General features: G+C 72.8%; 45 protein-coding genes. 8 read left to right on the forward strand and 37 right to left on the reverse strand.

The window, feature by feature from the left end:
- Positions 1-118: 118 nt before the first annotated feature.
- From ABZ479_RS36520 to def, 3 genes are all read right to left on the reverse strand, one after another.
- The gene (locus ABZ479_RS36520) at positions 119-1,615 is read right to left on the reverse strand and encodes an RsmB/NOP family class I SAM-dependent RNA methyltransferase (protein ID WP_500465573.1); all 1,497 of its coding nucleotides are present in this window, start codon (positions 1,613-1,615) and stop codon (positions 119-121) included.
- A 78-nt stretch (positions 1,616-1,693) separates the two neighbouring features.
- Positions 1,694-2,626: a methionyl-tRNA formyltransferase gene (fmt, locus tag ABZ479_RS36525; RefSeq protein ID WP_500465574.1), complete on the reverse strand. Its 933-nt coding sequence runs from the start codon at positions 2,624-2,626 to the stop codon at positions 1,694-1,696.
- A gap of 32 nt (positions 2,627-2,658) precedes the next feature.
- On the reverse strand, positions 2,659-3,204 hold the full coding sequence (gene def / locus ABZ479_RS36530; RefSeq protein WP_500465575.1) for a peptide deformylase: 546 nt from the start codon (positions 3,202-3,204) through the stop codon (positions 2,659-2,661).
- Positions 3,205-3,391: 187 nt separating this feature from the next.
- Between def and ABZ479_RS36535 the strand changes: the two genes are divergently transcribed.
- Entirely contained in the window at positions 3,392-3,898 is a 507-nt protein-coding gene (locus tag ABZ479_RS36535) for a hypothetical protein (RefSeq protein ID WP_499603333.1), read from the forward strand.
- A gap of 141 nt (positions 3,899-4,039) precedes the next feature.
- Here ABZ479_RS36535 and ABZ479_RS36540 read toward each other — a convergent pair whose 3' ends face one another.
- The 15 genes from ABZ479_RS36540 to pyrR all read right to left on the reverse strand — a co-directional run bounded on the left by ABZ479_RS36540 (position 4,040) and on the right by pyrR (position 21,157).
- The gene (locus ABZ479_RS36540; RefSeq protein WP_500465576.1) at positions 4,040-4,507 is read right to left on the reverse strand and encodes a GNAT family N-acetyltransferase; all 468 of its coding nucleotides are present in this window, start codon (positions 4,505-4,507) and stop codon (positions 4,040-4,042) included.
- A gap of 85 nt (positions 4,508-4,592) precedes the next feature.
- Entirely contained in the window at positions 4,593-6,740 is a 2,148-nt protein-coding gene (locus ABZ479_RS36545) for a primosomal protein N' (protein ID WP_500465577.1), read from the reverse strand.
- 230 nt (positions 6,741-6,970) lie between these two features.
- On the reverse strand, positions 6,971-8,179 hold the full coding sequence (gene metK, locus ABZ479_RS36550; protein WP_499603336.1) for a methionine adenosyltransferase: 1,209 nt from the start codon (positions 8,177-8,179) through the stop codon (positions 6,971-6,973).
- A gap of 204 nt (positions 8,180-8,383) precedes the next feature.
- Positions 8,384-9,592, reverse strand: coding sequence for a bifunctional phosphopantothenoylcysteine decarboxylase/phosphopantothenate--cysteine ligase CoaBC (gene coaBC / locus ABZ479_RS36555; RefSeq protein ID WP_500465578.1), 1,209 nt, complete (start codon positions 9,590-9,592; stop codon positions 8,384-8,386).
- Between the two features lie 111 nt (positions 9,593-9,703).
- Entirely contained in the window at positions 9,704-9,976 is a 273-nt protein-coding gene (gene rpoZ, locus ABZ479_RS36560; RefSeq protein WP_018564174.1) for a DNA-directed RNA polymerase subunit omega, read from the reverse strand.
- 29 nt (positions 9,977-10,005) lie between these two features.
- Positions 10,006-10,563 carry a guanylate kinase gene (gene gmk, locus ABZ479_RS36565; protein WP_500465579.1) on the reverse strand — a complete coding sequence of 186 codons (558 nt, stop codon included), beginning with the start codon at positions 10,561-10,563 and terminating at the stop codon, positions 10,006-10,008.
- 38 nt (positions 10,564-10,601) lie between these two features.
- Positions 10,602-10,925: an integration host factor gene (locus tag ABZ479_RS36570; RefSeq protein WP_089227789.1), complete on the reverse strand. Its 324-nt coding sequence runs from the start codon at positions 10,923-10,925 to the stop codon at positions 10,602-10,604.
- A gap of 224 nt (positions 10,926-11,149) precedes the next feature.
- Positions 11,150-11,983, reverse strand: a complete 834-nt coding sequence (gene pyrF / locus ABZ479_RS36575; RefSeq protein WP_500465580.1) for an orotidine-5'-phosphate decarboxylase — start codon at positions 11,981-11,983, stop codon at positions 11,150-11,152.
- Positions 11,980-13,095: a quinone-dependent dihydroorotate dehydrogenase gene (locus ABZ479_RS36580; protein ID WP_500465581.1), complete on the reverse strand. Its 1,116-nt coding sequence runs from the start codon at positions 13,093-13,095 to the stop codon at positions 11,980-11,982. The genes pyrF and ABZ479_RS36580 overlap by 4 nt, the downstream gene beginning before the upstream one ends.
- 77 nt (positions 13,096-13,172) lie before the next feature.
- Positions 13,173-16,484 carry a carbamoyl-phosphate synthase large subunit gene (carB, locus tag ABZ479_RS36585; protein ID WP_500465582.1) on the reverse strand — a complete coding sequence of 1,104 codons (3,312 nt, stop codon included), beginning with the start codon at positions 16,482-16,484 and terminating at the stop codon, positions 13,173-13,175.
- Positions 16,477-17,616, reverse strand: a complete 1,140-nt coding sequence (gene carA / locus ABZ479_RS36590; protein WP_500465583.1) for a glutamine-hydrolyzing carbamoyl-phosphate synthase small subunit — start codon at positions 17,614-17,616, stop codon at positions 16,477-16,479. The genes carB and carA overlap by 8 nt, the downstream gene beginning before the upstream one ends.
- The gene (locus ABZ479_RS36595; RefSeq protein WP_500465584.1) at positions 17,613-18,185 is read right to left on the reverse strand and encodes a PH-like domain-containing protein; all 573 of its coding nucleotides are present in this window, start codon (positions 18,183-18,185) and stop codon (positions 17,613-17,615) included. Before ABZ479_RS36595 ends, carA begins: the two co-directional genes overlap by 4 nt.
- Positions 18,182-19,480: a dihydroorotase gene (locus ABZ479_RS36600; RefSeq protein ID WP_500465585.1), complete on the reverse strand. Its 1,299-nt coding sequence runs from the start codon at positions 19,478-19,480 to the stop codon at positions 18,182-18,184. The genes ABZ479_RS36595 and ABZ479_RS36600 overlap by 4 nt, the downstream gene beginning before the upstream one ends.
- On the reverse strand, positions 19,477-20,460 hold the full coding sequence (locus ABZ479_RS36605; RefSeq protein WP_499603345.1) for an aspartate carbamoyltransferase catalytic subunit: 984 nt from the start codon (positions 20,458-20,460) through the stop codon (positions 19,477-19,479). Before ABZ479_RS36605 ends, ABZ479_RS36600 begins: the two co-directional genes overlap by 4 nt.
- Positions 20,461-20,584: 124 nt before the next feature.
- Positions 20,585-21,157, reverse strand: a complete 573-nt coding sequence (pyrR, locus tag ABZ479_RS36610) for a bifunctional pyr operon transcriptional regulator/uracil phosphoribosyltransferase PyrR (protein WP_499603346.1) — start codon at positions 21,155-21,157, stop codon at positions 20,585-20,587.
- Positions 21,158-21,455: 298 nt separating this feature from the next.
- On the opposite strand from pyrR, the gene bldD reads away from it, so the two are divergent.
- The gene (gene bldD / locus ABZ479_RS36615; RefSeq protein WP_018564185.1) at positions 21,456-21,956 is read left to right on the forward strand and encodes a transcriptional regulator BldD; all 501 of its coding nucleotides are present in this window, start codon (positions 21,456-21,458) and stop codon (positions 21,954-21,956) included.
- 191 nt (positions 21,957-22,147) lie between these two features.
- On the opposite strand, the gene nusB is transcribed toward bldD, so the two are convergent.
- From nusB to ABZ479_RS36680, 13 genes are all read right to left on the reverse strand, one after another.
- A complete protein-coding gene (nusB, locus tag ABZ479_RS36620; protein ID WP_499603347.1) occupies positions 22,148-22,576 on the reverse strand; it encodes a transcription antitermination factor NusB in 429 nt (142 codons plus the stop codon).
- A 2-nt stretch (positions 22,577-22,578) separates the two neighbouring features.
- Positions 22,579-23,145, reverse strand: a complete 567-nt coding sequence (gene efp / locus ABZ479_RS36625) for an elongation factor P (protein WP_499603348.1) — start codon at positions 23,143-23,145, stop codon at positions 22,579-22,581.
- Positions 23,146-23,201: 56 nt separating this feature from the next.
- Complete coding sequence (locus ABZ479_RS36630) at positions 23,202-24,311, reverse strand: M24 family metallopeptidase (RefSeq protein WP_499603349.1); 1,110 nt, start codon at positions 24,309-24,311, stop codon at positions 23,202-23,204.
- 57 nt (positions 24,312-24,368) lie between these two features.
- Positions 24,369-25,118, reverse strand: a complete 750-nt coding sequence (locus ABZ479_RS36635) for an AAA family ATPase (RefSeq protein WP_500465586.1) — start codon at positions 25,116-25,118, stop codon at positions 24,369-24,371.
- Between the two features lie 132 nt (positions 25,119-25,250).
- The gene (aroB, locus tag ABZ479_RS36640) at positions 25,251-26,354 is read right to left on the reverse strand and encodes a 3-dehydroquinate synthase (RefSeq protein ID WP_500465587.1); all 1,104 of its coding nucleotides are present in this window, start codon (positions 26,352-26,354) and stop codon (positions 25,251-25,253) included.
- Positions 26,351-26,866 carry a shikimate kinase gene (locus ABZ479_RS36645; protein WP_499603352.1) on the reverse strand — a complete coding sequence of 172 codons (516 nt, stop codon included), beginning with the start codon at positions 26,864-26,866 and terminating at the stop codon, positions 26,351-26,353. The genes aroB and ABZ479_RS36645 overlap by 4 nt, the downstream gene beginning before the upstream one ends.
- Entirely contained in the window at positions 26,863-28,047 is a 1,185-nt protein-coding gene (aroC, locus tag ABZ479_RS36650; RefSeq protein ID WP_500465588.1) for a chorismate synthase, read from the reverse strand. Before aroC ends, ABZ479_RS36645 begins: the two co-directional genes overlap by 4 nt.
- 141 nt (positions 28,048-28,188) lie before the next feature.
- Positions 28,189-29,022: a shikimate dehydrogenase gene (locus ABZ479_RS36655; RefSeq protein ID WP_500465589.1), complete on the reverse strand. Its 834-nt coding sequence runs from the start codon at positions 29,020-29,022 to the stop codon at positions 28,189-28,191.
- A 178-nt stretch (positions 29,023-29,200) separates the two neighbouring features.
- Positions 29,201-30,970, reverse strand: a complete 1,770-nt coding sequence (gene mltG, locus ABZ479_RS36660) for an endolytic transglycosylase MltG (RefSeq protein ID WP_500465590.1) — start codon at positions 30,968-30,970, stop codon at positions 29,201-29,203.
- A gap of 135 nt (positions 30,971-31,105) precedes the next feature.
- Positions 31,106-31,570: a Holliday junction resolvase RuvX gene (gene ruvX, locus ABZ479_RS36665; protein ID WP_500465591.1), complete on the reverse strand. Its 465-nt coding sequence runs from the start codon at positions 31,568-31,570 to the stop codon at positions 31,106-31,108.
- An 8-nt stretch (positions 31,571-31,578) separates the two neighbouring features.
- Complete coding sequence (gene alaS / locus ABZ479_RS36670) at positions 31,579-34,248, reverse strand: alanine--tRNA ligase (protein WP_500465592.1); 2,670 nt, start codon at positions 34,246-34,248, stop codon at positions 31,579-31,581.
- Entirely contained in the window at positions 34,248-34,538 is a 291-nt protein-coding gene (locus ABZ479_RS36675; RefSeq protein WP_499603358.1) for a DUF6167 family protein, read from the reverse strand. Before ABZ479_RS36675 ends, alaS begins: the two co-directional genes overlap by 1 nt.
- Positions 34,539-34,543: 5 nt before the next feature.
- Positions 34,544-34,966: a DUF948 domain-containing protein gene (locus ABZ479_RS36680; protein ID WP_500465593.1), complete on the reverse strand. Its 423-nt coding sequence runs from the start codon at positions 34,964-34,966 to the stop codon at positions 34,544-34,546.
- Positions 34,967-35,139: 173 nt separating this feature from the next.
- Between ABZ479_RS36680 and ABZ479_RS36685 the strand changes: the two genes are divergently transcribed.
- Complete coding sequence (locus ABZ479_RS36685) at positions 35,140-37,287, forward strand: ATP-binding protein (protein WP_500465594.1); 2,148 nt, start codon at positions 35,140-35,142, stop codon at positions 37,285-37,287.
- Positions 37,288-37,393: 106 nt separating this feature from the next.
- On the opposite strand, the gene rpsD is transcribed toward ABZ479_RS36685, so the two are convergent.
- Positions 37,394-38,005 (reverse strand): 30S ribosomal protein S4, encoded by a 612-nt coding sequence (gene rpsD, locus ABZ479_RS36690; protein ID WP_018564200.1) that lies wholly within the window; start codon positions 38,003-38,005, stop codon positions 37,394-37,396.
- Positions 38,006-38,204: 199 nt separating this feature from the next.
- Here rpsD and ABZ479_RS36695 point away from each other — a divergent pair, with 199 nt between their 5' ends.
- Positions 38,205-38,921, forward strand: a complete 717-nt coding sequence (locus ABZ479_RS36695; protein WP_500465602.1) for a DUF2470 domain-containing protein — start codon at positions 38,205-38,207, stop codon at positions 38,919-38,921.
- A 43-nt stretch (positions 38,922-38,964) separates the two neighbouring features.
- On the opposite strand, the gene ABZ479_RS36700 is transcribed toward ABZ479_RS36695, so the two are convergent.
- Together ABZ479_RS36700 and ABZ479_RS36705 are read right to left on the reverse strand one after the other, a co-directional pair.
- Entirely contained in the window at positions 38,965-40,314 is a 1,350-nt protein-coding gene (locus tag ABZ479_RS36700; RefSeq protein ID WP_431960594.1) for a replication-associated recombination protein A, read from the reverse strand.
- 43 nt (positions 40,315-40,357) lie between these two features.
- Complete coding sequence (locus ABZ479_RS36705; RefSeq protein WP_500465595.1) at positions 40,358-41,002, reverse strand: vitamin K epoxide reductase family protein; 645 nt, start codon at positions 41,000-41,002, stop codon at positions 40,358-40,360.
- Between the two features lie 280 nt (positions 41,003-41,282).
- Between ABZ479_RS36705 and ABZ479_RS36710 the strand changes: the two genes are divergently transcribed.
- Both ABZ479_RS36710 and ABZ479_RS36715 read left to right on the forward strand, forming a co-directional pair.
- Entirely contained in the window at positions 41,283-42,092 is an 810-nt protein-coding gene (locus ABZ479_RS36710; RefSeq protein WP_500465596.1) for an SAM-dependent methyltransferase, read from the forward strand.
- Positions 42,089-44,194: a putative bifunctional diguanylate cyclase/phosphodiesterase gene (locus ABZ479_RS36715; RefSeq protein ID WP_500465597.1), complete on the forward strand. Its 2,106-nt coding sequence runs from the start codon at positions 42,089-42,091 to the stop codon at positions 44,192-44,194. The genes ABZ479_RS36710 and ABZ479_RS36715 overlap by 4 nt, the downstream gene beginning before the upstream one ends.
- A 76-nt stretch (positions 44,195-44,270) precedes the next feature.
- Here ABZ479_RS36715 and hisS read toward each other — a convergent pair whose 3' ends face one another.
- Both hisS and ABZ479_RS36725 read right to left on the reverse strand, forming a co-directional pair.
- Positions 44,271-45,533 (reverse strand): histidine--tRNA ligase, encoded by a 1,263-nt coding sequence (gene hisS, locus ABZ479_RS36720; RefSeq protein ID WP_500465598.1) that lies wholly within the window; start codon positions 45,531-45,533, stop codon positions 44,271-44,273.
- Between the two features lie 13 nt (positions 45,534-45,546).
- Positions 45,547-46,263 (reverse strand): MBL fold metallo-hydrolase, encoded by a 717-nt coding sequence (locus ABZ479_RS36725; RefSeq protein ID WP_499603365.1) that lies wholly within the window; start codon positions 46,261-46,263, stop codon positions 45,547-45,549.
- A gap of 188 nt (positions 46,264-46,451) precedes the next feature.
- Between ABZ479_RS36725 and ABZ479_RS36730 the strand changes: the two genes are divergently transcribed.
- Positions 46,452-47,276 carry a peptidylprolyl isomerase gene (locus ABZ479_RS36730; protein ID WP_500465599.1) on the forward strand — a complete coding sequence of 275 codons (825 nt, stop codon included), beginning with the start codon at positions 46,452-46,454 and terminating at the stop codon, positions 47,274-47,276.
- Between the two features lie 220 nt (positions 47,277-47,496).
- Complete coding sequence (locus ABZ479_RS36735; RefSeq protein ID WP_500465600.1) at positions 47,497-48,726, forward strand: DUF349 domain-containing protein; 1,230 nt, start codon at positions 47,497-47,499, stop codon at positions 48,724-48,726.
- A 75-nt stretch (positions 48,727-48,801) separates the two neighbouring features.
- Here the strand turns inward: ABZ479_RS36735 and ABZ479_RS36740 are convergent, their stop codons facing one another.
- A complete protein-coding gene (locus ABZ479_RS36740) occupies positions 48,802-51,270 on the reverse strand; it encodes a RelA/SpoT family protein (RefSeq protein ID WP_500465601.1) in 2,469 nt (822 codons plus the stop codon).
- Positions 51,271-51,504 lie beyond the last annotated feature (234 nt).

A 51,504-nucleotide genomic window follows, 5' to 3' on the forward strand; every position in this document is an offset into this window, starting at 1 on the left:
CTAGTGTGCCTTGTGTCCTGTGGTCTCGGTCTCGCCACACAAATATTGTCATCAACCCCCCCCGCGCCACCCGGCGGCCGGGGTGCGCCGCGCCCCCCCCCCCCGCACCCGCGCGCGGTCATTCCCCGGTGCGGCGCAGCAGGGCGAGGTACATCGCGTCGGTGCCGTGCAGGTGGGGCCAGAGCTGGACGTCGGGGCCCTCGCCGAGGTCGGGGACCCCGGGCATGAGGGGGCGGGCGTCGACCCATTCGGCCGCGACCGCGCCCGGACGCCCGAGGACGTCCTCCACGACGGCACGGGTCTCGGCCGGGTGCGGGGAGCAGGTCGCGTAACCGACGACCCCGCCGACGCGCACCGCGCGCAGGGCGGACTCCAGCAGGCCGCGCTGCAGGGGCGCGAAGCCCGGGACGTCCTCGGCACGCCTGCGCCAGCGCGCCTCGGGGCGCCGGCGCAGGGCGCCGAGACCGGTGCAGGGCACGTCGACCAGGACGCGGTCGAAGGCACCGGGACGCCAGGCGGGACGAGTGCCGTCGGCGACGATCACCTCGAACGGCCCGGGGTTGCCCGCCAGGGCGCGGGCGACGAGCCGGGCCCGGTGCGGCTGCTTCTCGGAGGCGACCAGGGCCGCCCCGCGCTCCGCGGCGAGCGCGGCAAGCAGGGCCGCCTTGCCGCCGGGACCGGCGCAGCCGTCCAGCCAGATCCGGTCGGGGCCGTCGCCCAGCGGTGCCGCGGCCAGGGCGGCGGCGACCAGCTGGCTGCCCTCGTCCTGGACGCCGGCGCGGCCTTCGCGCACCGCCTCGATGGCCGCGGGGTCGCCGCCCTCGGCCAGCCGGAGCGCCCAGGGGGACCAGCGGCCGGGGAGGGTGCTGTCCGCGGGAAGCGCGTCGGCGAGTTCCTGCGGGGTCGCGCGGCCGGGACGCGCGACGAGGGTGACCTCGGGGCGCTCGTTGTCGGCGGCGAGCAGTTCCTCCATGCCCGCCCGGCCCCCGCCGAGGGCGTCCCACAGCGCCGAGACGACCCAGCGCGGGTGCGAGTGGACGACGGCGAGGTGGTCCTCGGGGTCCTCGTCGTAGGGCGGCGCCACCTCGTCCAGCCAGGCGTCCAGGTCCCGTGCGGCGATCCGGCGCAGCACCGCGTTGACGAACTTCGCCCGCCCGTCGCCGAGGACCACACGGGCCAGCTCGACGGTGGCGGAGACGGCGGCGTGGGTGGGGATGCGGGTGCCCAGCAGCTGGTGGGTGCCGAGGGAGAGCACGTCCAGCACGGGCGGGTCGACCTCGCGCAGCGGCCGGTCGACACAGGCCGCGATCACGGCGTCGTAGGTGCCCCGGCGGCGCAGGGTGCCGTACACCAGCTCCGTGGCGAGGGCGGCGTCGCGCCGGTCGAACGCACGGCCCTTGCGCACGGCCTCGGCCTCCGCCTCGCGCAGCAGCGCCGGCAGGACGAGGTTGGCGTACGCGTCCCGCTCGTCGACCGCCCGCAGCGCCTCGAACGCCAGGATGCGCACGGGGTCGCGCTGGGGCTTGCGGTAGGGGCGGCCGCCCTGCGGGGGCCCTCCCTGGGTGCGGCCCTGACGGGCGGCGGGACGCGGTCGGCGGCGTGACGGTTCGCTCACGTGGAAGGTGCTCCGGGAGTGTCGGTGGTACGGCGGGGCGCGGTGGCGCCCCGCTTCGAGCGTACGCGGAGGGCGCGGTCAGCCGCCGAGCCGCTCCCCGGAGGGGACGCGGACGCCGCGCGCCCAGTCGGCGGCGGGCATCGGCTTCTTGCCCTGCGGACGCACCTCGCCGAGCTCCACGGCGTGGCTGCCGGTGCCCACGTACACCGCGCGCTTGGTGACCTCCAGTTCGCCGGGCGCCAGGTCGGTGCGCTCGGGCAGCGGCGTGACGGGGCCGAGCTTGAGGCGTTCGCCGCCGAACACGGTCCAGGCGCCGGGCGCGGGGGTGCAGCCGCGGACCACCCGGTCGACCCGCAGGGCCGGGGCGTTCCAGTCGACGCGGGCGTCGTCGACGGTGATCTTGGGAGCCAGGCTGACGCCCTCGGCGGGCTGCGGCCGGGCGACCAGCGTGCCGTCCTCGATGCCGTCCATGGTGGCGGCGAGCAGCTGCGCGCCGCTGTGCGAGAGCCGGGTGAGCAGGTCGCCGCTGGTGTCGCGGGGCCGGACGTCCTCGGTGACGACGCCGTACACCGGCCCGGAGTCCAGGCCCTCCTCGATGAGGAAGGTCGCGGCACCGGTCACCTCGTCGCCCGCCATGACGGCGTGCTGCACGGGGGCGGCGCCCCGCCAGGCGGGCAGCAGGGAGAAGTGCAGGTTGACCCAGCCCTGCGCGGGCACGTCGAGGGCGACGCGGGGCAGCAGCGCGCCGTAGGCGACGACCGGGCAGCAGTCGGGGGCGATCTCTCGGAGCCGGGCCAGGAAGTCCTCGTCGCGGGGCTTCGCGGGCCGCAGGACCTCGATGCCGGCCTCCTCCGCGCGCTGGGCCACCGGACTGGCGACGAGCTTGCGGCCGCGCCCGGCGGCGGCGTCGGGCCGGGTGACCACGGCGACGACCTCGTGCCGGCCGGAGGCGATCAGGGCGTCGAGGGCGGGGACGGCGACCTCGGGGGTGCCGGCGAAGACGAGCCTCATGCGTGCGGGATGCCTTTCTGCGGTGCGCGGCCCTACAGTGCGCGGCCGAACGTGCTGTGCGGGGAGACGCGGACCTGGGGCGCGGGCCGGCCGGCCCACTCGGCCTCGCGTATCGCCTTCATCGCGGCCTTGCGCTGCTCGCGGTCGAGGCGGTCGATGAAGATGATGCCGTCGAGGTGGTCGGTCTCGTGCTGGATGCAGCGGGCGAGCAGCTGGGTGCCCTCGACGGTCACCGGGTCGCCGTACATGGTGAAGCCCTTGGCGACGACGCCGTACGCGCGCTTGGTGTCGAAGCGCAGCCCGGGCAGGGACAGGCAGCCCTCGGGGCCGTCCTGCTCCTCCTCGCTCAGGCTGAGGTCCGGGTTGACCAGATGGCCCAGCTCGCCGTCGACGTGGTACGTGAACACCCGCAGCGAGACGCCGATCTGAGGTGCCGCCAGGCCGGCGCCCGGGGCGTCCTTCATGGTCTCCTCGAGGTCCTTGACGAGCGTGCGCAGCTCCTTGTCGAAGACGGTCACGGGCTGCGCCGCCATGCGCAGCACGGGGTCGCCGAAGAGGCGGATCGGCTGGATGGACACGCTACGGCTCCGTGGTCGGACGGTGACAGGGCAACCGCACCAGTCTATGGGCCGAGGGGGTGGGGGCGCGCACCCCTGCGCACGCCCCCCGAAGGGTTCGATGCGCCCCTTATGCGTGACTCCTCGGGAGTCTGGCGCGTTGGTCAATGGAGTTTGACCCACAAGAGCCGGTTCGAGAGGCCAGTTGATGCCCGAACACGCAACTCACGACGCCCAGGCCAGGGCGAGCCTTCACCTGCTGGTGCGGGACATCGAGCGGGTCCGCCGACAGGTCGACGCGCTGCGCACCCTCACCACCCAGCTGGGCAACGTCTACCGTCCCCGGCGGGGCGGGCCGTCCGCGGGATTCGTGGTCTACGGCCGCGCCCCCGCCCCCACCGTCCGGCTCGCCCAGGAACTGCGCGACAGCGTCGAGACCCTGGTGACCGCGGCCGTCGAGTTCGACCGCTCCCTCGGCTTCAGCTGGGACGCCGTCGGCTCCGCGCTGGGCGTCACCAAGCAGGCCGTCCACCGGCGGTACGGCAACCGGCGTTCGGCCCCGGCCGGAGCCGCCGCGCCGGAGGTGCACGGCGAACCCCCCGCCCCGGCGGTCGTGCCCTCGGTGCCGGCGGCCCGGGCCGTGCCCGCGCACACCGCCCCCGCCGCCCGCGACGAGGCCGTCCCCGGCGCGGTCCCCTCCCCGCGCACGGGCTGACCCGGCGGCTCCCCGGGCACGCCCGCCCCGCCGCCCGCCACGCCGACAGGACGGCCGCCGGGGCGGGCGCGCGTACGGGCGGACGGACGCACCGCGGTCAGGGCCGCCGGTGCGCCGCGGGCCCCGCGGACCGGGAGCCGGCTACAACTCCAGCGCCCCCACGGTCTGCCCGCCGCTGGACTCCCCCGTCGGGCGGAAGCCCAGCCCCAGGTAGAAGCGTTCCGGGCCGTCCTCCCCGGGGTGCCAGGTGGTGGTGACCCGGCTGCCGCCGCGGCGGCGGACCTCATCCGCCACGGACCCGACGGCGAACCTCCCGTAGCCGCGGCCCTGTTCGCCCGCGGCGATGGCGAGGCGCCACAGACCGGAGCGGAGGTCGGAGCCGCTCCCGTCGGCCGAGAAGTCGATGTCGAAGAAGGCCATCAGGAAGCCGACGTTCCGTTCGCCGTCGACGATCAGCCGCGGCCAGGCCCGCTCCCCGTACGCGTACGCCTCCGCGAGGGACTTCACGACGGGCGCCACCAGGTGTTCCTGATCGGGGCGGACCTCGAGCGCCATCGCGGCGTCGACGTTGTCCGGGGTGATCTCCGCCAGTCGGAGTCTGCTGGTCATACCCGAAACCCTAGGCCGGGGCGTCAAGCGACTTTCCCCGTTCCCCCTGTTCCCCCGCTCCCCCCTTTCGCCGGCTGCCCGGCGGTCAGCCGATGTCGGGCGGGTCGATGCGGACCCGGACCGGGTCGGGCTCCTTGCGGGCTATGCGGGCGGTCTGCGCGGACTTCAGCGCGGCCGCCAGCGCGGCCCCGTTGCCCGGCGGCACACGCAGCAGCACGCGTTCCCAGCGTTCGCCGGGTGGGGTGTCCCCGGAGCGGCGGGGCCGCGCGGGGTCGGTGATCGGCAGCGGCACCGGGCCGAGGACGTCGGTGCCCTCCGGCAGCCGGACCGTGGCCAGCAGGTCGGCGACGGCGGCGGGGCGGCCACTGACCGAGGCCATCCGGGAGACCGGGGGGAAGCCCAGCTCGGCGCGTTCGGCCAGTTCGCGCACGGCGTGGCCGACCGGGTCCCAGCGGACGAGGGCCTGCACGGGACGAAGCGTGGGCTCCGCGATGACGACCACGGTGCCGCCCTCGCCGGCCGGGCGCACCAGCGCCGCCGCGGCGGCCCAGCGGCGCAGGGTCTCCTCCCCCGCCCGCAGGTCCGGACGGTTGAGCAGGGCCCAGCCGTCCAGCAGCAGCGCCGCGGCGTAGCCGCTCTCGGCGACGGGTTCCGCGCCGGGGGTCGAGATCACCAGCGCGGGCGTTCCCGGCACGGAGGCCAGCACGCCGTCGCGGCCGGAGGTCCGCACCGGCACCTTGGGGAAGGCCCGGCCCAGTTCGTCGGCGGTGCGCCGGGCGCCGACGACCTGGGCGCGCAGCCGGAACCCCCCGCACTCCTTGCAGTGCCAGCTCGCCTCTGGCCGCCCGCACCAGCCGCAGTGCGGCGCGCTCTCCCCGTCGCCGAGCTGCAGCGGCCCCGCGCAGTGCGCGCACCGGGCGGGTTCGCGGCAGCGCTCGCAGGCCAGCCGCGGCACGTAACCCCGCCGGGGCACCTGCACGAGCACCGGGCCGCGCTGCAGTGCGTCCCGCGTCACCTGCCAGGCCACCGAAGGCAGTCGTGCCGCGCGCGCGGCGGCGTCCCGCGCCTCGTCGCCCTCGCCGACCGTACGGACCACGGGCGCGGCGGCGCGCACCCGCTCGCGCGGCGCGGTCAGCGGCAAGGCCCACTGGGTGTCGACCAGTTGGGCGCCCTCCACGGTGCAGGTGAGGCCGCCGAGCAGGAAGCCCGCCCGTTCCTCGGTGGCACGCAGCAGCAGGACGTCGCGGGCGTGCGGCTGCGGCGCGTGCTGCTCGGCGTGGCTGGAGTCCCCGTCGTCCCAGAGCACGGCGAGTCCGAGGTCGGCCACCGGCGCGAACATCGCGGCCCGGGTGCCGACGACGGCGCGTACGCTGCCCCGGCTCACCGCGAGCCAGCGGCGGTACCGCTCCTCCGGCCCGGCGTCGGCGGTCAGCAGCACGTGCCGCCCCTCGCCGACGATCGCGGTCAGCGCTTCGTCGACCCGGGCGGCCGCGCGGCCGTCCGGCACGACGGCGAGCGCCCCGCGTCCCGAGGCGAGCGCCGCCGCCATGGCGCGGGCGATCTCCTCGGGCCAGTACGGCCCGGGCAGTGCCGTCCACACCGCCCGCGGGGTGTCCCCGCGGGCCAGTGCCTGCAGGAACGCCGGCCCGGTCGGGTAGCGCCGCCACGGCCCCGGCTCGGGCGGGCGGGGCGCCGGCAGCGGATCCCGTACCGGCTCCGCCTCGACCTTGGCCCGGCGCGGCGGCACCGCGAGCTGGACGATGTCGGCGAGGGCGCCCGCGTAGCGGTCGGCGACGGCCCGGCACAGACGGAGCAGGCCGGGGGTCAGCACCTCCTCGGGGGACAGGACCTGGGCGAGCGGGGCGAGCGGGCCGCGGTAGTCGCTCTCGGTCAGCCGGTCCACGATGAAGCCGTCGTGCAGTTCGCCGCCCTCGCGGCGGCCGCCCTTGCCCACCCGGCCGCCGAACCGCACGCGGACGCGCACGCCGGGCCGCGCTTCGTCGTCCATGGCGGCGGGAACCGCGTAGTCGAAGTACTGGTCGAGGTGGAGCAGGCCCTTGTCGACCAGCACGCGGGCCACCGGCAGCCCTTCGGCCAGCGCCGCCCCCCGCCAGGTGCGCGGCTTGGCGCGGGGCTCCTTGGCCTTGCGCACCGTCTCCCGGATGAGCGCGAGCTGCTCTCCCCCGTGCGGCTCCGCCGCCGGGGACACCTGCCGGTCGTCCTCGCTGCTCACAGCCTCAGTGTTACCAGAAGCCTCGGACACCCGGCCCCGCCCCGGGTGCCGGGCGGCCCCGCGAGCACGCGTCGCTCTCCTCGTGCGCCGGCGCCGGCGGAGTCTCAGACGGGCCGGCACGGTCACGTCCCCTGCCGCCGCACACACCCGTTCCCGGCGCGTCCCGCGCACGCCGACGGCCCCGGACCGCTGGGGTCCGGGGCCGTCGTCAGGCCAGGGGGACGGCGGGCCTAGAGGCCGGCCGCCCGGCGCAGCGCCTCGACGCGGTCGGTGCGCTCCCAGGTGAAGTCCGGCAGCTCACGGCCGAAGTGGCCGTACGCCGCGGTCTGGGCGTAGATCGGGCGGAGCAGCTCGAGGTCGCGGATGATCGCGGCCGGACGGAGGTCGAAGACCTGGCCGATGGCCTGCTCGATCTTCTCGTGGTCCACGGTGTGGGTGCCGAAGGTCTCCACGAACAGGCCGACGGGCTCCGCCTTGCCGATCGCGTAGGCGACCTGGACCTCGCAGCGCGAGGCGAGGCCCGCGGCGACGACGTTCTTGGCGACCCAGCGCATGGCGTAGGCGGCGGAGCGGTCGACCTTGGACGGGTCCTTGCCGGAGAAGGCACCGCCACCGTGACGGGCCATGCCGCCATAGGTGTCGATGATGATCTTGCGGCCGGTGAGGCCGGCGTCGCCCATAGGGCCGCCGATCTCGAAGCGTCCGGTGGGGTTGACCAGCAGCCGGTACCCGTCGGTGTCGATCTTGATGCCGTCGTCGAGCAGCGCCTTCAGCTCCGGCTCCACGACGAACTCGCGGATGTCGGGGGCGAGCAGCGACTCCAGGTCGATGTCGCTGGCGTGCTGCGAGGAGACGACGACGGTGTCGAGGCGCACGGCCTTGTCGTCGTTGTACTCGATGGTGACCTGGGTCTTGCCGTCGGGCCGCAGGTAAGGGATGGTCCCGTTCTTGCGGACCTCGGTCAGCCGCCGGGAGAGCCGGTGCGCCAGGGTGATCGGGAGCGGCATCAGCTCGGGGGTCTCGTCGCAGGCGTAGCCGAACATCAGACCCTGGTCGCCCGCGCCCTGCCGGTCGAGCTCGTCGTCGTCGCCCTCGACCCGGCTCTCGTACGCCGTGTCGACACCCTGCGCGATGTCCGGGGACTGCGCACCGATGGAGACCGAGACACCGCAGGACGCGCCGTCGAAGCCCTTCTTCGACGAGTCGTAGCCGATGTCGAGGATCTTGTTCCGCACCAGGGTCGCGATGTCCGCGTACCCCTTGGTGGTGACCTCTCCGGCGACGTGCACCAGACCGGTGGTGATCAACGTCTCGACGGCGACGCGCGAGGAGGGGTCCTCCTTGAGCAGGGCGTCGAGGATCGTGTCGCTGATCTGGTCAGCGATCTTGTCGGGGTGACCCTCGGTCACGGACTCCGAGGTGAACAGGCGGCGGGACACATCGCTCCCTGGGGTTGCAGCGGCTGCTGGCTGATCGTTGGCGGCTCGCGCGGGGCTGCGCCCGGCGGGCCATGGGTCAGTTTATCGTCCGACTCATGCGCAGGGACACGGCATCTTGCACCTTGGATATGCCGTGACCTGCGACACTGTGCATCACCTCGGGGCGGAACGCCAGTAGCCCACACGCACCGTCCCGGAGTGTCGTCAGGTCAGACGGGCGACGACCAGGTCCCACACCTGCTCGGCCAGGGCCTCCTTCGGCCCGTACGGCACGGCGGTCTCGCTGCCGTCGGCGCCGAGCACGACGGCCTCGTTCTCCTCCGACCCAAAGGCCTTGTGGTCGCCCACCTCGTTGACGACCAGCAGGTCGCACCCCTTGCGGGCGAGCTTGGCACGGCCGTTGGCCAGGACGTCGTCGGTCTCGGCGGCGAAGCCCACGACGATCTGCGCGGGGTGCGGCCGTTCGGCTGAGAGCTCGGCGAGCACGTCGGGGTTGCGCACCAGTTCCACGGGCGCGGGCTCCTCGCCGTCCTTCTTCTTGATCTTGCCCTCGACGTACCGCGCGGGGCGGAAGTCCGCGACGGCGGCCGCCATCACCACCACGTCGGCGTCGGACGCGGCCTTCAGCACGGCCTCGCGCAGCTGCACCGCCGTGCCGACCCGCACCACGTCCGCCCCGGCCGGGTCGGCGAGTCCGGTGTTGGCGGAGACCAGGGTGACCCGTGCGCCCCGGGCCAGGGCCGTACGGGCGAGGGCGTAGCCCTGCTTGCCGGACGAGCGGTTGCCCAGGTAGCGGACCGGGTCGAGGGGCTCGCGGGTGCCGCCGGCGCTGATGACGACGTGGCGCCCGGCCAGGTCGGTCTCCAGCGCGCGGGGGCCGCGCAGCAGCACCCGGCGGCAGGCCTCGAAGATCTCCGCGGGCTCGGGCAGCCGGCCCTTGCCGGTGTCGACACCGGTGAGCCGCCCGACCGCGGGCTCCAGCACGATGGCGCCGCGGCGGCGCAGGGTCGCCACGTTCTCCTGGGTGGCCGCGTGCTCCCACATCTCGGTGTGCATGGCGGGCGCGAACACCACGGGGCAGCGCGCGGTGAGCAGGGTGTTGGTCAGCAGGTCGTCGGCGAGCCCGTGGGCCGCCTTGGCCAGCACGTCGGCGGTGGCCGGGGCGACCACGACGAGGTCCGCGCCCTGCCCGATGCGCACGTGCGGCACCTCGTGGACGCTCTCCCACACCTCGGTCGAGACGGGGTTGCCCGACAGGGCCGACCAGGTGGCCTCGCCGACGAAGTGCAGCGCCGAGGCCGTGGGCACGACACGTACCTCGTGTCCCGACTCGGTGAACCGGCGCAGCAGCTCGCACGCCTTGTAGGCGGCGATCCCGCCGCTCACGCCCAGGACGACCTGTGGCTTCCCCATCGCCTCTCCCGCGCTGTGTTGGACCGTTGGCCCGTGGTGGGTACTACCCCATGACACACCACGGGCCCGGCGGTCGTACCGCCGGGCCCGTGGTGTGACGCCTGGGCGCGGTTACTGGACCGGGCCCTCGACGGCCTCGGAGGTCAGCAGACCCGCGTTGATCTCACGCAGCGCGATCGACAGCGGCTTCTCGTGCACGTGAGTGTCCACGAGCGGGCCGACGTACTCGAGCAGGCCCTCGCCGAGCTGCGAGTAGTAGGCGTTGATCTGACGGGCACGCTTGGCCGCGTAGATCACGAGGCTGTACTTCGAGTCGGTGGCCTCGAGCAGCTCGTCGATCGGCGGGTTGATGATGCCCTCGGGCGTCGTGATGGAAGAGGACACGCTCTACCTTCCGATTGGGTGCAAAAAGATCAGACTACGCCCATCAAGGCTAGCAGCTCGCGCGCGACGTCCTCGACGGAGGTGTTCACCAGGGTGGTGTCGAACTCCGGCTCGGCCGCCAGTTCGACCCGCGCGGCCTCCAGCCGGCGCTCGATGACGTCGGGGGCCTCGGTGCCCCGGCCGGTGAGCCGGCGGACCAGCTCGTCCCAGCTCGGCGGCGCGAGGAAGACCAGCTGGGCCTCGGGCATCGAGTCCCGGACCTGGCGGGCGCCCTGCAGGTCGATCTCCAGCAGGACCGGCTCGCCGGCCTCGAGACGCTCCAGCACCGCCTGGCGCGGGGTGCCGTACCGGTTCCCCGCGAACTCGGCCCACTCCAGCAGTTCGCCGTTGGCGACGAGCTTGTCGAACTCGTCGTTCTCGACGAAGAAGTAGTGCACCCCGTGCTCCTCGCCGGGGCGGGGCTTGCGGGTGGTGGCCGACACGGAGAGCCAGACCTCGGGGTGGACTGTGCGCATATGAGCGACGACCGTGCTCTTGCCGACCCCCGAGGGGCCGGAGAGCACGGTCAGCCGCGGACGTTCACTCATGGAGCGATTATCCCGGTTCCCGGAGGGTGCTGGGAACGTCAGACAGCGGGGCTGCCGAACTCGCGCTCCAGGGATGCGATCTGGTTGGAGCCGAGCCCGCGGACCCGGCGGCTCTCGGAGATGCCGAGCCGCTCCATGATCTGCTTGGCGCGGACCTTGCCCACGCCGGGCAGGGACTCCAGGAGGGCGGAGACCTTCATCTTGCCGATGACGTCGTTCTCCTGGCCCTGCTTGATGACCTCGTGCAGCGAGGCGCCGGAGTGCTTGAGCCGATTCTTGACCTCGGCGCGCTCCCGGCGAGCCGCGGCGGCCTTCTCGAGCGCGGCAGCGCGCTGTTCAGGGGTAAGGGGCGGAAGAGCCACGCCTACGTCACCTCGGAAGTAGAACTGTCGGATACGGACCGGTGTGGAACCTAGTCGCCCCCCACCTGCAGGGGCAACGTGAAACGCGCACCTTGCGCGCTCTCGTCGGAGACTAGCGGCCCCAGCGGCCGCAGTCAGCGCAAACAAGAAGAAAAGTCCTGGTCAGCGTCAACCGACCAGGACTTTTGGGACAAATCTGCGCAGGTTTCCGGACGTCTTGACCGCTACTTGACGACCGAGGCGAGTTCCGCGACCTCCCTTTCGGCCGCCTCGCGGAGCGCCGCGACCGACGGTCCGAGCTTCAGCACACCCCTGCTGACGCTCGGCAGGACGTTGCGCACCGCCTCCCCGAACACCCTGGGGAGGTCGGCCGCGGTGGCCCCCTGGGCGCCGATCCCGGGGGCGAGGAGGGGCCCGTTCACGGCGAGGTCCACACCCGCCTCGCCGAGGGTGGCGCCGACGACCGCGCCCACCGATCCGAGCGGGACGTCACCCTCGTTCTCGGCCGCGATGTGGTTCAGCATCACCTGGGCGAGGGACGCGCCGCCCGCCGCGGTTGACCGCTGCACCTCGGCGCCCTCCGGATTGGAGGTCAGGGCGAGCACGAACACGCCGCTGCCGCTCGCCCGGGCGGCGTCCAGGGCGGGCCGCAGCGAGCCGAACCCGAGGTACGGGCTGACGGTGACCGCGTCCGAGAACAGCGACGAGGCGGGGTCGAGGTACGCGGTGGCGTACGCGGCCATGGTGGAGCCGATGTCGCCGCGCTTGGCGTCCATCAGCACCAGGGCGCCGGCCGCCCGCGCCTCGGCGACGGCCGTCTCCAGGACGGCGATGCCGCGGGAGCCGAAGCGCTCGAAGAACGCGCTCTGCGGCTTGAGGACGGCGACCCGGTCGGCCAGCGCCTCCACCACGGTGCGGGTGAAGCGCTCCAGGCCGGCGACGTCGTCCTGCAGGCCCCAGGCGCAGAGCAGGGAGGAGTGCGGGTCGATGCCGACGCAGAGCGGTCCGCGGGTGTCCATGGCGCGGCGCAGCCTGGCGCCGAAGGGCTCGGGGTTCATCGCGGGGTGGCTGCCTTCCGGGTCTCGGCGCCGACGGCGTCGGCGAGGGTGGCGTACGGGCTGGCCTGCAGCAACGCCGCGAGGTCACGGTGGATCGTGCGGCACCAGAAGGGGCCCCGGTACACGAAGGCGCTGTAGCCCTGCACGAGGGTGGCGCCGGCCAGGATGCGCTGCCAGACGTCCTCGGCCGTCTCGACCCCGCCCACCCCGACGAGGGTGATGCGGTCGCCGGTGCGGGCGTACAGGCGGCGCAGCACCTCCAGGGAGCGGTCCTTGAGGGGGGCGCCGGACAGGCCGCCGGTCTCCTTGACCAGGGCGGCGTCCGAGCGCAGGCCGAGACCGTCGCGGGCGACGGTGGTGTTGGTGGCGATGATGCCGTCCAGCCCGAGTTCGAGGGCGAGGTCGGCGACGGCGTCCACGTCCTCGTCCGCGAGGTCGGGGGCGATCTTGACCAGCAGGGGGACGCGGCGGCCGGTGACGGTGCGGTCGGCGGCCTCGCGCACGGCGCCGAGCAGGGGGCGGAGGTGCTCGACGGCCTGCAGGTTCCGCAGTCCGGGTGTGTTCGGCGACGAGACGTTGACGACGAGGTAGTCGGCGTACCGGGCGAGCCGCTCGGTGGAGGTCACGTAGTCCGCGACCGCCTCCTCCTCCGGGACGACCTTGGTCTTGCCGATGTTGACGCCGACCGTGGCCGGGAAGACCGCCTCGCGGGCGGCCAGGCGGGCGGCGACCGCGGCCGAGCCCTCGTTGTTGAAGCCCATGCGGTTGATCAGGGCGCGGTCGGCGACCAGGCGGAAGAGCCGCTGCCGGGGGTTGCCGGGCTGCGGCTGGGCGGTGACGGTGCCGATCTCGACGTGGTCGAAGCCGAGCATGGTGAGCCCGTCGATGCCGACGGCGTTCTTGTCGAAACCGGCGGCGAGCCCGAAGGGACCGTGCATCCGGCGGCCCAGCGCCTCGGTGCGCAGGGCCGGGTGCCGGGGCGCGAGCAGCGCGGCGGCGAGGGTGCGCAGGACCGGGATCCGGGCGGCAAGCCGGATCCAGCCGAAGGCGAGGTGGTGCGCCCGCTCGGGGTCGAGGCGCTTGAAGAACAGGGTGAACAGCAGGGAGTACATGCGGGGCCTTCCACGGCGGACGACGGGGCGGGGGCTCGTGAAGAGGGGGACACCGGTCCGGTGTCCCCCTCCTCGGCCTACGCCTCGCGGGCGGCGGTCAGGTGTTCCGCGTGTTCCTGCAGGGAGCGGACCCCGACGTCGCCGCGGTTCAGCGCGTCGACGCCCTGGACGGCGGCGGCGAGCGCCTGCACCGTCGTCAGGCACGGCACGCCGCGCGCGACGGCCGCGGTGCGGATGTCGTAGCCGTCGAGGCGGCCGCCGGTGCCGAAGGGGGTGTTGACGATAAGGTCGATGGCGCCCTCGTGGATGAGCTCGATGATGGTCGGCTCGCCGTTGGGGCCGGTGCCCTCGCTCTTCTTGCGCACCACGGTGGCCTCGATGCCGTTGCGCTTGAGCACCTCGGCGGTGCCGGAGGTGGCCAGCAGCTCGAAGCCGTGCTCGACCAGCGCGCGGGCCGGGAAGATCAGCGCGCGCTTGTCGCGGTTGGCGACGGAGACGAAGGCGCGTCCCTTGGTCGGCAGCGCGCCGTAGGCGGCGGCCTGCGACTTGGCGTACGCCGTGCCGAAGACCGAGTCGATGCCCATGACCTCGCCGGTGGAGCGCATCTCCGGGCCGAGGACGGTGTCGACGCCCCGGCCGTGCACGTCGCGGAAGCGGCTCCAGGGCAGCACGGCCTCCTTGACGGAGATCGGCGCGTCCAGCGGCAGGGTGCCGCCGTCGCCGTGCGCCGGGAGCAGTCCCTCGGCGCGCAGCTCGGCGATGGTGGCGCCGAGCGAGATGCGCGCGGCCGCCTTGGCCAGCGGGACCGCCGTCGCCTTGGAGGTGAAGGGGACGGTGCGGGAGGCCCGCGGGTTGGCCTCCAGCACGTAGAGGATGTCCCCGGCCAGGGCGAACTGGATGTTGATCAGGCCCTGGACGCCGACGCCCTTGGCGATCGCCTCGGTGGAGGCGCGCAGCCGCTTGACGTCGTGGCCGCCGAGGGTGATCGGGGGCAGCGCGCACGCGGAGTCGCCGGAGTGGATGCCGGCCTCCTCGATGTGCTCCATGACGCCGCCCAGGTAGAGCTCGTGGCCGTCGTAGAGCGCGTCGACGTCGATCTCGATGGCGTCGTCGAGGAAGCGGTCGACCAGCACCGGGCGGTCCGGGCCGATCTCGGTGGACTCGGCGATGTAGGAGGCGAGGCGGGTCTCGTCGTAGACGATCTCCATGCCGCGGCCGCCGAGCACGTACGAGGGGCGCACCAGGACCGGGTAGCCGATCTCGTCGGCGATGGCCTTGGCCTCCTCGAAGGTGGTGGCCGTGCCGTGCTTGGGGGCGGGCAGGCCCGCCCGGTCCAGGACGCGGCCGAAGGCGCCGCGGTCCTCGGCGAGGTGGATCGCCTCGGGCGAGGTGCCGACGACCGGCACGCCGTTGTCCTTCAGCGCCTGCGCGAGGCCGAGCGGGGTCTGGCCGCCGAGCTGGACGACGACGCCCGCCACGGGGCCGGCCTGCTGCTCGGCGTGCACGATCTCCAGGACGTCCTCCAGGGTGAGCGGCTCGAAGTAGAGCCGGTCGGAGGTGTCGTAGTCGGTGGAGACGGTCTCGGGGTTGCAGTTGACCATGACGGTCTCGTAGCCGGCGGCGCTCAGCGCGAAGGAGGCGTGCACGCACGAGTAGTCGAACTCGATGCCCTGGCCGATGCGGTTCGGGCCCGAGCCCAGGATGATCACCGCGGGCTTCTCGCGCGGGGCGACCTCGCTCTCCTCGTCGTAGGACGAGTAGAAGTACGGGGTGCGGGCGGCGAACTCGGCGGCGCAGGTGTCGACCGTCTTGTAGACCGGCCGTACACCCAGCGCGTGCCGGACCTCGCGGACGACGTCCTCGCGCAGGCCGCGGATCGCGGCGAGCTGGGCGTCGGAGAAGCCGTAGCGCTTGGCCTCGGCGAGCAGCTCGGGGTCGAGCTTGTCGGCGGCCGCCAGCTCGTCGGCGATCTCCTTGATCAGGAAGAGCTGGTCGACGAACCAGGGGTCGATCTTCGTGGCGTCGAAGACCTCCTGCGGGGTGGCGCCCGCCCGGATCGCCTGCATGACCGTGTTGATCCGGCCGTCGGTGGGGCGTACGGCGGCGAGCAGCAGCTCGCCCTTGTGGCCGGGGTCGCCGGTGAAGGCGAACTGGCTGCCCTTCTTCTCCAGGGAGCGCAGCGCCTTCTGCAGCGCCTCGGGGAAGTTGCGGCCGATCGCCATGGCCTCACCGACCGACTTCATGGTGGTGGTGAGGGTGGCGTCGGCGGCCGGGAACTTCTCGAAGGCGAAGCGCGGCACCTTCACGACGACGTAGTCGAGCGTCGGCTCGAAGGAGGCCGGGGTCTGCTCGGTGATGTCGTTGGGGATCTCGTCGAGGGTGTAGCCGACGGCGAGCTTGGCGGCGATCTTGGCGATCGGGAAGCCCGTCGCCTTGGAGGCGAGCGCCGAGGAGCGGGAGACGCGCGGGTTCATCTCGATGACGATGACCCGGCCGTCCTCGGGATCGACCGCGAACTGGATGTTGCAGCCGCCGGTGTCGACACCGACCTCGCGGATGACGGCGATGCCGATGTCGCGCAGGATCTGGTACTCGCGGTCGGTCAGCGTCATGGCGGGTGCGACGGTGATGGAGTCGCCGGTGTGCACGCCCATGGGGTCGAAGTTCTCGATGGAGCAGACGACCACGACGTTGTCGTGCTTGTCGCGCATCAGCTCCAGCTCGTACTCCTTCCAGCCGAGGATGGACTCCTCCAGGAGCACCTCGGTGGTCGGGGAGAGCGTGAGTCCCTGGCCGGCGATGCGGCGCAGTTCCTCCTCGTCGTGGGCGAAGCCGGAGCCGGCGCCGCCCATGGTGAACGACGGGCGGACGACGACCGGGTAGCCGCCGAGGGTGCCGACTCCGGCGATCACCTCGTCCATGGTGTGGCAGATGACCGAGCGGGCGGACTCGCCGTGGCCGATCTTGGCGTTGACGGCCGCGACGACGTCCTTGAACAGGTCGCGGTCCTCGCCCTTGTTGATGGCCTCGACGTTGGCGCCGATCAGCTCGACGCCGTACTTGTCGAGGACGCCCGCGGTGTGGAGCGAGATCGCGGTGTTGAGCGCGGTCTGGCCGCCGAGGGTGGGCAGGAGCGCGTCGGGGCGCTCCTTGGCGATGATCTTCTCGACGAACTCCGGGGTGATCGGCTCCACATAGGTGGCGTCGGCGATCTCCGGATCGGTCATGATCGTGGCCGGGTTGGAGTTGACCAGGATCACCCGCAGGCCCTCGGCGCGCAGGACGCGGCAGGCCTGGGTGCCGGAGTAGTCGAACTCGGCGGCCTGGCCGATGACGATCGGGCCGGAGCCGATGACCAGGACGGACTGGATATCGGTGCGCTTAGGCACGCTGGCCCTCCATGAGCTTCACGAAGCGGTCGAACAGGTACGCGGCGTCGTGCGGACCTGCGGCGGCCTCGGGGTGGTACTGGACGCTGAAGGCGGGGGTGTCGAGCAGCCGCAGGCCCTCGACCACGTTGTCGTTGAGGCAGACGTGGGAGACCTCGACCCGCCCGTACGGGGTGTCGGTGACCTGGTCGAGCGGCGCGTCCACGGCGAAGCCGTGGTTGTGGGCGGTGACCTCGACCTTGCCGGTGGAACGGTCCTGCACCGGCTGGTTGATGCCGCGGTGGCCGTACTTCAGCTTGTACGTGCCGAAGCCGACGGCGCGGCCGAGCAGCTGGTTGCCGAAGCAGATCCCGAACAGCGGGGTCTTCCGCTCCAGGACGCCCTGGATGACGGTCAGGTCCGCGGTGGCCGGGTCGCCGGGCCCGTTGGAGAGGAAGACGCCGTCGGGGCCGACCGCGTAGACCTCGTCGAGGGTGGCGCCGGCGGGCAGCACGTGCACCTCGATGCCGCGCTCGGCCATGCGCTGCGGGGTCATCCCCTTGATGCCGAGGTCGATCGCGGCGACGGTGAACTTCTTCTCGCCGATCGCCGGGACGACGTACGGCTCGTCGGTGGCGACCTCGGCGGACAGGTCGGCGCCCTTCATCTGGGGGCTGTCCTGCACCGCGGCCAGGAGCGCGGCCTCGTCGGCCAGCGCCTTGTCACCGGAGAAGATGCCGACCCGCATGGCGCCGCGCTCGCGCAGGTGACGGGTGAGCGCCCGGGTGTCGATGCCGCTGATGCCGACGACGCCCTGGCGGGTCAGCTCCTCGTCCAGGGTGCGGCGCGAGCGCCAGTTGGACGGCACGCGCGCGGGGTCGCGGACGACGTAGCCGGCCACCCAGATGCGGGAGGACTCGGGGTCCTCGTCGTTGACGCCGGTGTTGCCGACGTGGGGGGCGGTCATGACGACCACCTGGCGGTGGTACGAGGGGTCGGTCAGGGTCTCCTGGTAGCCGGTCATGCCGGTGGAGAAGACGGCCTCGCCGAAGGTCTCCCCCACGGCCCCGTAGGCGCGGCCGCGGAAGGTGCGGCCGTCCTCCAGGACGAGTACGGCAGGGACCCTCGCGGGCCGCTGGGTGGAGGTCGTCATCGTGCGCCTTCCTGGTCGTGCGTAAGGGTGTTCAGGGCCTCGACCCACGCGCCGTGCTCGGCTGCGTGGTCCGAGCGGAAGCCGGAGTCGATCAGCCGGTCGCCGTGCGCCCAGGTGACCACCAGCAGGCCGCCCTCGGTCAGGACCTTGCCGGCGATCCCCTTGTCGAGGCGGGCGCCGCGCAGGGCGGCGGCCGGGACGAAGAAGCTCGGCGCGCCCGTGCGCCGGACGTCCAGCCCCCGGTCGGTGAGGGTGAGCTCGGCCCGGCTGCGCACGCCCAGCCCGTGGGCGACGATCCGGTCCAGCCATTGACCGGCGGTGGTGCTGCCGTGGTAGCGGCCGCTCATCGTCAGCAGGGCGGGCCGGGGCTCGCCGGGCTCCTCGGGTGCGGTGGGGAGGCCGGGCAGGTCGCTCTGGAGGGTGCCGCGCCACTTCCAGCCCTGGCGCATCAGCCAGTAGACGAGGGCGATGAGGAGCAGCAGCCCGACGACCCAGCCGATGCGGGCCGACCAGTCGGTGACCTCGGCGGAGTGCTTCCCCTCCGCCGCGATGAGTACCAGAGGTGTCACGAGAGCTTCCCGTCCATGACCGTCGCCTTGCCCCGCAGGAACGTGGCGAACACCTGGCCCGGCAGCTCCAGACCCTCGTAGGGGGTGTTGCGGCTGCGGGAGGCGAAGCCCGCGGGATTCACCTCACCACGGTATGCCGGATCGACCAGCGTGAGGTTCGCGGGCTCACCAGCCGAGACGGGCCGTCCGTGGCCGGCGAGGCGGCCGATCGCCGCCGGGCGGAACGACATCCGGTCGGCGACGCCGGCCCAGTCGAGCAGCCCGGTGTCCACCATCGCGTGCTGGACGACCGACAGCGCCGTCTCCAGGCCGATCATGCCCATGGCCGCCGCGCCCCACTCGCAGTCCTTGTCCTCGTGCGGGTGCGGGGCGTGGTCGGTGGCGACGCAGTCGATGGTGCCGTCGGCGAGCGCCTCGCGCAGCGCCATGACGTCGGCCTCGGTGCGCAGCGGCGGGTTCACCTTGTAGACCGGGTTGTAGGTGCGCACCAGCTCGTCGGTGAGGAGCAGGTGGTGCGGGGTGACCTCGGCGGTGACGTCCCAGCCCTTGGACTTGGCCCAGCGGACGATCTCCACGGAGCCGGCCGTGGACAGGTGGCAGATGTGCACGCGGGAGCCGACGTGCGCCGCGAGCAGCACGTCGCGGGCGATGATCGACTCCTCGGCGACGGCCGGCCAGCCGGTCAGGCCCAGCTCGCCGGAGACGACGCCCTCGTTCATCTGCGCGCCCTCGGTGAGCCGGGGCTCCTGGGCGTGCTGGGCGACGACCCCGTCGAAGGCCTTCACGTACTCCAGGGCGCGGCGCATGATCACGGCGTCGTCGACGCACTTGCCGTCGTCGGAGAAGACCCGCACACCGGCGGCGGAGTCGGCCATCGCGCCCAGCTCGGCGAGCTTCTTGCCCTCCAGGCCCACCGTGACGGCGCCGACCGGCTGGACGTCGCAGTAGCCGTGCTCGCGGCCGAGCCGCCAGACCTGCTCGACGACGCCTGCGGTGTCGGCGACGGGGAAGGTGTTGGCCATCGCGTGGACGGCGGTGTAGCCGCCGGCGGCGGCGGAGCGGGTGCCGGTGAGGACGGTCTCGGAGTCCTCACGGCCGGGCTCGCGCAGGTGGGTGTGGAGGTCGACCAGGCCCGGCAGGAGGACCTTGCCCGCGGCCTCGACCACGGTGGCGCCCTCGGGAGCGGTCAGGCCCGTGCCGGTCCCGGCGATGGTCTCGCCGTCGATCAGGACGTCCTGCGGCTCGCCGCCGAGGATCCTCGCGCCGCGGATCAGCGTCTTCGGGGTCGCGCTCATGCTTGGTTGTTCTCCTCGGTGCGGGCGGGGGCGGGGGCGGAGACGGCGGGCTCGGCGCCGCCGAGCAGCAGGTACAGGACGGCCATGCGGATGCTGACGCCGTTCTTCACCTGCTCGACGGCGGTGCAGCGCGGCGAGTCGGCGACCTCGGCGGTGATCTCCATGCCGCGGTTCATCGGGCCGGGGTGCATCACGACGGCGTGCTCGGGCAGCGCGGCCATGCGCAGGCCGTCGAGGCCGTAGCGGCGGGAGTACTCGCGCTCGGTGGGGAAGAAGGCGGCGTTCATGCGCTCGCGCTGGACACGCAGCATCATCACGGCGTCGGACTTGGCGAGCACCGCGTCCAGGTCGTAGGAGACCTCGCAGGGCCAGTCCTCGACGCCGATCGGCAGCAGGGTGGGCGGCGCCACCAGGGTGACGTCGGCGCCGAGCGTGGTGAGCAGCAGCACGTTGGAGCGGGCTACCCGGCTGTGCAGCACGTCGCCGACGATCGTGATGCGGCGGCCGGCCAGGTCGCGGCCGGGGGCGGAGAGGTGGCGGCGCATGGTGAAGGCGTCCAGCAGCGCCTGCGTGGGGTGCTCGTGGGTGCCGTCGCCGGCGTTGACGACGCTGCCGCCGATCCAGTCGGAGTACGCCAGCCGGTGCGGGGCGCCGGACATGTGGTGGCGGATGACGACGGCGTCGGCGCCCATGGCCTCCAGGGTGAGGGCGGTGTCCTTCAGGGACTCGCCCTTGGACACCGAGGAGCCCTTGGCGGAGAAGTTGATGACGTCGGCCGACAGCCGCTTGGCGGCGGCCTCGAAGGAGATGCGGGTGCGGGTCGAGTCCTCGAAGAAGAGGTTGACGACCGTACGGCCGCGCAGGGTGGGCAGCTTCTTGATGGGCCGGTCGGCGACGCGGGCCATCTCCTCGGCGGTGTCGAGCACGAGGAGGGCGTCGTCGCGGGTGAGGTCGGCGGCCGAGATCAGGTGGCGCTTCATCGGTTTCACTCCGGAGGATGCGTGCGGGGGCGGACTGGGCGGCGGCACGCCACGTCTCCCGGGCAGGCCGGGGGCGGGGACGGGCGGGCAGGGCGCTGCCCCGGGAGACGGGGCGGCGCGGGCGCTACTCGTCCGCCGGGGAGCCGTCGCGTACGCCGAGCAGGACGCAGTCGCGCCCGTCCTCCTCGGTCAGGTGGACCTTGACGGTCTCGCGCAGCGAGGTGGGGATGTTCTTGCCGACGTAGTCGGCCCTGATGGGCAGCTCGCGGTGGCCGCGGTCGACGAGGACGGCCAGCTGCACGGCGCGGGGGCGGCCGATGTCGCCGAGCGCGTCGAGGGCGGCGCGGATGGTGCGGCCGGAGAAGAGCACGTCGTCGACGAGGACGACCAGTCGGCCGTCCACCCCGTCGGCCGGGATGTCGGTGCGGGCGAGGGCGCGCGCCGGACGCAGCCGCAGGTCGTCGCGGTACATGGTGATGTCGAGCGAACCGACCGGGAGCTTGCCGCCGGTGATCTCGTCCAGCTTGTCGCCGAGCCTGCGGGCCAGGTGGACCCCGCGGGTCGGGATGCCGAGCAGCACCACGTCGTCGGCGCCCTTGGCGCGTTCGACGATCTCGTGGGCGATGCGGGTGAGGACCCGCGCGATGTCCGGGGCCTCGAGGACGGACCGGGCCGGATCGGAACCGATGGTGGTCATGGAGAAAGGACCTCCTTCCCCGCCTCACGGGACGGGCCTTAAAGGACGCCAAAACGTACGGCTCCACCGTATCAGGCACCCTGGCGCGCTCCGTGGCGGGGCCTGGCGGCCGCCTGGCGCGGCTCTCGGGGCGGGACGGCCGCCCGTACCACGATCGACCGCGGATCCCGGCTGAAAGGCCGGTGACCGGCCATTCCTCGCTCTTCCGGGGGACCGGTGTGGACCATTCGGCTTGACGGATTCCAATTACGCTGCGTAACCTCACAGTGAGTTACTGAGTTTCCGTCCGGGGAGCCATATGTCCAGCGATTACGCCAAGCAGCTCGGAGCAAAGCTCCGCGCCATCCGCACGCAGCAGGGACTCTCCCTCCACGGCGTCGAGGAGAAGTCCCAGGGCCGCTGGAAGGCCGTGGTGGTCGGTTCCTACGAGCGCGGCGACCGCGCCGTGACCGTGCAGCGCCTCGCCGAGCTCGCCGACTTCTACGGCGTTCCGGTCCAGGAACTGCTGCCCGGTTCCGCGCCCGGCGGCGCCGCCGAGCCGCCGCCGAAGCTCGTCCTCGACCTCGAGCGGCTGAGCCAGGTGCCCTCCGACAAGGCCGGTCCGCTGCAGCGCTACGCCGCCACCATCCAGAGCCAGCGTGGCGACTACAACGGCAAGGTGCTGTCGATCCGCCAGGACGACCTGCGCACCCTCGCCGTCATCTACGACCAGTCGCCCTCGGTCCTGACCGAGCAGCTGATCAGCTGGGGCGTCCTCGACGCGGACGCACGGCGCGCGGTGCAGCACGAGGAGGGCTGACGCCCTCGGGAAGCAGAAACGTCCCGCCCCTTGGGCACGGCCGCCAGGCCGCGTCCGAGGGGCGGTTGTGTTTCCGGCCCCGGAACGGGCTGCCCCGGCCCCGGAACGGGCTGCGCCACCCCTGCCGGGGCCGGGGAAACGCCACGGGCCCGGAACGCGGTGCGTTCCGGGCCCGGTGAGCGTGATGCGGCCTACTCCTCCCGGAGGGAGGGCTTCAGCTCCTTGAGGCGGGCCAGCAGACCGTTGACGAACGAGGGCGACTCGTCCGTGGAGAACTCCTTGGCCAGCTGCACGGCCTCGTCCAGGACGACGGCGTCGGGGACGTCGTCCTCCCAGATCAGCTCGTAGGCGCCGAGCCGCAGGATGTTCCGGTCGGTCACCGGCATGCGGTCGAGGGTCCAGCCCACGGCGTGCTTCGACAGCAGTTCGTCGATGCGCCGCGCCCGTTCGGCGTAGCCCTCGACGAGCTGCATCGTGTATTCGCTGACCGGCGGCTGCCGGTCGTCGGTCCGGGCGAGCCTGATCCAGTCCGCCATGGCGGTCTTGGGGCTGACACCCCGCTGCTCCGCCTCGAAGAGGATCTGGAAGGCACGCTTGCGGGCCTTGTTACGAGCGGCCACGGTTAGCTGGTCACCCGGCCGAGGTACTCACCCGAGCGGGTGTCGACCTTGATCTTCTCACCGGTGGTGATGAAGAGCGGGACGCCGATCTCGTAGCCGGTCTCCAGCTTGGCGGGCTTGGTGCCACCGGTGGAGCGGTCGCCCTGGACGCCGGGCTCGGTGTACTCGATGACCAGCTCGACGGCGGCCGGGAGCTCGATGTAGAGCGGCGCGCCCTCGTACATGGCGACGACGGCCTCGAAGCCCTCCAGGAGGAAGTGGGCGGCGTCGCCGACGACCTCGGGGGTGATGTAGATCTGGTCGAACGTGTCCATGTCCATGAACACGAAGCTCTCGCCGTCCTTGTAGGAGAACTGCATCCCGCGCTTGTCGACGTTGGCCGTCTCGACCTTCACGCCGGCGTTGAAGGTCTTGTCGACGACCTTTCCGGAGAGCACGTTCTTGAGCTTCGTACGCACGAAGGCGGGGCCCTTGCCGGGCTTGACGTGCTGGAACTCGACGACGGACCAGAGCTGGCCGCCGTCGAGCTTGAGCACGAGGCCGTTCTTGAGGTCGTTCGTGGTGGCCACGGTTGCGGAATCTCCTGCACTGCTGCTTCGGGGACCCGGAGCCGCGGACCGCCCTCTTACAGGGCGAGCAGCTCCTTGGTCGTGATGGTGAGTAGCTCGGGCCCGCCGTCCGTCGGTGGACGCACGACGAGTGTGTCGTCGATGCGGACACCGCCGCGGCCCGGGATGTGGACTCCCGGTTCGACGGTGACCGGCACGCAAGCGTCCAGTTTACCCATGGCCGAGGGGGACAACCGAGGGTCCTCGCCGATCTCCAGTCCGACCCCGTGTCCGGTGGTCTCCCCCAGCGCCTCGCCGTGGCCGCCGGACTCCAGCACGTGGCGCGCCGCGTGGTCCACGTCGCGGCAGGCCGCGCCGGGTGCGAGGGCCTCCCGGCCGGCCCGCTGGGCGGTGAAGACCAGGTCGTACAGCTCGATCTGCCAGTCCGCCGGCGTGGTGCCGATGACGAAGGTACGCCCCACCTCGCAGCGGTAGCCGCGGTAGCAGGCGCCCAGGCAGACGGTGAGGAAGTCGCCCTCCTCGACGCGCCGGTCGGTGGGCAGGTGCCGCGCGGCACCCGAATGGGGGCCGGTGCCCACGCAGGTGGGGAAGGCCGGGCCGTCGGCCCCGTGGTCGATGAGACGGCGCTCCAGCTCCAGGGCGAGGTGCCGTTCGGTGCGGCCCACCAGGATCGACTCCAGGAGTTCGCTGAGCGCCTGGTCGGCGATCTCGGCGGCGATCCGCAGCGCGGAGATCTCCTGCTCGTCCTTGACCAGCCGGAGCTGTTCCACGGCCGAGCCGAGGTCGGACAGCCGCACCCCGGGGGCCGCGCCGCCCACGGCGCGGTGCCGCGCCACGGTGAGGTGGTGCTCCTCCAGCGCCAGGGCCTCCGCCTTGCGGTCCGCGGCCAGCGCGGCGGCGGTGACCGCCGGATCGCCCTCGGGGCCGGACAGGACGACACCCCGCACGTCGTCCGGGAGCCGGCCCTCGGCCAGGTCTCCGGAGGGATGGCGGTGGTGGACCAGTACGTCCTCGGGACCCGGCCCCACCAGCAGCACCGTCCCCGGCGGGGCGCAGCCCGTCAGGTAGCGGACGTTGGCGGGACGGGAGACGAGCGCCGCCGCCGATCCGGCCGCCGCGCACCGGTCCCGGAGGCGTTCCCTGCGGGCAGCGTGCACCTCGGACATGTGGCGAGCGTACGTCGCGTGCCGCCGCTCGGCCTGTCGAGAGCTGCCGGGTGGCGGCTACCAGGCGGGCGCGCCCTGGAGGCTGCGGGTGACGACGCTGTCGAGCGCGGCGGCCGCGGCGGCCACGTCGAGGTGGGAGTTGTCGATGATGGGCAGCCCGGAGCCGTACCAGCCGGCCATGCGGCCGTGGATGCGGGCGACCTCCTCGTCCGTGAGCCGCCGGTTCCCGCTGCGCTGGGCGTTGCGGGCCAGCACGATGTCGAGGCCGGGGAGGAGGACGACGGGCAGCAGGCCGGGGCCCACGTGGCGCTTCCAGCCGCCGAGGCCGACGACCGGGCGGTCGGGGAAGACCGCGTCGTCGATGATGCAGGAGATGCCGTTCGCCAGGAAGTTGCGGGCCGCGAAACCGCAGGTGCGGCGGGCGAGACGGTACTGCGCCTCGGAGTTGTCGTTCCAGCCGGACTGCGGGTCGGCGAAGCCCGAGCGGACCCATTCGCGGACGTCGTCCAGGCTGACGTGGGCGGTCGGCACACCCCGGTGGTCGGCCCAGTGCCGGGCGATGGTCGTCTTGCCGGCGCCCGCCGCGCCGATCAGCAGGACCGCGACGGGGCCGTGCGTGGTGCGCGGGAGCGGGGCGCCGCCGCTGCCGGCGGACTGCGGGGGCGGCTGGACGGGGTGCTGTACGGGGGCTCCCTGGGCCATCGGGAAGTGCCCGGTGGTGCCCGGGGGCTGCGGCGGCGGCCCTGGCTGCCCGGCCTGCTGCCCACCGTGCGGCGGTGGCAGCGGCGCACCCACGGCATGCTGCATCGAGGCCACTCCGTCCGTACAAGAGCTTTCAGGTTCGACCGAACGGTACCGTCAACGGCCGCAGTTGTGTGAACGGCCGGGCAGCCCCAGGGGTGCCCGGCCGTTCGGAATCGGTGAACGCGTACGGGTCGGCTACTTGGAGATCTCCGCGTACGCGGCGAGCAGCACCCCGGGGTCGGGGGCCTCCAGCACGGTCGGCTTGGCGAGGCCGTCCAGGACGATGAAGCGCAGCCGGTCGGCGCGGGACTTCTTGTCCACCTTCATCGTCTCCAGCAGCCGGGGCCACTGGTCGCCGCGGTAGGTCAGCGGGAGTCCGACGGACTCCAGGACGGAGCGGTGGCGGTCGGCGGTGGCGTCGTCCAGCCGGCCCGCGAGGCGGCCGAGTTCGGCGGCGAAGACCATGCCGATGGAGACGGCCGCGCCGTGCCGCCAGTTGTAGCGCTCGTTCTTCTCGATGGCGTGGCCGAGGGTGTGGCCGTAGTTGAGGATCTCGCGCAGGCCCGACTCCTTGAGGTCGGCGGAGACCACCTCGGCCTTGACGCGGACGGCGCGCTCGATGAGCTCGGCGGTGTGCGGCCCGCCGGGGCTGCGGGCGGCGGCCGGGTCCTGCTCGATCAGGTCGAGGATCACGGGGTCGGCGATGAAGCCGGCCTTGATGATCTCGGCGAGACCGCTGACGTAGTCGTTGACCGCCAGCGACTCCAGCGCCGCGAGGTCGCAGAGCACCCCGGCGGGCGGGTGGAAGGCGCCGACGAGGTTCTTGCCCTCGGCGGTGTTGATGCCGGTCTTGCCGCCGACCGCGGCGTCCACCATGCCGAGCACGGTGGTCGGCACGGCGACCCAGCGGACCCCGCGCAGCCAGGTCGCGGCGACGAACCCGGCGAGGTCGGTGGTGGCACCGCCGCCGACACCGACGATGACATCCGTACGGGTGAATCCCGACTGGCCGAGCGCCCGCCAGCAATAGGCCGCGACCTCGGTGGTCTTGGCCTCCTCGGCGTTGGGCACCTGGATGGCGACGGCCTCGTAGCCCTGTTCCGCCAGGTCCTCGCGGAGCGCCTGGCCGGTGGCCTCCAGCGCCTCGGGGTGGATGACGGCGACCCGTGCCGCCTTGTCGCCGATCAGGCCGGGCAGTTCGCCGAGCAGCTGCCGGCCGACCAGCACCTCGTACGGCTCGGTGCCCTCACTGCCCCCGACCCGGATGCGGATGGGGGCGTGTGCGGCGTGCTCCGTCATGCGTTCTTCAGCTCCAGTGCGTCCAGGACGGCGTCCGCGACGTCCTCGGGGGTCCGGCCCTCCGTGCCGACCACGGCGCGGGCGACCTCGGTGTACAGCGGGCGGCGGGCGTCCATCAGCTCGCGCCACTGCCGCCGCGGGTTGACGGCGAGCAGCGGGCGGGCGGTGTCGAGCCCGACGCGCTTGACGGCCTCGGCGACGTCCATGTCGAGGAAGACCACGGGCAGCCCGGCCAGCAGCCCGCGGGTGTCCGCGTCGAGGATCGCGCCACCGCCGAGCGCGAGCACGCCCGGGTGCTCGGCGAGCGCGGAGCGGACGGCCGCCGCCTCCAGCGCGCGGAAGTGCTCCTCGCCGTCCTCGACGAAGATGTCCGCGATCGGCCGGCCCTCGGCCTCGACGATGTCGGCGTCGGTGTCCCGGCAGGTCGTACCGAGCCGCTGGGCGAGCAGCTCGCCGACGGTGGTCTTGCCGACCCCCATGGGGCCCACCAGGACGACGACCGGGCCGCTCATCGGATCACCAGGTTGTCGAGGTAGCCGCGCACGTTGCGGCGGGTCTCGGTGACGCTGTCGCCGCCGAACTTCTCGCCGACCGCGTCGGCCAGCACCAGGGCCACCATCGCCTCGGCGACGATGCCCGCGGCCGGGACGGCACAGACGTCGGAGCGCTGGTGGTGGGCCGCGGTGGCCTCGCCGGTGGTCACGTCCACGGTGGCCAGGGCGCGCGGCACGGTGGCGATGGGCTTCATCGCGGCCCGCACCCGCAGCAGCTCCCCGGTGCTCAGGCCGCCCTCGGTGCCGCCGGAGCGGCCGGTGGAGCGGCGGATGCCGTCCTCGGTGGAGACGATCTCGTCGTGCGCCTTGGAGCCGGGCACGCGGGCGAGCTCGAAGCCGTCGCCGACCTCGACGCCCTTGATGGCCTGGATGCCCATGAGGGCGGCGGCCAGCCGGGCGTCCAGCCGGCGGTCCCAGTGCACGTGGCTGCCGAGGCCGACGGGCACGCCGTAGGCGAGCACCTCGACGACCCCGCCGAGGGTGTCGCCGTCCTTGTGGGCCTGGTCGATCTCGGCGACCATCCGCTTGCTCGCGTCGGCGTCCAGGCAGCGCACGGGGTCGGCGTCGAGCCGCTCGACGTCGGCCGGGGTGGGGTAGACGCCGTACGGGGCCTTGGCCGCGGCGAGCTCCACGACGTGGGAGACGATCTCGATGCCGGCCGTCTCCTTGAGGTAGGAGCGGGCCACGGCGCCGAGCGCGACCCGCGCGGCGGTCTCACGGGCGGACGCCCGCTCCAGGACCGGCCGGGCCTCGTCGAAGCCGTACTTCTGCATGCCGGCGAGGTCGGCGTGGCCGGGGCGCGGCCGGGTCAGCGGGGCGTTGCGGGCGAGCCCGGCGAGGATCTCGGGGTCCACCGGGTCGGCCGCCATGACCTGCTCCCACTTGGGCCACTCGGTGTTCCCGACCATGACCGCGACCGGGGAGCCGAGGGTGAGCCCGTGGCGCACCCCGCCGAGGAAGGTGACCTGGTCCTGCTCGAACTTCATGCGGGCACCGCGGCCGTAGCCGAGCCGCCGCCGCGCGAGGTGGTCCGCCACCATCTCGGTGGTGATCGGCACGCCGGAGGGCAGACCCTCCAGCGTCGCGACGAGTGCGGGGCCGTGCGACTCCCCCGCGGTCAGCCAGCGCAACCTGCTCAACGGTGCTCGCTCCTTCATCATCGCCCGGGCCGCGGCGAGGCGGACCGGACCATCCGTGCGTAAACCGATCCTTTCACGTCCGGCGGCGGAGCCGGGGCGCGGTCCGCTGGGCGGACAGCTCCGTGGACACCTCCGGCCCGTTCAGGAGCGGTGCAGCGCCGCCTCGCCGGCCGCCCGCATGGCCGCCAGCGGGGCCGGTCCGCGGCCGGTCATCAGCTCCACCTGCAGCACCGCCTGGTGCACCAGCAGGTCCAGCCCTCCGACGACTGACCCGCCGCGGCCCGCCCAGGCGGACGCCAGAGCGGTGGGCCAGGGGTCGTACAGCACGTCGAAGAGGGTGCCGGGCCGCTCCGGGACGGCGGCGGCCAGCGCGTCGGCGGTGCCGGCCGGCGTCGTGGAAATCACCAGGGGCGCCGAAAGCGCCTCGGCGGCGTCCTCCCAGGCGGCCGTCCGCACCGCCACGCCGAGCCGCTCGCCCCACTGCCGCATCTCGCCGGCGCGGGTGTCGCTGCGCACGTACGCGGTGACCTCGCCGTCGCAGATCTGCGCCAGCGCGGCCAGCGCGGAGGAGGCGGTCGCCCCGGCACCGAGGACGGCGGCGGAGCCGACGCGTCCGACGCCGCGCTCGCGCAGCGCCGCCACCATCCCGGGGATGTCGGTGTTGTCGCCCACGCGGCGTCCGTCCGCGGTGAGGACCAGCGTGTTGACGGCCTCGACGGCGGAGGCTGTCTCGCTGACCTCGTCCAGCAGCGGGATGACCGCCCGCTTGAGCGGCATGGTCAGCGACAGCCCGGCCCAGCGTCCGCCGCCCGGCAGGCCGGCCAGCCCGTCCAGGAAGCCGGGCAGCGCGGCCTCGTCGACCTCGTAGCGGTCGTACGTCCAGTCGGCCAGGCCCAGACCCGCGTAGGCGGCGCGGTGCAGCACCGGGGAGAGGGAGTGCGCGATCGGCGATCCGAGGACCGCGGCCCTAGGCACGCGCGTCCTCCCGCGGGCTGTTCGTCATGGGCTGGTCCCCTCGGCTCCGTGTCGTCCGGCGGTCTCGTCGGCCGGTGTCGGCCGGCGGTCGAGTCTACGGCCTCAAGATCGGCCGGGGGCCGGACAGCACGGGGCGCCGCACGGGAGGTTCTCCGTGCGGCGCCCCGCTGGTGGCGTCTCAGCCGTTGTGCTTCCTGTCGAACTCCCTGGCGAGCTTGTCGTGCTCGGCGAGCGTCTCCGTGAACTCGGTCTTGTGCCCGTCGAGGGAGATGAAGTAATACCACTTGCCCGGTTCGGGGTCCATGGCCGCGGCCAGCGCCTTCGCGCCGGGGTTACCGATCGGTCCCGGCGGGAGCCCCCGGTAGTAGTACGTGTTGTAGGGGTCGTCGTAGGTGCGGAGCTCCTTGAGCGAGAGGTTGATCTCGCTCTGGTTCTTCAGGTAGTTGTACGTCGAGTCGAACTCGAGCTTGCCGTTGGTCTCGGTGTTGGTCGGCTTGAGGCGGTTGTAGACGACCCGCGACATCTTCCTGAAGTCCTCGGAGGACTTGCCCTCGGCCTGCACCAGGCTGGCCAGGGTGACGACCTGCAGCGGCGACTCCAGCCCCAGCTTCTCGGCCTTCGCCTCGACGTCGTACTTGGCGTACTGCTTCTTGGAGTTGGCGACCATGCTGCGCAGCAGCTCGACGGGCTTGGTGTCCTTGCCGACGCTGTACCGGGTCGGCCAGAGGAAGCCCTCCAGCGGATCCTTGATGTCGTCGCTGTCGTTCGCCCAGTCGGGCAGCCCGAGCTTGCCGGCCTGGTCCTTGGCGACCTTGGCGGTGGTGCCCTTGTCGAGCCCCAGTTTGGCGTCGACGATCGCGTAGATCTGCACGTCGCGCAGACCTTCGGCGATGACCAGGACGTTCTGCGACTTCGGGTCGAGCATCATCGTGACGGCGCTGGACGCGGCCATCTCCTTGTGCAGCACGTAGACGCCCGCCTGGATGGAGTTGCCCTCCGGGTCCTTGCTGACGGCGGCCGTGAAGGCGTCGACGCTCTTGACCACGCCGGCCTTCTTGAGGATGTTGCCGATCTGGATGCCGGTCGCGCCCTGCGGGATCTCGACCTGGACCTCGCCGCTGCCCTTGCCCGCGAAGTCCGGCGGCGGGCCGAAGTTGCTCTGGTAGTAGCGGTAGCCGAACCAGCCGATGCCGGCGACGCCACCGCCGAGGACGACCAGCACGACCAGGCACGCCATGCCCGAGCGGCGCTTCTTGCCGCCCTTCCCGGCCTTCCCGGCGCTGCCGCCCTTGCCCGAGCGTCCGCGCCGCTCGCTGCGGGCCGACTGCGGCTCGTCGTCCTCGTCGTCGTCCGAGCCGGAGAAGAAGGAATGGTCGTCGGCGGCACCCGCCTCGTCGTCCCAGAGCGGGGCGTCCTGCTCGGCCGGACGGGAGCGCTGGGGGCGCTGCTGCGGCTGCTGCAACTGCTGTGGCTGTTGTTGCTGCTGCGGCGGCTGTTGTTGCTGCGGCGGCTGCTGGTACTGGGGCTGCTGCTCCGGGTAGCGCTGGTCGGGCCGCTGCGGGGGCGGGTAACCGCCCTGCCCGTAGTAGTCGGGCTGCTGCTGGCCGCCGTAGCCGTCGTGGCCGTAGCCCGCCGGGGCGCCCCAGGAGTCGTACTGCTGCTGTTGGGGGTCATACGGGTACTGCTGCTGCTGACCGGTGTTGCCGTAGGGGTCCCAGCCGGCCTGCTGCTGGTACTGCGGGTTCTGCTGATGCTGCTGGTGCTGAGGTTGCTGCTGATGCTGGGGTTGCTGCTGATGCTGGGGTTGCTGCTGCTGGTACTGGGAATACTGCTGTTGCTGCTGGTGCTGTTGTTGCTCGGAATGCTGCTGCTGTGCCCACTGGTCGCCGAAGAGAGGGTCTTCGGGGTGCCATGCTTCGGAGCCAGGGCTCCGGCCATAGTCAGTCATCGATCCCCTACGGTTCGGTTCGCGAGGCGGCAGCAGGCCGGCGCTGATGGCGCGGGCGGGACGGTCCCGGTCCGTCGGCACCCACGGATCCAGCAGTGGAGCCGCCGTGCTGCGCGGAACGTTACCGTACCGCGATCAGATAAACGGTTCGACGCTCTCGCCCGGCTCTTTACCAGACACCCGTTCGGTCTCGAGCGCGCTCTGCAGGATGACCACGGCCGCCGCCTGGTCGACGACGGAACGTCCCTTCTTCGCCTTGACGCCCGATGCGCGCAGGCCCTGCGTCGCGGTGACGGTCGTCATCCGCTCGTCCACCAGGCGCACCGGGACGGGGGAGATGATCTTCGCCACATCCTCGGCGAAGCCGCGGGCCTTGGCCGCGGCCTGCCCCTCCCGCCCGTTGAGCGAGCGGGGCAGGCCGACCAGCACCTCGATCGGGTCGTACTCCTCGACGATCTCCGCGATGCGACGGCGCGCGGCCGGGACGTCCCGGCCGGGCACCGTCTCGACGGGTGTGGCGATCAGCCCGTCGGGGTCGCACGAGGCGACCCCGATGCGGGCGTCCCCGACGTCGATCGCGATCCTGCGACCTCTGCGCATCGCCGGCCTCAGACCGTCTCGGCGACCAGTCGCTGCACGGCGGCGACGGCCTCGCCGACCGCGTCCGCGTTCTGGCCTCCGCCCTGGGCGACGTCCGGCTTGCCGCCGCCACCGCCGCCGAGGGTCTTGGCGGCGGCACGGACCAGCTCGCCGGCCTTCAGGCCGCGCTCACGCGCCGCCTCGTTGGTGGCGATGACGGTCAGCGGACGGTCACCCGCGACGGCGAACAGGGCCACGACGGCGGCGCGGCCGCCGCCGATCCGCTGGCGGACGTCCAGCACGAGCTTGCGCAGGTCGTCGGCGCCGGTTCCGTCCGGTACCTGGCCGGTGACCAGGGCCACGCCCTTGACGTCCTGGGCGGAGTCGGCGAGGCCGGCGGCGGCCTGCAGGACCTTCTCGGCGCGGAAGCGTTCGATCTCCTTCTCGGCCTCCTTGAGCTTGGCGAGCATGCCGGAGATCTTCTCCGGGAGCTCCTCCGGACGGCCCTTGACCAGCTGCTGGAGCTGGGCGACGACCGTGTGCTCGCGGGCGAGGAAGTTGTACGCGTCCACGCCGACCAGGGCCTCGACCCGGCGCACGCCCGAACCGATCGAGGACTCGCCGAGCAGCTTCACCAGACCCAGCTGCGCGGTGTTGTGGACGTGCGTGCCGCCGCAGAGCTCCTTGGAGTAGTCGCCGATCGTCACGACGCGCACCCGCTCGCCGTACTTCTCGCCGAACTCGGCGATGGCGCCCGCCTTCTTGGCCTCGTCGATGCTCATGATCTCGGCCGTGACGTCCAGCTCACGGGCGAGCACCGCGTTGATCTTCTGCTCGACGTCCGTCAGGACGCTGCCCGGCACGGCGGCCGGCGAGCCGAAGTCGAAGCGGAAGCGGCCCGGGGAGTTCTCGGAACCGGCCTGGGCGGCCGTGGGGCCGAGGGCGTCGCGCAGCGCCTGGTGGGTGAGGTGGGTGGCGCTGTGGGCGCGGGCGATGGCCCGGCGGCGGCCGAGGTCGATCCTGGCGAAGGCGCCGGAGCCGACCGTCACCTCGCCGACCTGGACGCTGCCCTTGTGCACGGTCACGCCCGGCACGGGCTGCTGCACGTCGCGGACCTCGATGACGGCGCCGGAGTCGGTGCGGATGCGGCCGGTGTCGGCGAGCTGGCCGCCGCCCTCGGCGTAGAAGGGGGTGCGGTCGAGGATGACCTCGACCTCGTCGCCCTCGTTGGCGGCCGGCGACGGCACGCCGTCGACCAGCAGGCCGACGACGCTGGCCTCGCCCTCGTTGTCGGTGTAGCCGGTGAAGAGGGTGCTGCCGGCCGCGTCGGCGATGGAGCGGTACGCCGACATGTCGACATGGCCGCTCTTCTTCACCAGGGCGTCCGCCTTGGCGCGGTCCCGCTGCTCCTTCATCAGGCGGCGGAAGCCGTCCTCGTCCACCGAAAGGCCCTGCTCGGCGGCCATTTCGAGGGTGAGGTCGATCGGGAAGCCCCAGGTGTCGTGGAGCAGGAAGGCCTTGTCGCCGGAGAGCACGCCGGAACCGGCGGACTTGGCCTCGGTGACGGCGGTGTCCAGCACATTGGTGCCGGCCTTCAGCGTCTTGAGGAAGCGGGTCTCCTCGGCGAGGGCGACCGTCTCGATGCGCTTGCGGTCCTCGACGAGCTCCGGGTACTGCTGGCCCATCGTCTTGATGACGGTGTCCACGAGTTCGCCGACCACCGCGTCCGCGGCGCCGAGCAGCCGCATGTTGCGGATGGCGCGGCGCATGATGCGGCGCAGCACGTAGCCGCGGCCCTCGTTGCCGGGGGTGACGCCGTCGCCGATGAGCATGACGGAGGTGCGCATGTGGTCGGCGACGACGCGCAGCGAGACGTCGGACTCGTGGGCGGCACCGTAGGCGACGCCGGTGAGTTCGGTGGCCTTGTCGATGACGGCCCGCAGGGTGTCGGTCTCGTACATGTTCTGCACGTCCTGCAGGATCATGGCGAGACGCTCGAGACCGAGGCCGGTGTCGATGTTCTTGGCGGGCAGGTCGCCGAGGATCGGGAACTCCTCCTTGCCGCTGCCCTCCCCGCGCTCGTACTGCATGAAGACCAGGTTCCAGATCTCCACGTACCGCTCGTCGTTGACGGCCGGGCCGCCCTCGACGCCGAACTCGGGGCCGCGGTCGTAGTTGATCTCGGAGCAGGGGCCGCAGGGGCCGGGGACGCCCATGGACCAGAAGTTGTCCTTCATGCCCAGGCGCTGGATGCGCTCGGCGGGCACGCCCACGACGTCGCGCCAGATCTGCTCGGCCTCGTCGTCGTCCTTGTAGACGGTGATCCACAGCCGCTCGGGGTCGAGGCCGTAACCGCCGTCCGCCACGGAGCTGGTGAGCAGCTCCCAGGCGAACTTGATGGCGCCTTCCTTGAAGTAGTCGCCGAAGGAGAAGTTGCCGCACATCTGGAAGAAGGTGCCGTGGCGCGTGGTCTTGCCGACCTCTTCGATGTCGGGCGTGCGGACGCACTTCTGCACGCTGGTGGCGCGCGGGAAGGGCGGCTTGACCTCGCCCAGGAAGTAGGGCTTGAACGGAACCATGCCCGCGGGCACCAGAAGGAGCGTCGGGTCGTCGGCGATGAGCGACGCCGAGGGCACGACGGTGTGCCCGCGCTCCTCGAAGAAACGCAGCCAGCGGCGGCGGATTTCTGCCGACTCCATCAGTGTTCGTCCTTCCGGTGGTGGTACGAGATCGCCGGCCGCGGGGCCGGCATGTCGAGGTCGGGGGCCGTGCGGCCCAGTGCGTCGTTCAGCTGGCCCTCGCGCTCGGCCATGCCGGCGCGGACGTCCTGCGCGAAGGTGCGCAGCCGGTCCCCGGCCTCCAGGGCCTTGTCGGCCGCCTTCGCCGCGAGGCTCTCGGGAGTCAGGCTGCGGATCTTGCGATGGACCTTGTTGGTGGCCCACACCCCGGCGGCGGCACCGGCGGTGAACCAGAAGGCACGACGGAACATGCGGGTCAGCCCCTTGGTTTACGGCTGCGGGCGGACGGGAGCGTCCGGCCGACGACCACGGTGCGCTTCTTGCCGGCGCCCTTGGTCTGGAGGGTGACCGCACGCCGCACGCCGTAACCGAAGGCCGCGACCTTCACGAGGGGGCCTCCGAAGGTGGAGGCGACGGTCGTGGACAGGGCGGAGGCGTTGGCGGTCACCTCGGCGACGTCGGAGGTGATGGTGTCCACGCGGGCCAGCTGGGCGTGCGCCTCGCGGACCGCCGCGGAGGCCTCGCCGAGCAGCGGCACGGCCTGGTCGGTCACCTCCGCCACCAGGCGGGTGGCCTGACGGAGCGCCTGGGCGAGCCGTACGAGTGCCACGGCGAGGAACGACACCAGGATCGCCCAGAAGACGGCCACGATGAGGCCGGCCACCTCTCCACCGGACACGTTGCCACTCCCTCGGATCCACCGCGCCAACCAGGTACCGATACAGATACCGACCTTATCGCGACGGGCAGCACGCTCCGTACCGCGTTGCGGGCCGGTGCCGCCCGCGACCGCCCCCTGGCCACGCGCCCGGATTGTACGTTCCGCTTATTTGACGATACCCTCCGTGACCCATGCGCCATGAGACGACGCCCGGCGAGCTGCCGTGCGAGCTGAACCACTTCGTCGGCCGGCGGCGCGAGCTCGACGACGTGGCCCGGCTGCTGGAGCGGGCCCGGATGGTGACGGTGACCGGCGTGGGCGGGGTCGGCAAGACCCGGCTCGCGCTGCGCGCGGCGGCCGGTCTGCGTGCCGGGTTCGCCGACGGGGTCCGGCTGGCCGGGCTCGGGGCCGTACGGGACCCGGGGCTGGTGGACCTCGCCGTGGCGCACGCGCTCGGCCTCACCGACCACACCACGCGCAGTCCGCGGGCCGTGATCGGCGCCTTCCTGGCCCGCCGCGAACTGCTGCTCGTCCTGGACTGCTGCGAGGGACAGGTGCAGGCGGCGGCCGAACTGGCCGACGCGCTGCTGCGCACGGCACCGGACCTGCGGGTACTGGCCACCAGCCGGCAGCCGCTGGGGGTGGCCGGCGAGCACATCGTGGCGCTGGAACCGCTGGCCGACGCCGACGAGGCGGTGGAGCTGTTCGCCGACCGGGCGGCCGCGGCGCTGCCGGGCTTCACCGTGGACGCGGGGAACCGGGCCGAGGTCGAGGAACTGTGCCGCCGCCTGGACGGCATCCCGCTGGCGCTGGAACTGGCGGCGGGCCGTGTGCGGGCACTGTCGGTGCGGCAGATGACCGGACGGCTGGACGACCGCTTCCGGTTGCTCACCCGGCGCGGCGGCACCGGCGGCCCCGAGCGGCACCGCGCGCTGCGTACGACGATCGGGTGGAGCCACGAGCTGTGCACCCCGCACGAACGGCTGCTGTGGGCACGGCTGTCGGTGTTCGCCGGGGACTTCGACCTCGAAGCGGCGGAGTACGTGTGCGCGGGCGGTGAGGTGTCCTCCGAGGCCGTGGTGGACCTGCTGGCGGACCTCGTGGACAAGTCGGTGGTGCTGCGCCGCGAGGTCGCGGGCGCGGTGCGCTACCTGCTGCTGGACACCGTTCGCGAGTACGGCCTGGGCTGGCTGCGCGGGCTGGACGAGGAACGGCGGCTGCGGACCCGGCACCGCGACTGGTACCTGGGCTTCGCCACCTGGGGCGAGATGGAGTGGTTCGGCGCGCGGCAGGAGGAGATCTCGGCCGGCACCGAGCGCGAACTGCCCAACCTGCGCGCCGCGCTGGAGTTCTCCCTCGAGGTCCCCGAGGAACTGCGGACCGGGCAGTACCTGGCGGCGAGCCTGTGGTTCTTCTGGGTCGGCTGCGGCCGGCTCGCCGAGGGCCGCTACTGGCTGGAGCGCGCGCTGGCGGCCGACCACGAGCCCACCGGGCAGCGGGCCAAGGCGCTGTGGGTGTGCGGTTACGTCTCGATCCTCCAGGGCGACGGGACCGCGGCGCTCGGCATGCTCTACGAGTGCCGCGAGCAGGCGCTGGCCACCGGGGACGCGACGGCGGTGGCGTACGCGGTGCACCGCATGGGGTGCGGCGCACTGCTCAGCGACGACCTGCCGCGGGCCAGGGCGCTGTTCGAGGAGGCGCTGGGCCACTACCGGACGCTGGGCGAGCTCAACAGCAACGTGATCATGGCCGAGGTCGAGCTGGCGATGGCCGTGGCCTTCGACGGCGACCTGGAGGGCGGGATCGAGCTGTGCGACCACATCCGCGAGGTCTGCGAGGACCACGGGGAGCGCTGGGCGCTGGCGTACGCGCTCTACACGCGGGCGGTCATCGCCTGGTGGCAGGAGGACCCCGTGCTCGCCGCCGAGCTCGCGGCCGAGTGCGTGCGGATCAACCACACCTTCCGCGACATGGTGGGCATCGTGCTCGGCATCGAACTGCTCGCCGTGCTGCGGGTCCCGGGGGACGCCCGGGAGGCGGCGGTGCTGCAGGGCGCGGCGGGCGGCATCTGGCGGCTGGTCGGGCTCCCGGTCTTCGGGTCACGCCACTTCGGCATCCCCCACCAGCGCTGCGAGGAACTGGCCCGCGCCGAGCTGGGCCGGGCCGGCTACGAGGCGGCGTACGCCGAGGGCGGTGCGCTGGACCTCGACGCCGCGGTCGCCAGGGCCCTGGCCGGGCTGCCCCCGACGCGCCCCGGGCGGCGGACGCCGCACGGCCCGGTCCCGCCCGCCGGCCCGCTGCCCGCCGGCGCGCCGCTCGGCCGGTCCGCCCAGGACTGAGCGCCGCGGGGCCGGGTAGCCCCCGGGTACGCGAAAGCCCCGGTGCCCCGCCGCGAGGGCGGGAGACCGGGGCTGACGTGCGTGCGCGTGCCGGGTGCGGCAGGCGTCAGCGAGCGTAGTACTCGACGACGAGCTGCTCGTCGCAGATCACGGGGACCTCACGACGGTTCGGCAGACGGTCCAGCCGGAAGGCCAGCGCCTGCAGGTTGACCTGCAGGTACTTCGGGGTCTCGCCCTCGCCGGCCCAGCCGCCCTCACGGGCGACCTGGAACGGGGTCTTGGCGCGGGAGCGCTCGCGGACCATCACGACGTCATCGGGGGTGACGCGGAAGGACGGCTTGTCGACCTTGTGGCCGTTGACCTCGATGTGGCCGTGGACGACCATCTGGCGGGCCTGGTAGATGGTGCGGGCCAGGCCGGCGCGCAGGACGAGGGCGTCCAGGCGGCGCTCGAGCTCGACGATCAGGGCCTCGCCGGTCTTGCCGCTGACCTTGCGGGCGCGGTCGTAGGCGCGGGCCATCTGGCGCTCGGAGATGTCGTACTGCGCACGCAGACGCTGCTTCTCCAGCAGTCGGACCTTGTAGTCACTGTTCTGCTTGCGGCCACGGCCGTGCTCGCCCGGCGGGTAGGGACGGGCCTCGAAGTACTTGACGGCCTTCGGCGTCAGGGCGATGCCGAGGGCGCGCGACTTCTTGACCTTGGGACGCGACTGGTTCACGTTTCCCAGACCTCCATGTAAGTTAGGTAAGCCTTACCTTAGCGAAGGAGATCGCATGTCTCGCCCAGGGAACACCACGCGCATCACGGACGTAACGGACGCCGCACAGGGCGCCGCCGACGCCATCGCGGGCGCCGACTTGACGGGGGTCCGATCAGCTCATGGTCAGCCGCGTCCCAGCGGGCATGAAATCGCCCGACTGCCGTCAGCAGCCGAGCGCACACGAACTCTCGTACAGAGTACCGCCTCCGCCATCCTGGTGATTCCCGGCCTGGTCCCCGACCTCCCCGAGCTCATGGTCCCCGAGGAACGGATCGTGGGCACCGACGGCGACCTCTTCCTGCTGTTCCCCGCGGAATCGCCCGCCGTGAGGGCCGCGACCCACGCCGAGGACGACGACCTCACCGCTGTGCTCGACATCACTGACGTCGCCCCGGTCGCGGTGCCCGGACGCATCCGCGGCCGCGCCTGGATCGCGGGCTGGATCACCGTCGCGCGCGACCTGCCGGCCCCGGCCGGGAAGGTGCGGCTGCGGCTGGAGGTCGGGGAGGCGTCGCTGGACGACCTGTGGGGCGCGGAGCAGGTGGAGCCGGACGAGTTCGCCGCCGCCCGCCCCGACCCGCTCGTCGACCACGAGGCCGAACTGCTGCAGCACCTGGCGGCCGCCCACGCCGACCAGGTGGGCTGGCTGTGCGCGCTCGCCGGTGACGCCGGAGCCTGCCGCAGCACGCCGGCCACCGCGGTGCCGCTCGCCCTGGACCGCTTCGGGCTGCGGGTGCGCTTCAGCGGCGCGGACGGCGTCTTCGACGCCCGCTTCGAGTTCCCCGAGCCCGTACGGGGCCACGCCGACCTGCACCGGGCGATGCACGCGCTCTTCGACGCCGCCGAGGAGGCGGCGGCCGGGCAGGGGCGCTGACCGGCCGCGCGGGAGCGCCGCGAGGCCGTACGCGGGCCGCGCGCTACTCCCCTGCCAGACGTTCCCTGACGCGCTCCAGCACGTCGGCGTAGCGGGCCTCGGCGCCGTAGCGGGTCGGCTCGTAGTAGCGCCGGCCGTGGATCTCGTCCGGTGCGTACTGCTGGGCGGCGATGGCACCCGGCAGGTCGTGCGGGTACTGGTAGCCCTTGCCGTGGCCGAGCTTGGCCGCGCCCTTGTAGTGGCTGTCGCGCAGGTGGGCGGGGACCGGGCCGGCCTTGCCCGCGCGCACGTCGGCGAGGGCGGCCCCGATGGCCGTCGTCGCCGCGTTGGACTTGGGGGCCAGGGCGAGCGCGATCGTGGCGTGGCTGAGGGTCAGCGCCGCCTCGGGGAAGCCGATCATCGCCACCGCCTGGGCCGCGGCGACCGCCGTGGGCAGCGCGGTCGGGTCGGCCAGGCCGATGTCCTCGCTGGCGGAGATCATCAGCCGGCGGGCGATGAACCGCGGGTCCTCCCCGGCCTCGATCATGCGGGCCAGGTAGTGCAGGGCGGCGTCGACGTCCGAGCCGCGGATGGACTTGATCAGCGCGCTGGCCACGTCGTAGTGCTGGTCGCCGTCGCGGTCGTACTTCACGGCGGCACGGTCGACGGTCTCCTCGAGGGTGCCCAGGGAGATCTCCGGCTCGCCCTTCGCCAGGGCCGCCCCCGCGCCCGCCTCCAGCGCCGTCAGCGCCCGGCGGGCGTCCCCGCCCGCGATCCGCAGCAGGTGCTCCTCGGTGTCCTCGGGCAGCGTGACCGCGCCCTTCAGGCCGCGCTCGTCGGTGAGCGCGCGGCGCAGCAGGCCGCGCAGGTCGTCGTCGGTCAGCGGCTCCAGGGTGAGCAGCAGGGACCGGGACAGCAGCGGGGAGATGATCGAGAAGTACGGGTTCTCGGTGGTGGCGGCGATCAGGGTGACCCAGCGGTTCTCGACGGCGGGCAGCAGCGAGTCCTGCTGGGCCTTGCTGAACCGGTGGATCTCGTCCAGGAAGAGCACGGTGTCGCGGCCGTAGCCGCCGGACTCGCGCTTGGCGCTCTCGATGACCGCGCGGACCTCCTTGACGCCCGCGGTGATCGCCGACAGCTCGACGAAGCGCTTGTTGGTGGCGTGGCTGACGACGTAGGCGAGGGTCGTCTTGCCGATGCCGGGCGGGCCCCAGAGGATCACCGAGGACGGCCCGGCCGGCCCGCCGCCGCCCTCGCCGACCAGGCGCCGCAACGGCGACCCGGGGCGGAGCAGATGGCCCTGCCCCACGACCTCGTCGAGGGTGCGCGGGCGCATCCGTACGGCCAGCGGGCTCCCTCCGGGCTCCCTCGACTGGCGTTCCTCTGCGGCGGCGGTGAACAGGTCGGGCTCCACGGCCAGAAAGCCTATGTCACCGCACCGACAGTCGGCGCCGCCGTCAGATCAGGGTGCTCCAGTACGTCCACCAGCGGGCCAGGATCGCCACCGCGATCACGCCGTACCAGAGCACCGGGACGACCCAGTGGAACTCCAGGACCAGGGAGCGGACCCGGGCCGGTGCCGGGATGACCTCGTGCTTGAGGTTGTGGACGAGGGTGTACCAGAACAGCGCGATGGTGACGACCCAGGCCAGCGAGCACCACAGGCACAGCGAGCCGATGCTGTACAGCGACTGGTACTGCAGCCACGTCACGAAGCAGACGCCGAAGAGCGTGCCGGCCTGCAGCCCGAGCCAGAACCAGCGGCGGTAGCGGGCCCCGGCGAACATCCCCACGGCGAGGGCGATGACGACGGGGTAGGCGACCATGCCGATCATCGGGTTGGGGAAGCCGAAGGCGTGCGCCTGCTCGCTCTTCATGATGTTGCCGCAGGAGATGATCGGGTTCAGGCTGCAGCCGGGGACGAAGTTCGGGTCCTCCAGCAGCTTGAACTTGTCGATCGTGATGACCCACGAGGCGAGCAGACCGAGCGCACCGCAGACGACGAGCAGCCAGCTGAAGGCCTTGCCCGCGCCGATGAGTCCGTCCGCGGACTCCTGGCTCCCGCTCTCGGTGCGAGCCGTGTCAACCGCCGTAGTCACCATGTCGCCGTTTCCGTGGGTCGGGGATGTGCCGCACTGCCCAACGCGTCGGACCCGCCGGAAGTGCCGGGTCCCATGGTGCCGTGTCACCCGCGCGAGCGACAACGGCCGGGCGGGGGGGCGAGATTCCGCCGCGTTGTGTACGTCCCCGATCGCTCTGTGTTATCGCCCCGCGGTCCGTAGTCCGGGAACCATCTCCGGCGAAAATGCGTAGATATGAGACATATAGGATTCTCAGTGGACCCGTACTTCCGAGGAACGCTCAGACGGGGAGAGGTGCCGCATGCGTCGACCCGAGTGGGTGCCCGCAGGGACGGACGTCGAGACCCCCAACGCCGCCCGGGTCTACGACTACTACCTGGGCGGGTCCCACAACTTCGAGGCCGATCGCGACATGGCGCGCCAGGCCATGGCGCTCTGGCCCGACCTGCCGGTGATCATGCGCGCCAACCGTGCCTTCCTGCGCCGCACGGTCCAGCACCTCGCCGCCCTGGGCATCACCCGCTTCCTGGACATCGGTTCCGGGATCCCGACCTTCGGCGCCGTGCACGAGGTGGCGCGGGCCGTCCGGCCGCAGGCGCGCGTGGTGTACGTGGACCTGGACCCGATCGCGGTGGCGCACAGCCGGCTGCTGCTCCAGGACGACCCGCTGAGCGCCATGGTGATGGCCGACATGACCGACACCGGCGACCTGCTCTCCCGGCCCGAGGTCACCGGCCTCCTCGCGCCCGGGGAACCGGTGGCCGTGCTGCTGGTCGCGATGCTCCACTTCGTCACCGACGCCGAGGACCCCGGCAAGATCGTGGGCGCACTGCGCGACGCCGTGCCGCCCGGCAGCCACCTGGTGCTCACCCACGCCTCCCGGGAGAGCCGCCCCGAGCAGGCGGACTCCCTGGCCGAGCTCTACGCCCGGCGCACCACGACACCCCTGGTCATGCGGACCAGGGAAGAGGTGACGGCGTTCTTCGACGGCTGGGAGCTGCTGCCGCCCGGGGTGGTCTGGCTGCCCGAGTGGCGGCCGGAGGACCCGGAGTCCGTGGGGCCCCATCCCGAACGGATGTCGGGCCTGGCCGGTGTGGGGCGGCGGTCGTGAGGGAGTCGCCGTCGGCCGTCGCGGGACCCGCCCCGGACTTCGCGGAGGCCTGGACCCGCCTGCTGCGCTCCGGGCCGGGGCTCGCGCTGCCCCCGCTGACGCTGCGCCGGGTGGCGGACACGACGGCGGGCCTGCTGGGGCGGGCGCTGGGCGAGCCCGCGTGCGACACCGCGCTCGCGGAACAGGCCGGCACGCTGCTGGTGGAGGCCCACTTCACCGACCCGGAGATCCTGGCGGCCGCCGTGGCGCTGCTGCAGGTCCAGCCGGCCGGACCCGGGCGGGTGCCGGCCGTGGCCGGCGCCTTCGCCTCCGGCTGGGCGGCCGCGCTGCGCGAGCGGACCCTGCGCGAGCAGGGGGCGATCCAGCGCGCCGCGTTCCGGGCCCGGGAGGACGCCGAGCGGGCCAGGAACGCCTCGGAGGCCCGCTTCCGCGCGCTGTTCGAGCACGCCGCGATCGGCATCGGCATCGCCGACGTGGACGGCACGATCGTGCAGTCCAACCAGGCGCTGCGGGAGCTGCTCGGGGCCCGCCCGGAGGAGTTGCGGGGCCGCCGGGTCACGGAACTGGTGCACCCCGAGGACGCCCCGGGCGTGTGGGAGGCGTACGAGGACCTGGTCAGGGGGCGCCGCGAGCGGTTCCAGTGCGACAAGCCGTACTACCGGCGCGACGGCGAGGTCGTGTGGACCCACCTGACGGTCTCGCTGATCCGCGACGAGCACGGGGAGCCCCGCTACCAGGTGGCGATGGTCGAGGACATCACCGACCGCTACCGCCTGCAGGAACGGCTGCGCCACCAGGCCACCCACGACCCGCTGACCGGGCTGCCCAACCGCACCGCCTTCTTCGAGCGGCTGGAGGGCCTGTTCGAACAGCCGCCGCCCGGTGCGCGCTTCGGCCTGTGCTACGTCGACCTCGACGGCTTCAAGGTCGTCAACGACAGCCTCGGTCACGAGACCGGCGACCGGCTGCTGACGGCCGTCGCGGAACGGCTGGACGCGGCGCTCGCCCCGCTGGGGCACCTGGTGGCCCGGCTCGGCGGGGACGAGTTCGTGGTGCTGCTGGAGGAGTGCCGCGGCGACCAGGAGGCGGTGGCCGTCGCCAAGCTCGTCCTGAGCACGTTCTCGCGGCCCTTCCTCGTGGGCGACCACCAGCTGACGATCGGCGCCAGCGTCGGGGTGCTGGCGCAGCGGGTCGCCGCCACGACCCCGGGGGCGGCGGTACGGGCGGCGGACCTGACGCTGTACCGCTCCAAGGAGGCGGGCCGGGGCCGCTGGACGCTCTTCGACCCCACACACAACGCGCGCGCCGTCAGCCGCTACGCCATCTCGGTCCGGCTGCCGGTGGCCCTGGACCGCGGGGAGTTCTTCGTCGACTACCAGCCGCTGTGCTCGCTGGCCGACGGCTCCCTGGTGGCGGTGGAGGCCCTGGTGCGGTGGCGGCACCCGCAGTTCGGGGTGCTGGGTCCCGACGAGTTCGTGGGGACGGCGGAGGAGACCGGGCTGATCATGCCGCTGGGCCGGTGGATCCTGGAACGCGCGGTGGGACAGGCGGCCGACTGGGTGCGGCGGTACGGGGAGGCGGCGCCGCAGATCAACGTCAACCTGGCGGTACGGCAGATCCGCAACCCGGGCCTGGTGCACGACGTCACGTCGATCCTGGACAGCACCGGCCTCGAACCAGGGCGGCTGGAGCTGGAGATCACCGAGAGCGCGGTGATCGGTCCCGAGGACGAGTCGCTGCGCGCCCTGCAGGCGATCGCCGACGCCGGGGTCTCGCTGGCCGTCGACGACTTCGGCACCGGCTGGTCGAACCTCGCCTACCTCAGGGACCTGCCGGTCTCCGGGCTGAAGATCGCCGGAGCGTTCGTCACGGACCCCCACCGCGCCGGGACGGACGACCCGGTCGGCTGGCGGATCGTCGGCGGACTGGTGTCGCTGGCGCACGCGCTCGGGCTCACGGTCACCGCCGAGGGCGTGGAGAGCGCCCAGCACGCCCGGCGGCTGCGCTCGCTGGGCTGCGACTGGGGGCAGGGCTGGTACTTCGGGCGGCCGGTGGGGCCGGAGCGGATCGCCCGGTGGATCGAGCGGGGCAACCCCGGCTGACCGGTGGTCGGGAGCGGACCCGCGGGGGGTGCGGCCGGCCGGTGGGGGCACCGGCCGGCCGAACCGCCCGAAGGGTTCAGGCGAGGCGCTCGCGCACGGCCGCGACGACGCCGTCGAGCGGCACGGCGTGCTGCTCGCCGCTCTCCAGGTCCTTCAGCTGCACGACGCCCTCGGCCAGGTCGCGTTCGCCCGCGACGATCGCGAGGCGGGCACCCGAGCGGTTGGCCGACTTCATCGCGTTCTTCAGGCCCTTGCCGCCGAAGGCGAAGTCCGTGGCGATCCCCGCCCGGCGCAGCCCGGTGACCGCGCCGAACAGCACCCGGCGTGCCTCCTCGCCCATCGGCACCGCGAACACCTGGGTGGCGGCGGGCAGTTCGAGCTCGATGCCCTCGGCCTTGAGGGCCAGCACCGTACGGTCCACGCCCAGCGCCCAGCCCACCGACGGCAGCTCGGGGCCGCCGATCATCTCGGACAGGCCGTCGTAGCGGCCGCCGCCGCCGACCGCGGACTGCGAGCCGAGGCCGCCGTGGACGAACTCGAAGGTGGTGCGGGTGTAGTAGTCCAGGCCGCGTACCAGCTTGGGGTCGTCCTCGAACTCCACGCCCGCCGCCGTCAGCAGCTCGCGCACCTGCTCGTGGTAGGCCTTGCACGCCTCGCACAGGTGGTCGCGCATCATCGGGGCGCCGACGAGCTGCTTCTGCACGCTCTCGCGCTTGTCGTCCAGGACGCGCAGCGGGTTGATCTCGATCCGCCGGCGGGTGTCCTCGTCGAGGTCGAGACCGCGCAGGAAGTCCTGGAGGGCGGCCCGGTAGACCGGACGGCACTCGCGGTCGCCCAGCGAGTTCAGCAGCAGGCGGAAGTTCCGCAGCCCGAGCGAGCGGTAGGCGTCCACGGCCAGGATGATCAACTCGGCGTCCAGCACCGGGTCCTCGGCGCCGATCGCCTCGGCGCCGACCTGGGAGAAGTGCCGGTAGCGCCCGGCCTGGGGCCGCTCGTAGCGGTAGTAGGAGCCGGAGTACCAGAGCTTGACCGGCAGGTTGCCGGCCTTGTGCAGGTTGGCCTCCAGCGCGGCGCGCAGCACGGAGGCGGTGCCCTCGGGACGCAGCGCGAGCTGCGTGCCGCCCTTGGTGGTGAGGGTGTACATCTCCTTGGTCACGATGTCGGTGGACTCGCCGACACCACGGGAGAAGAGCTCGACCTGCTCGAAGCCGGGGGTCTCGACGTAGCCGTAGCCGGCCCGCCGCAGCGGCGCCGCGAACGCCTCGCGGACCGCCAGGAACACGGCGGAATCGGGCGGCAGGAGGTCATAGGTGCCCTTGGGGGCCTGGAAGGTGCTCACAGGAGGTCTCTCGTCACATTCCTCGTCGCGGAGGGGACGGGTGGTCGTCGCCCCCGAGGCCGCGGGCCACCTCCGCGAGGTACGGATTGGTGGCGCGCTCACGGCCGATGGTCGTCTGGGGTCCGTGGCCGGACAGCACCACGGTCGAGTCGTCGAGCGGCAGGCACACACGGGCCAGCGACGCGTACAGCTCGTCCATGGAACCGCCGGGCAGATCGGTGCGGCCTACGGAGCCGGCGAACAGCAGGTCGCCGGAGAAGAACACCGAGGGGATCTCGGCCGTCTCCGGGAGCCTGAACGTCACCGACCCCTCGGTATGGCCGGGCGCGTGCGCCACGGACAGCTCGAGACCGGCGAGTTCCAGCGTGCTGCCGTCGGTGAGCACCTTCAGGTCGTCGGGCTCGCCGATGGTGAGTTCACCGAGCAGCTGCGCGCCGATCGAGCGGCCGAGGGCCTTCTCCGGGTCGTTCAGCATGTAGCGGTCCCGGGGGTGGATCCAGGCCGGGACGCCATGGGCCCCGCAGACCGGGACGACCGAGGCCGTGTGGTCGAGATGGCCGTGGGTGAGGATGACGGCGACGGGCTTGAGTCGGTGTTTGGCGAGCGTGTCCTCGACGCCCTGGGCCGCTTCGTGGCCCGGGTCGATGATCACGCACTCCTCACCGGCGGCGGGGGCGACCACGTAGCAGTTGGTGCCCCAGGCCCCGGCGGGGAACCCGGCAATGAGCACGTTCGTCCTTCTGTCGGCTGTCGTTCTCGGCAGGTCGTACCGCACCGTGGCGGCCCCACGAGCCTACCGGCGCGAACGCGGCCGTAGCGAACCAGTAACGTCGCTGGACGGGGGGCGCGCCGAACGCGAAGATCGGCGGCGTACTCACATTCGGACGCGACGAGCAGAAGGCATCGGGAGACGGCTCAGTGGTCACCAAGGATCAGCGGCGGCGCCAGCTCGCCCGTGACAAGTTCGAGCGGCAGCACGAGCGCCGTGTGCAGGCCCACCGCAAGACCGTGCGGCGCAACGCGGTGGTAGCCGCCGTGCTGGCCGTGGTCCTGGCGGCGGGCGCCACCGCGTGGGCGGCCGGCGCCTTCAGCTCGGACGCCAAGAAGGACGACGCGGCGGCCGCGGGGACGACCCCCAGCCCCGCGGAGACGAGCAAGGCGCCGGACCCGTGCGCCAAGCCCGCCGAGGGCGCCGTCGGAACGGAGCAGTGGAAGAAGGAGCCCGCGGTCACCGTCGACAGCGCGGCGAAGTACACCTTCACGCTGCAGACGACCTGCGGCGACATCGCGCTCGACCTCGACGCGAAGAACGCCCCGCACACGGTCAACTCCTTCGCGTTCCTGGCCGGCAAGGGCTTCTTCGACCACACCAAGTGCCACCGGCTCACCACCAGCGGCATCTACGTGCTGCAGTGCGGCGACCCGACGGGCCAGGGCACCGGCGGCCCCGGCTACACCATCCCGGACGAGAACCTGAAGGCCAAGGAGGTCGCCGGGGGCAGCTACCCGGCGGGCACGGTGGCCATGGCCAACACCGGCCAGGCGCACACCGGCGGCAGCCAGTTCTTCCTGGTCTACAAGGACAGCCCGCTGCCGCCGAACTACACCCCGTTCGGGACCATCGGCGCGGCCGGCATGAAGGTGCTGGGCAAGATCGCCGCCGCGGGCGAGTCGACCGGCGCCGGTGACGGCGCCCCGAACGCCACCGTGGTGATCGACAAGGCGACGGTCGCGAAGTCCTGACCGCCGTGTCCCGCACCCGCGGGTTAATTTCGCGGGTGCGGGATGCGGACAGCCGGGGCACCGGTCGCCTATGTTGGCGTTGTGTAGGGTGCCTGCTCCGACGGCTGCACCATGGATGTGAGCGGACCGTCGGACCGGTCCGGGCACGGCCCGGCCGAATGGAACTGTGGACGATGCCCGCGAGCCGTGCGACGGCCGGGCATCACGTGGAGGAGGCGCTGTGAGCAGCGACCCGTGGGGCCGCGTCGACGAGACGGGGACCGTGTACGTGCGTACGGCCGATGGCGAGCGTGAAGTCGGCTCGTGGCAGGCAGGCTCCCCTGAGGAGGCGCTGGCCTACTTCGAGCGGAAATACGAGGGCCTCGTCGTCGAGATCGGCCTCCTCGAACGCCGGGTGAAGACCACCGACCTGGCTCCCAAGGACGCGTTGACGGCCATCGAGCACCTGCGCGCCGCGGTGACCGAGGCGCACGCCGTGGGCGACCTGGCCGCGCTGGCCAAGCGGCTGGACGCGCTGACCGAGCAGGTCGACGCACGCCGTGAGGAGCGCAAGGTCGCCAAGGCCAAGGCCTCCGAGGAGGCCAGGACGGCCAAGGACGACCTGGTCACCGAGGCCGAGCAGCTGGCGCAGAGCGAGCAGTGGCGGGCCGCCGGCGAGCGGTTGCGCGCCCTGGTCGACATCTGGAAGGGCCTGCCCCGGCTGGACCGCAAGACCGACGACGAGCTGTGGCACCGCTTCAGCCACGCCCGTTCGGTCTTCTCCAAGCGGCGCAAGGCGCACTTCGCGGCGCTCGACGCGCAGCGCGAGGACGCCCGCCGCCGCAAGGAGAAGCTGGTGGAGGAGGCGCAGGCGCTCTCCGGCTCCACCGACTGGGGCCCGACGGCGGCGCGCTACCGCGAGCTGATGACCGACTGGAAGGCCGCCGGCCGCGCCCAGCGCGAGGCGGAGGACGACCTGTGGAACCGCTTCCGCGGCGCCCAGGACGTCTTCTTCGCGGCCCGCTCCGAGGTCTTCGCCGAGCGCGACACCGAGCAGCGCGAGAACCTCACGCTGAAGGAGGAGCTGGCCATCGAGGCCGAGAAGCTGCTCCCGGTCACCGACCTGAAGGCGGCGCGCGCGGCCTTCCGCGGCATCAACGAGCGCTGGGAGGCGATCGGCCACGTGCCGCGCGACGCCCGGCCGCGCATCGAGGGCCGCATGCACGCGGTGGAGCGCGCGATCCAGGAGGCCGAGGAGTCCGAGTGGCGCCGCACCAACCCGGAGGCGAGGGCGCGTGCCGCGGGCCTGACCGGGCAGTTGCAGGCGGCCGTCGACAAGCTGCGTGAGCAGATCGAGACGGCGCGGGCGGCGGGCAACACCTCCAGGGCCGAGAAGCTGCAGCGGGAGCTGGACGGGCGCCAGGCGCTGCTCGACCAGGCCCTCAAGTCGCTGGGCGAGTTCGGCGGCTGAGTCCCACCCCGGCTTCACCCGGACAACGGGGAAGGGCCCGTACGCGAGGCGTACGGGCCCTTCCCCGTGTCCGCGTCAGCGCTGGCGCGCCGACGTCACGCGGTACACGTCGTAGACGCCCTCGACGCCGCGGACGGCCTTCAGGACGTGTCCGAGGTGCTTGGGGTCGCCCATCTCGAAGGTGAAGCGCGAGGTGGCCACCCGGTCGCGGGAGGTCTGGACGGCGGCGGACAGGATATTGACGTGCTGGTCGGACAGGACCCGCGTGACGTCCGACAGCAGGCGGGAGCGGTCCAGCGCCTCGACCTGGATGGCGACCAGGAAGACCGAGGACTGGGTCGGCGCCCACTCGACGTCGATGATCCGCTCGGGCTGCTGCGAGAGCGACTCGACGTTCACGCAGTCGGCCCGGTGCACGGAGACGCCGTTGCCGCGGGTGACGAAGCCGATGATCGGGTCGCCCGGCACCGGGGTGCAGCAGCGGGACAGCTTGACCCAGACGTCCTTCTCGCCCTTGACGATCACACCCGGGTCGGCGGCCGAGCGCCGCTTGGTGCGGCTGCGCGAGGGGGTCGTGATCTCGGCGATGTCCTCGGTCGCGCCCTCCTCGCCGCCCAGCGCCTCGACGAGCTTGTGCACGACGGACTGCGCGGTGATGTGCCCCTCGCCGATCGCCGCGTAGAGCGCGGAGATGTCGGGGTAGCGCATCTCGTGGGCGAGCGTGACCAGCGAGTCGCCGGTGAGCACGCGCTGGATCGGCAGGTTCTGCTTGCGCATCGCGCGGGCGATGGCTTCCTTGCCCTGTTCGACGGCCTCCTCGCGGCGCTCCTTGGAGAACCAGGCGCGGATCTTGTTGCGGGCGCGCGGGGACTTGACGAAGCCGAGCCAGTCGCGGGACGGGCCGGCGCCCGCCGCCTTGGAGGTGAAGACCTCCACCGTGTCGCCGTTGTCGAGGGTCGACTCCAGCGGCACCAGGCGGCCGTTGACCCGCGCCCCTATCGTGCGGTGGCCGACCTCGGTGTGGACGGCGTACGCGAAGTCGACGGGCGTCGCACCGGCGGGCAGCGCGATGACGTCGCCCTTGGGGGTGAAGACGAAGACCTCGTTGCGGGACAGGTCGAAGCGCAGCGACTCCAGGAACTCGCCCGGGTCCTCGGTCTCCTTCTGCCAGTCGAGCAACTGCCGCAGCCACGCCATGTCGTTGACGGCGTCGTCCTTCTTGGCGGACTTCGGGCTGTCGGTGCGCACCTTGGAGGCGCCGGCGACGGCCTCCTGCTTGTACTTCCAGTGCGCCGCGATGCCGTACTCGGCGCGGCGGTGCATGTCGAAGGTGCGGATCTGGATCTCGACCGGCTTGCCGCTGGGCCCGATGACCGTCGTGTGGAGCGACTGGTACATGTTGAACTTGGGCATGGCGATGTAGTCCTTGAACCGCCCCGGCACCGGGTTCCACCGCGCGTGGATGGTGCCCAGCGCCGCGTAGCAGTCGCGGACGGTGTCTACCAGGACCCGGATGCCCACCAGGTCGTAGATCTCGGCGAAGTCCCGGCCCCGCACGATCATCTTCTGGTACACGCTGTAGTAGTGCTTCGGGCGGCCGGTGACGGTCGCCTTGATGCGGGCGGCGCGCAGGTCCTGCTGCACCTGGTCGGTGACGACCGCCAGGTACTCGTCCCGCTTGGGGGCGCGCTCGGCGACGAGCCGGACGATCTCGTCGTACATCTTGGGGTAGAGGATCGCGAAGGCGAGGTCCTCCAGCTCCCACTTGATGGTGTTCATGCCCAGCCGGTGCGCCAGCGGGGCGTAGATCTCCAGCGTCTCGCGGGCCTTCTTCTCCTGCTTCTCCCGCTTGAGGTACCGCATGGTGCGCATGTTGTGCAGGCGGTCGGCGAGCTTGATGACCAGCACCCGCGGGTCCTTCGCCATGGCGACGACCATCTTGCGCACGGTCTCGGCCTGCGCGGCCTCGCCGAACTTGACCTTGTCCAGCTTGGTGACGCCGTCCACCAGCAGGGCGACGGAGTCGCCGAAGTCGCGGCGCAGCGCGTCGAGGCCGTACTCGGTGTCCTCGACGGTGTCGTGCAGCAGCCCGGCCATCAGCGTCGCCGGGTCCATGCCGAGCTCGGCCAGGATCGTGGTGACGGCGAGCGGGTGCGTGATGTACGGGTCGCCGCTCTTGCGCTTCTGGCCCCGGTGCCAGCGCTCGGCGACCTGGTAGGCGCGCTCGATCTGGCGCAGCTGCGACGGGTCGCCCTTGGGGTCGTTGCTGCGCACTATGCGCAGCAGGGGCTCCAGGACCGGGTTGTACGGGCTGGAGCGCTGGACGCCGAGCCGGGCGAGGCGGGCGCGGACCCGGTTGGACGAGGTGGCGGGCCGGTTCGGGGCCACGCTCCCGGGAGTGCGTACGGGCCGGGCGACGGGGGTCGCCGGGGCGGCGGGAGCGGGCTTGGCGGCCTTGCCCTCCGCCGATGCGGCCTGCGCGGCGGGCGCGGCGGGAGGAGCCGCGGAGACGGAAGCCGCCTGCTTCCCGTCCGCTGCGGTCATCGGCTGAGCCTGCCTGGCCTCTTCTTGCAAGGGCACTCCTTCTGGTCCCCTCCCGGCCGGAGACGGGCGAGGAGGGAGGTTCCGAGACACCATGGTAGCGATCTGACCGGGTGAACCGCGTCCCGTCCGCCCCGTGGATACCCCGCAACGCCCGGAGGCGGGGGGGCCGCGCCGGGGCGGGGGGGGGGGGCGCCCCCCCGGCGCCCGCGGGGCTCGCGCCGGTCGGCCCGCCCC

Origin of the sequence: Streptomyces sp. NPDC005722, from assembly GCF_040630935.1 — a bacterium.
Classification (GTDB): Bacteria; Actinomycetota; Actinomycetes; order Streptomycetales; family Streptomycetaceae; genus Actinacidiphila.

Excerpts from the sequence above, each read along its gene's own strand:
- fmt (WP_500465574.1), bottom strand. The coding sequence starts at position 2,626 with ATGAGGCTCGTCTTCGCCGGCACCCCCGAGGTCGCCGTCCCCGCCCTC.
- ABZ479_RS36535 (WP_499603333.1), top strand. The coding sequence starts at position 3,392 with ATGCCCGAACACGCAACTCACGACGCCCAGGCCAGGGCGAGCCTTCAC.
- ABZ479_RS36540 (WP_500465576.1), bottom strand. The coding sequence starts at position 4,507 with ATGACCAGCAGACTCCGACTGGCGGAGATCACCCCGGACAACGTCGAC.
- coaBC (WP_500465578.1), bottom strand. The coding sequence starts at position 9,592 with ATGGGGAAGCCACAGGTCGTCCTGGGCGTGAGCGGCGGGATCGCCGCC.
- gmk (WP_500465579.1), bottom strand. The coding sequence starts at position 10,563 with ATGAGTGAACGTCCGCGGCTGACCGTGCTCTCCGGCCCCTCGGGGGTC.
- pyrF (WP_500465580.1), bottom strand. The coding sequence starts at position 11,983 with ATGAACCCCGAGCCCTTCGGCGCCAGGCTGCGCCGCGCCATGGACACC.
- ABZ479_RS36580 (WP_500465581.1), bottom strand. The coding sequence starts at position 13,095 with ATGTACTCCCTGCTGTTCACCCTGTTCTTCAAGCGCCTCGACCCCGAG.
- carA (WP_500465583.1), bottom strand. The coding sequence starts at position 17,616 with ATGACGACCTCCACCCAGCGGCCCGCGAGGGTCCCTGCCGTACTCGTC.
- ABZ479_RS36600 (WP_500465585.1), bottom strand. The coding sequence starts at position 19,480 with ATGAGCGCGACCCCGAAGACGCTGATCCGCGGCGCGAGGATCCTCGGC.
- ABZ479_RS36605 (WP_499603345.1), bottom strand. The coding sequence starts at position 20,460 with ATGAAGCGCCACCTGATCTCGGCCGCCGACCTCACCCGCGACGACGCC.
- pyrR (WP_499603346.1), bottom strand. The coding sequence starts at position 21,157 with ATGACCACCATCGGTTCCGATCCGGCCCGGTCCGTCCTCGAGGCCCCG.
- bldD (WP_018564185.1), top strand. The coding sequence starts at position 21,456 with ATGTCCAGCGATTACGCCAAGCAGCTCGGAGCAAAGCTCCGCGCCATC.
- ABZ479_RS36630 (WP_499603349.1), bottom strand. The coding sequence starts at position 24,311 with ATGTCCGAGGTGCACGCTGCCCGCAGGGAACGCCTCCGGGACCGGTGC.
- ABZ479_RS36635 (WP_500465586.1), bottom strand. The coding sequence starts at position 25,118 with ATGCAGCATGCCGTGGGTGCGCCGCTGCCACCGCCGCACGGTGGGCAG.
- aroB (WP_500465587.1), bottom strand. The coding sequence starts at position 26,354 with ATGACGGAGCACGCCGCACACGCCCCCATCCGCATCCGGGTCGGGGGC.
- ABZ479_RS36645 (WP_499603352.1), bottom strand. The coding sequence starts at position 26,866 with ATGAGCGGCCCGGTCGTCGTCCTGGTGGGCCCCATGGGGGTCGGCAAG.
- mltG (WP_500465590.1), bottom strand. The coding sequence starts at position 30,970 with ATGACTGACTATGGCCGGAGCCCTGGCTCCGAAGCATGGCACCCCGAA.
- ruvX (WP_500465591.1), bottom strand. The coding sequence starts at position 31,570 with ATGCGCAGAGGTCGCAGGATCGCGATCGACGTCGGGGACGCCCGCATC.
- alaS (WP_500465592.1), bottom strand. The coding sequence starts at position 34,248 with ATGGAGTCGGCAGAAATCCGCCGCCGCTGGCTGCGTTTCTTCGAGGAG.
- ABZ479_RS36675 (WP_499603358.1), bottom strand. The coding sequence starts at position 34,538 with ATGTTCCGTCGTGCCTTCTGGTTCACCGCCGGTGCCGCCGCCGGGGTG.
- ABZ479_RS36685 (WP_500465594.1), top strand. The coding sequence starts at position 35,140 with ATGCGCCATGAGACGACGCCCGGCGAGCTGCCGTGCGAGCTGAACCAC.
- ABZ479_RS36705 (WP_500465595.1), bottom strand. The coding sequence starts at position 41,002 with ATGGTGACTACGGCGGTTGACACGGCTCGCACCGAGAGCGGGAGCCAG.
- ABZ479_RS36710 (WP_500465596.1), top strand. The coding sequence starts at position 41,283 with ATGCGTCGACCCGAGTGGGTGCCCGCAGGGACGGACGTCGAGACCCCC.
- ABZ479_RS36740 (WP_500465601.1), bottom strand. The coding sequence starts at position 51,270 with ATGACCGCAGCGGACGGGAAGCAGGCGGCTTCCGTCTCCGCGGCTCCT.